Below are 56,014 nucleotides of genomic sequence, written 5' to 3' on the forward strand. Positions count from 1 at the left end.
GCTTGTCGCACATCCTAAAAAAGCGCACATGTCACGCTGCGTGAATGGCTTCGCCGTTGCTTGTCATGCTGGCCAATATGCAAGGGTTGCGTTCGGCCCCGAGTCGACCAAGTCCACACCGCGGTCGATCAGGACTTCCAGAATGTTCAGTAAATGCAGTCAAATGCACTCACAACTATATTGTTACAGTCATCCAAAACGGAGCTTCGCATTGCTCACCTGGAAATTGAAGCTATATGAAACCACAGATCCGCCGCCATATGCCGTTACGCCATTGCCTGGTGCTCATACTTTTGTGGAGCGCTATCAGCAGCGCCTTGGCAGCCGACTTTATATATACCGTGCAGCCGGGCGACCATCTTTGGAATCTGGCCCAGCGTTACCTGAAAGCCCCGGCACTGGCAATCGCGCTTCGCGAGCGCAACCATATCCCCGACGATCGCCGTATCGCGCCCGGCACCCGGTTGCGCATACCGAACGAATGGCTGAAGTTGGAGACTGCCCGGGTGCGAGTGGCAGCCGTGGTAGGCGACACGCGGCTGGTCGGCGGCCAGACCCAGTCCCGCAGCCCGGATGTCGGCGAGCTGCTGCAGGCCCCGGTCGAACTGCAGACGGGCGCCACCGGTAGCGTCAGCCTGGAGTTTGCCGACGGCTCACGTGTGCTGGTGCGTCGCGACACCCGCTTGCAACTGCGCAGCGCGCAGCAGCGTGTGCTCGGCAAGGTGCACATGGTGGAGCTGGTGCTGCTGCAGGGCAGCCTGGAGAACCAGGTGAAGTCCATGACCGACACCGGCGGCCGCTTTGAGATCCGCGCGCCGGCGGCCGTGGCGGCGGTGCGTGGCACCCAGTTCCGGGTCTACGCTCAGCCGGACAGCCTGCGTACCGAAGTCCTGGAAGGCGCCGTCAATGTCAGCAACACGGCAGGCCAAGTAAACGCCTCGGCAGCCCAGGGCAGCCTCGCACAAGTTGGCCAGGTGCCTAGCCAGCCGGTAGCGCTGCTGGCCGCACCCGTACTCACGAGCCTACCTGAACGCGTAGAACGCCTGCCCATAGACTTGCCGCTGCCGGCGGTTGCGGGTGCCAGTGGATACCGCACCCAGTTGGCGCCGGGCACGCAGTTCCTAGTGGCCGAGTCGGACGAGACCTCTCCCGCCGCCCGCATCCGTGCGCGCAATGTGGAAGACGGCAACTATGTGTTGCGCGTGCGTGCCATAGACGCCCAAGGCCTGGAAGGTCTGAGCAGCGAGCGCAGCCTGGTCGTGCACGCCCGCCCCGAACCCCCACTGTTGATCGAACCCGCCGCCGATAGCGCCACCACCGCCCCGCAACCCAGCTTCCGTTGGACCCAGGCCGACCCCAGCTGGCGTTATCGCCTGCAAATCAGTAAAGCCGGGCAGAACCAGCCGCTGGAAGAGCAGGAACTGGCCCACACGACCGGCGCAACTGCCCAGCAGGCGCTGCCTCCCGGCCAGTACCAATGGCGCATGGCCGCCATTCACCCGCAAAAAGGCCTGGGGCCCTGGGGTGATGTGCAAAGCTTCAGGCGTGTGCTGCCAGGCCCGGGTGTGGACATACCGACTCCTAAGGACGGCAATCTGCCCTTGCGCTGGTCAGCCCAGCCCCAGGCCGCCCAATACCGGCTACAGGTCGATATGGACAAAACCTTTGTCAACCCGCAAACCGATGCACAAACCGAAACCGCTCAGTACGCCCTCCAAGGCCTGCCCCCCGGCACCCACTATGTGCGCGTGCGGGCGATCGGTGACGATGGCTACACCGGTCCCTGGGGCAGCACCCAGTCCTTCGTAGTGCCCGAGCCCGAGCCCGAACCCAGCCACTGGCGTGCGCTGCTTGTGTTGCTGCCCCTGCTAGGTCTGCTCTGAGCACCTCTTTGCCCCCTTTCTCGCCGCCCAGCAACGTAAAGCAGGGCTGGAGGCGAAGCTTGCTGCGCCACAGCTGGTGGTTGGTAGGCGTGTTCGTGGTTCTGCTGCTGGCATGGGTGCAACCGCGCAGCTTGCAACGTCTGGACCTCATGGCCTACGACCTGCTGCTACCGAGGCAGGAGCTGCTGGCCCATCCACCCGTTGTGGTGGCGATTGACGATGCCAGTCTGGCCGCGCTGGGCCGCTGGCCCTGGCCACGCGCTGTGCATGCCGACATGATCAACCGCCTGCGTGAGGCTGGTGCCAGCGCCATAGCTATGGGCATTTTGTTTTCCGAGCCTGATACCGAGCACCCCGACAGCGACGCCGCTCTGGCCGAAGCCATAAAGCGTCACGGCCACGTAGTGTTGGCGCTGGCACCGTCACAGCTGGCCGGTGGCGGTATTGGTCCGCAGCCCCTGCTGCCTGCATTGGGTGCGGGCCCGACCACCTCGAGTCTGGGTCATGTGGATGTGGAAATAGACGCAGACGGCGCTTCGCGCAGCCTGTTTCTACACGCCGGCAATGGAGATGCAGTCTGGCCCGCACTAGCCCTGGCAGTCCAGCAGGCTTCGGCTATCAGTGCGCCGGCTGCGGCTACCAATGCGCCGACCACCTGGGTGCGCTCCCAGGAAGCCCTACTGCCGCGTGTGCCTGACCTGACCACCATCTCTTTTGTCGCTGCACTGCGCAACCCCCACCTACTGGCACAGGTGCGCGACCGCGTCGTCTTCATTGGCCTGACCGCCAGCGGTTTGGGCGGCGAGTTGGTCACGCCGCTTGCCGGCGCGCAAAGCACCATGCCCTCAGTGGTGTTCCACGCCAAGGCCTATGCTGCGCTGGAGAGTCATGCGCTGATACAGCGGGCCTCGCTGGCAGCCAGCATCGCGTTTGCCTTGCTGATGCTCATAAGCCTCGCAGCCTGGCCGCGGCAGCACGGTCGTTACAACCTGCTGGCCTGCAGTCTGCTGTTGTTGCCCCTGCTGGCCAGCGCCATCACGCTGCGGGCGGCCCAGCTCTGGCTGCCGCCTGCCGTGGCACTGTGCGCCCTGGCGGCTGGGCTGGCAGTGTGGATCGCCGGCCTCTTGCGGTCAGCCAACCGGCGCCAGCAACGCGCGCGCCAGCATGCCCAGGCCACGCTGCAAGCGTTGGACGAAGCCGTGCTCATCATCGATGCGCGCGACGGAAGCGTGCGCTTTTCCAACCCCGCGGCACTGCTGCTGGCCGGTGGACAGCCGCTGCAGGGCCAGCCCTTGCTCAGCAGTTACCCGCTTACCCAGGACAGCCAGTCCCATTTGCAGCAGGCCTTGCTGGCCTGCCTGGAAACCCGGCAGCGCGTGCACGTCCCCCAGCTACTCAGCCTGCATGCCGCGGACGGCATGCGGACGCTGCGCGCCAGGGCCATTCCCTTGTCCAGCCCGGATGGCCAGCTGGACGGTGCGGTGCTAGTGTTTTCTGACGTCACCGAGGCGGTTGCCTCTGCCCGTGAGCTGGACTATGCAGCCAGCCACGATGTACTGACCGGCCTGCCCAACCGCAGTGCTCTGCACGAACGCCTGGCGCAGGCCCTGTCGCGGGCCCAACGGAGCGGAGCCAATACAGCCCTTCTGTTTCTGGACTTGGACCGCTTCAAGCACGTCAACGACAGCTTGGGTCACAGTACCGGCGACCAAGTGCTGAAAATTTTGGCCCAGCGGCTGCTGGCCGTGTGCCGCGACACCGACACCGTGGCCCGCTGGGGCGGCGATGAGTTCGTCATATTGCTGGAAGACGTGGATGGCCACGAAGGTGCGGCCAGCGCTGCCGCCAAGGTGCTGGCCGCACTCACGCGCGATATCGAGCTGGGAGCCGACTTCAACGATATCCGACTGCCCAGTTCCGGTAGCGTAGGAGTGGTGCTAGCGCCGCAAGACGGCAGCGACCCGGACGACCTGCTGTCCAAGGCCGACATGGCCATGTACCGCGCCAAGGAGCAGCCACGGGCAAGCTTCCAGTTCTGGTCTAACGACATGAATAGCCGCATGCACAACCGGCTGGCGCTGGAAATCGATCTGCGCCGTGGCCTGCGCGATGGTCTGTTCGTGCTGCACTACCAGCCCCAGTTTGCACTGGACAACCGGCAGCTGGTCGGCATGGAGGCGCTGATGCGCTGGCAGCGCACGCCGGAACAGCTGGTCATGCCAAGTGACTTCATTGGTGTGGCCGAGGAGTCTGACCTGATCGTCGACCTGGGTGCCTGGGCTATCTTGCAGGCAGCACGCCAGGTGGCGCAGTGGCTGCGTGCCGGCCTGCCAGCGGTGCCCGTGGCGGTGAACCTATCGGCCCGCCAGTGCATGAACCGCGACATCGTGCAAGTCGTCCGCTTGGCCTTGGTGGAGACTGGCATCCCACCGCATTTGTTGCGCCTGGAGATCACCGAAACCACGGCCATGGCCAATGTAGACCAGGTCATTAGCCTGCTCCAAGAAATCCATGCCCTGGGCGTGAGTATGGCGGTAGATGACTTCGGCACCGGCTACTCATCGCTCTCCCACCTGAAGCGCTTCCCTATCGACGAGCTGAAGATAGACAGCAGCTTTGTGATGGACCTTGCCACTGATAAAGGCGATGCCGCTATCGTGCGCGCCACCATCGCCTTGGCACACGGCCTAGGCATGAAGGTTGTGGCGGAGGGCGTTGAAACCGAAGAGCAAAGCCGGTTGCTGACCGCCGTACGATGCGACATCGCCCAAGGCTACTGGTTCGGCCATCCACAGCCACCGCAGATAGCCACCGATTTACTAGCGAACAAATAGCACTCAACGCCAAGTCTTGGACCAGTTCACAGGCGAAATTTATTTTACAAACGGGCACATAGCGCTCGTTAAATATGTGCGAGCAGCTACTAAAAACGTAGCAATTACATCTCTAACAGCTCGAGCTTTGGCATTGGGCCGCGTAGTACGGTGCCTTAAAACACAAGGAGAAAGACTATGGCTACCAACACCAACCAAAAACTGGCCGTGCTCATTGATGCGGACAATGCGCAGGCATCCGTCATCCAGGAGCTGCTGGCCGAAGTGTCGCGCTACGGTACCGCCACGATCAAGCGCGCCTATGGCGACTGGACGACCACCAACCTTAAGGGGTGGAAAGAGGTACTGCACAAAATGGCCATCCAGCCGATACAGCAGTTCAGCTACACCAGCGGCAAAAACTCCACCGATGCGTCTTTGATCATCGACGCCATGGATGTGCTGCATGACGACACGGTTGATGGCTTCTGCTTGGTCAGTAGCGACAGCGATTTCACCCGCCTGGCTACCCGCATCCGCGAGGAAGGCAAAGTGGTTTACGGTTTTGGCGAACGCAAAACGCCTGAGCCCTTTGTGGCGGCGTGCGATAAATTCATTTATACAGAAATTTTGCGTAACGAGCCTGAGGAGGTTAAGCCGGGTGCGGAACCAGTGGCTGAGTTGCCCAAGCTCAAACCTATTTTGTTGAATGCACTCAACGCAACCGTCCGCGAAGACGGTTGGACCACCCTGTCCGCACTAGGAAGTCAGATTAGCCGCAGCCACCCTTCATTTGACCCACGCAACTATGGCGTGGCCAAGCTGGGTGAACTTATTCGTCAACAGGCGTCCTATCTGGATGTCAAAGAGGTGAGAAGTGGCGAGGGTGATGCGGTTCAAACGCATTTGCATGTGCGGCGTAAAGTAAGTTCGCCATCAAAGGGTTAGCAGCGATGGGATTCAAACAGTTTTTGGATCGACTCTTGAATCATCCGCCACAAGCGGCTGTGCCAAGTAAACCTGAATCTTTGGCTCATTTCGAAGATCCAACGGGCTACTACACCGTCCGCGGGGAAAAGTTTGACGACGCTTATAGCCATTGGCTGAAAACCAAGGTGCTAGATGCCGCAAAACTTCATGCTCTTGGGGTTCAAGCAATACTCGCCAACTTGGACAACCGAAGTGGCTATGTCCGTGAGTTTTGCTTGAGGGCGCTTGAGGTGCTGGCGGAGCCCAACACCTTTGGGCCCGTGATCGGTAGGCTGAATGACTATGTGCCAAGCAACCGAGCAAGGGCCATGCGCTTGGTTCTGGCTTGGCTGGCAGACCTACCACTGCCTTTGATTGTTGACATTCTTCCAGACATCGAATCTTTGTCTGGACAAAGTCGCGTAAGTCATGAAGAGATTTTCGGGGCGCTGAATTCGCGTTTGGACAGTGCAGAGGGGCGTGAAGCACTTGTCGCAGGGCTACAGCACCATCGGGCCAAAGTACGCAGAGCTTGCTGGTTACGCACTTCGCAGGCCTTAACCTGGTCAGCCCAAGAGCGCATTTTTTATGCAATGCAAAGTGGTGACCCCGCTATCGCCAGAAGCGTGGAGCGGGATGTCTTCGAGCTTCCTGACAGCGATTTGTTGGAGTGGATGAACAAGATCACACAAGTGCGTGCCATGCCATTGCGCAGAGCCATTCTGGTTGCCATGCACCGCAGAGCTTTGGCGCACCCCCAGACGCTCATTGGGTTGGCGCTGTGGGATGACTCCTTCTCTATTCGATGGCTCGCGTGGCATTGGTCAAAGGCTGAGCCCCAGACTTTGTTTTCCCTCTGCAGGGATGCAATTCAGGGGAGTGGCAGTTCACGCCGCAAGCGATACGCACTCGAGGGACTGGTGGAGCTGAAGTCTGCCGAGGCCTTGGCAATAGTCAGAGCGACTCTTGGATCAGAAAGTGCCGTGCTACGCCGGTTCGCATTGGTGGCGGTTTGTGCAATGGATAAAGAAAACAGTGCCGAGTACGTTGCTGCAGCCATTGAGGACAGCGACTTCGACGTAGTGCGCGCTGCCTTCAAGCAATTGGTAGTGCTGGGGCTTCCGGTCCCGGTGGACGTGATTGCGGCTACGGCACACAAACGAAATAGCGACCTGGCCTTCTTTGAACTACTGCTAACAACAGCAAGCCTCATGTATGTCTGGCCGGCATTGCATCTGGCAAGCTTCACTTCGCTCTGCATGCCCGCGCTGCAAATAAAGCTCGCCCCCAAAGTAGGAGTTTTCTTCAGTAAGCTGCAATTAGCGGAGGTTTACTTGCCACCCACCAAACAGCAGTGGGCGGCCATTTGCAGCTGGATGCCCATCGATACCTTGCCACCTGGTTCTTCGCTTCGCTACGTGATGGACATCTATGCCAAGCGCATGAGCACATAGCTGGGCGGGAAGACCCCCGGTCAGCCAAAGTTGCATAGGCCCTAAGCCTGCCATACCCCAAACCCGGCAGACCTCAGGTCGATGCCCACCTCGATCTCCTTGTCCACCGCGTCTTGGTAGTGCATGGGGTTAAAGCCTTCGTACAGGTCGGGCAACAGGCGCAGGCCGTATTGCTGGGCAAAGCGGTTGGCCTGAATGCCGGCCTTGTGCTTGTCAAAGCGCACATCCGGGTCCAGCCCGGTCATGCCCACATACGCACAGGGCTTGCCGTCCACATAACCCGGGTTATTTTTGCGAAAGCGCGGCTCCAGCAGCACGTCTTTGTGCAGCTCTATCACATAGACGTGGTGGTGTTTACGGCGCGCCATGCTGCGAGTTGTCTTGGCTTTGGTTACACCGCCAGCTGCGTTTGCAGCATCTGTGCGGGCGTGCTGGGCTCGTCCGGGTCGGTTACCAGGGTGATTTGCCAGCCACCCTCTGTGGCTTGTGCGGCAATACCTTCTACCTTGGGGGCGCCGGCCAGAAGGTGCAGATGGCTTATCTGGCCCTGGGGGGTGACGATGCCAATGGCTGAGCCCACGCAAGCGCCGTCGTGGTAGCTGTCGTTCGTGCTCTCGGCCACGGCGCAAAAGGCCCAGGCGCGGCCGTGCAGGGGCGTGCCGTCGGTCAGGCTCAGGGGCACGCCGTTCACCTCGCCCAAGTCCATGGCCTGCACCTCGCGGGGGCTGGGTGGCTCGGGCTGCTGGCCCGCCAGCCAAGGGGCCATGTGGCTCCACGCGTAGCGAATGCAGGCGCTCAGTGCGTTGCCCTTGTTGCCCCGCTGCAGCAAGAGCAAGTCGTCGCCCAGCATGAAAGCGCCTTCGATGTTCAGGTCTGCAAAGTGAGCGCGCAGCGGCGCGTACAGCGGCGCCAGATCAACAATGCGCGGCTCCCCACTGGGGGAGCCTTGCGCGTCCAGCGCCAGCAGCACGCCAGTTTGGCGCTGTGGCTTGGAGCCAGAGCCCAATGTCAACAAGGCCCCGTGGGGGCAGCCCGGCAAGGGCGGCAGCAGGGCCAGGGTTTCGAAGTCGGGCTTGGCTTTTTTGCGCTCGCCCTTGTCATGCGGCAAGTCGCCCTGCAGCAGCCGCAGCAGTGTGCCGGGCGCATCCACTGCGCTGCTGTCAAACACCGCCATGTGCAGCTCGTCGTCGGCCACCACAAACAGCCGCTCCCCCACGCGCACCAAGCCGCTGGCCGCACTCCAGTGCGCCACCCCCCGCGGGTGGTCTGCCGGGTTGAGCGTCAGCGCGCGCACGAGGTTCGGGGTGAGGGTGGTGCGGGAGCTGGGACTGGCTGGAGGCATGCGGCAGTATAGAGCGCGCGCTTACCGAATTGGAGTGAAAGTTGGGCCTGGAGCTTATGGAATATGCGCAAGCAGCTACTAAAAGCGTAGCAATTCTACCGTTGCAGACTCGACGCAATGCCCGGCAGTTTGCGCCTTCATCGCTTCGCGGCGACTATCTCTTGCCACGCTTTGTCGGCCTGCTGGCGATAGGCTTTCCAGTCGCCAGTGAGCCAGCGCTGGCGGCCGCGCTCGGCGTAAAACAAATGCAGCTTGTTGTCAAAAAACTCCCACACTGCGCCGCTGGTGGGAATCAAGCCCTCGCCCAGCGACAGCCCGTTGGAGCAATGCCCGTTGTATTGCGGCGCATAAGCCGCAGGGTTGGCGGCAAACTTGTCGGCGCTGGCCTTGGACGCAAACCGCCAAGGCACCCCCAGGTACTGCACGGTAAACGTGCTGTTGCCGTCCACCACCTGGTGGCTGGCTTTGGCCTCGGGTGAGTAGTACGACACTGCATCTTTGCCACCAATGGCGGCACCATTCATCCAGCCGGTGCTCACCGGCTCGGCGGCATGGGCCAAGGTGGCGAGGGCGGCCAGCAGCAACGCGGCGCAGCGGATAAGTAAGGTTTTCATGGTGAGCTGGCAATACGGTTGAAAGATGTTTGTCTGCTCACGCCGCACATTCTTACAAGCTGCGGTGCAGCACCGCGCACCGCTTAGGCCTTATTCCAGATCACCAGGCCAATGCCACCCAAGATCGCGCAGCCCGACAGCGCCATATGCCAGGTAGCGGCCTCGCCCAACAGCACCACGCCGCCCACCGCCGCAATCACCGGCACACTAAGCTGCACCGTGGCGGCGTGGGTGGCTTGCAGCGTGGGCAACACCCGGTACCACACCGCGTAGCCCACGCCCGAAGTCAACGCGCCTGAGGCCACCGCATACAGCAGGCCGCTACTGGTAATGTGCAGCTGCGGCAGCGCCACCGCACTGAGCGCCAGCGCCATTGGCACGGTGCGAATGAAGTTGCCCGCGGTGACCGCCGTAGGGTCCGCGCTAGCGGGGCCAGATGGGCGCCGGCCGCGCAGCGAATAAGCGCCCCAAGCCACCCCGGCACCCAACATGGCCGCCGAGCCCGCCAAGCCTGGTGCCGCCACACCCGGCAGCATCAGCACCACCAACCCCGCCACTGCCAGCGCAAAACCCGCCAGCTGCCGCAGGCTCAGGCGTTCGCCGCAGTACAAGCCCCAGGCAATCATGGTGGCCTGCACCGCACCAAACAGCAGTAGCGCCCCCGTGGCCGCCGACATGCTGAGGTAGGCAAACGAGAACCCAGCGGCGTACACAAACAAAGCTACTGCGGACCAGCCATCGCCCGGCAGCAGGGCCGTGCGCGCCGCCTGTGGGCCAGGCTTGCGCTGCAGCCACACCAAGGCGGCTAGCGTGATGGCGCCAGACACCAAACGCACGGTGGTGAAGCTGGCTGCATCCATGGCGCCGCCCTTGAGCGCCACACGGCACAACAGCGAGTTGCCCGCAAAGGCGAGCATGGCGAGGGCGAGTAGAGAAATGTTGAATGGGGAGCCCATGGCGGAGCAGTGTAGGTGTGAGGCGCTTTATGTATGAGAAGTGCTTCCAGAGCCCGTGAAATATGCGCAAGCAGCTCCTAAAAAAGTAGCGTTCCATAGGTAATTGGCTAGAACGACGCACCCGATTCGCTCAAAAGCGCCAGCTCCTCTGGCTTGGTGGGCAGCAAACAGCACCTCTAGAATGCTCCCAACTAAATCAAACAGCACGGCGTCCAAGCGTTAGTGCAACGGGAGCGAACAATGAACCAGCCACGCTACAGCGGCAAGCTCAAGAAGTGGAACGGTGAACGCGGGTTTGGATTCATCGTGGCAGATGATGGCGGGCAAGATATCTTCGTCCATATCAGTGCCTTCGCACGCAATGGCTGCCTGCCCACCGAGGGCGAGGTGCTGACCTTTGAGGTGGAGCCCGACAGAAACGGCAAGCGCAGTGCTGTGCGTGTTCGCAGGCCAGGCGAAATTCATAGCGCCCCAGCGCCGCGGCGGCCAGTACGTCTCAGCAAATCTGGCGAAGGCGAATCGCCCGGCTTTTTTGGCAAGGCCATCAGTGGCTTGCTGGTGTGTGCATTGCTGTGGTTTGGCTACAGCCACTATGCAAATCGCGCGGCCCGTTTTGATTCGGCTTTGCCAGCTCCCCCCGCGAGCTTGTCGCCAGCCAAGTTGTCGCTACCAAACGGCTTCAGGTGTGATGGACGCAGCATGTGCAGCCAGATGACGTCGTGCCAAGAGGCCACACTGTTCCTGCAAAACTGCCCGGGTATGCAATTGGATGGCAACGGCGACGGCATACCGTGCGAGCAGCAATGGTGTGCCAAATAGGCATCTAGCCCGCGTGGAATATGCGTAAGCAGCTACTTAAAGCGTAGCAAATCAGCTGCCACAAACTTAGAACGAAGACCCCGGTTCGCTCAAAAACGCAAGCTCATCGGGCGTGGAGGCGCGGCCCAGGATGGCGTTGCGGTGGGGGGGGGGCAGCGATCGCTTTCTGGCGCAGCTCAAAGCGCGTGGTGCAGCGTCGCACTTTGATAATTGATTGAGTGCCTCGCCGATGACTTCAAATTTGCGCTCCACTGCAGCCTGGGCCATCGCGTTGTTGGCGTATGCGGCAGCATCCATGCCATTCGTGAACGACTGAATCACCAAGGCGGACTCGCGCACTTCCCACAAAAAAGCCCGTGGGTCACGCTGCATAAACGGCTTCGCGGCTGCGATTGATACTGGCCAGCACGTAGGGATTGCGCACCGCATCGGGTTCTACGAGGTCCACGCTGCGCCCGAGCAATATTTCCAGCTCTTTTTTGGCTCCGAATAGCATTTGCAAGTTCGGTTGAACGCCGGGCGCAAATTCCACCAGAAAATCTGCATCGCTGCTGGCAGGATCAAAGTCTACTGACCGCGCTGCTGAGCCAAACACCTCCAAGCGCTGAATGCGGTAGCGCTGGCAAATGGCAGAGATGCCGGGGCGGTGTTGTGCAATGATGGGGTGCATGGCTGGAGTTTACCGGAGCAAGCCTTTTATGTGCCAAATTGGCCTCTAGCGCATGTGAAGTCTACGCGAGCAGCTACTAAAAGCGTAGCAAATAGAGTGCCGCAAACCTAGAACGACGCCCCCGGCTCGCTCAAGAATGCCAGCTCCTCGGGCGTGGAGGTGCTGCCCGGAATCGTGTCGCGGTGGGGGTAGCGGCCCAAGCGTTCGATGATGGCCTGCTAAGAAAAGAAGCTGTCTTGAATGGCGCCGACAAACACTGCGGCCTGTTCCACGACCCAGAGCGCATCGACAGTGTCCAGCGGGTCACCTTTGTAGTCGGCAATGAGCCGCAAGTCTTCCGCTTTGTTGAAAGACTTGCCTAACTCCACGGGGAACTTGCCAAGTTTGACCAGGTGCAATGAAAAGGCACTGATAAGACCGCTATGGGTTTTGGCAACTTCGGGTGAGACAGGAGCCTTGCTGGCCAACAGCGCACCGCGGGCTGCGTCAAACATCGCGTAGTACGCTCGGTTGCAGGCGCCGTCGTTGTCACCATCCGCCAATAACGTGCGAGCACTGGCTAGTGCGCGCTGGGCCTTGACCATCAAATCGTGTTCGTTCATGACAGCGCAATACCGTCACGCGCAATGTTGTGCAGCAGATGGGGGTTGGAATAACTCTCGGGGTGTGCCCACTCAGACTCCCAAACGGGCAGTGGCTGGATGCGAATACCCGTGTCCAGCAGGACGTCATAGGCAATGTCGTTCATTGCCATCTTGGTGTGCACAAAATGCCCCGGCGCACCTTTCAGCACTACGGCCACATCGGCATCGCTCTCTGCATGTGCCGTGCCACGCGCACGGCTACCAAACAGCAGGATGCTTTGCGTTGGGTATGCACTGGCAATCCGCGCCGCGAAGGCGCGGGTGGCCGTTAGGGTGTCGGTTGGGAGGTTCTCGCGCAGCATGGGTTGGAGTTTACCGTGGGCTGCAGTTTATGTGTCAAATTGGCCTCTAGCCACCGTAAAATATGCGCAAGCAGCTACCAAAAATGTAGCAAAACCAAGGTGCCACACTAGAACGAAGACCCCGGTTCGCTCAGGAAGGCCAGCTCCTCAGGCGTGGAGGTGCGGCCCAGGATGGCGTTGCGGTGGGGGTAGCGGCCAAAGCGGTCGATGATGGCCTTGTGGCGCAGCTCAAAGTTCAGGTTGTTCTCCAGGCCAGGCTGCGCAAACAGCCGCACCGCCTCAGCGTGCACCACGGCGGACTCGCTGTGCATGTAGGGCATGTAGGCAAAGGCTCGCTGCTTGGGGCTCAGGTGCTGCTCGTGCCCACCGGCCACCATCTCCTGCGCCAGCACAAGCGCCAGCGCATCCTGCGCAAACGCGCGCGGTGTGTCGCGGAAAATGTTGCGCGAGAACTGGTCCAACACCAATATCTCCGCCAGCCGCCCCTCAGCCGTGGCGCGCCAGGCAAACAACTCGCAGCGGGCTGCGGCTTCCAGCGTGAGACAGAAGCGGCTGCGCATCGCTTCGTCCAGCGCGGTGTCTTTGGCGAAGAGCTGCTTGGGGGATAGCTCGGTGAACCAGAAGTGGAGGATGGGTTGGGTGCATGGGAGCAGGCGCCAATAAGATCATTTGAATGACGAGCTTTTTGCCGCAGGCCTGCGCGTACTTGCGCAGGGTCGCAAAAGATGGGGAGTGCTTTTCGCTACGCAATGACGCCTCCAGCCGAGAAACGGCAGACACGGTGGTGCCCATGCGGCTTGCCACATCGACTTGAGTGAGGCCCGCAGCTTGGCGCGCCTCCAGCATGGTGTGCAGCGCGGTGTATTCCTCTTCCAGCGCGTCGAATGCCTTCTTCACGCCGGGTTTGGCCAGCAGTGCTTTGCGGAATGCCGCGTCATGCGGCACAGGTTTGTAGCCGGTATCAGCCATGTTGTACCTCTTTCAGTCGTCTACGGGCCAGGCGCAATTCAAAAAGCCCGGCGCCCATGGCTCTGGAATGCGGCATACGCAGATCAGCACCATGCAAAGCCATGGCATCGGTGAGGCGAACATAGTCAGCAACAATGCCTGCTGGCATGGTCAGAACCTCTTTACGAACACGCTCGTTGTAGTAGGTGATGCGCCAAGTCATTGAATTTAGATCGAAGACTCAAACAGAAAGGCCAGTTCTTCGGGCGTGTGGCCCAAGAGAGCGTTGCAGTGGGCATGTAGCAAAATCCGCCTATGCTGTATTTGAAATGCACAGGCATCGTGCAAAAAGCATTGGGCCTGTCGAAAAATTCTTTGATCAATTCCATGCCCAGCGCGGCTCCGCTGGGCAACTGGTACATCCATCGTTTTGACATCGGGCGGCGCAAGGCCTATATCTTCATGAGCGAGGTGACCTTACTCTCGTTCATCTTGTTTCAAGGGAAAAAGCCCGTAACGGTCGAATCGCTGCCCAACATGCTGCTCGCCGGTCTGCAGCAACTGCTCCAAATGCGCGGCATCAGCGACGATGCCATTGACCGGGCATTGGTGCCGTACTACGAAGGCAGCTTTGCCAAAACTGATAGCTGCACTGACCTGGGTTCACTCAACGACTTGGTGCAGCGTTACCAATGGATCATTGAAGACAATGGCGGCTTGGATCGGTGCGACCTCACACAGATCATTATGGGCACTAACGCCATGCCACAGCGCCGGTTGGGTTGGTGTACTTCGTGGGAGATAACGGAAAGCAAAATTCAGTTGCTTAGCTGAGCGCACCGCGTCGTCGGAGCGGAGGTTTTCATACTGAAAATGCCTCTAGCCTCCATGAAATATGCGTGTGCAGCTACCAAAAGCGTAGCAAACCAGCTGTGGCAACCTAAAACGAAGACCCCGGCTCGCTCAGGAAGGTCAGTTCTTCAGGCGTGGAGGTGCGGCCCAGGATGGCGTTGCGGTGGGGGTAGCGGCCGAAGCGTTCGATGATGGCTTTGTGGCGCAGCGCAAAGTCGTAGTTGCTATCCAGCCCCGGCTGCGCAAACAGCCGCACCGCCTCGGCATGCACCACGGCGGACTCGCTGTGCATATAGGGCATGTAGGCAAAGGCGCGCTGCGCGGCGTCAGCTGCTGGTCGTGCCCACCGGCCACCATCTCCTGCCCCAACACCAGCGCCAGCGCGTCTTGCGCAAACGCGCGGGGCGTGTCGCGGAAGATGTTGCGCGAGAACTGGTCCAACACCAATATCTCCGCCAGCCGCCCCTCGGGCGTCGCGCGCCAGGCAAACAGCTCGCAGCGCGCCGCAGCTTCCAGCGTGGTGCCAAAGCGGCCGCGCATCGCTTCGTCCAGCGCGGTGTCTTTGATGAAGTGCTGCTTGTCGGTTAGCTCTTCGAACCAGAAGTGGAGGATGGGTTGGGGTTGCATGGGGTGCGATTACACAGCCGTAGGCTGGGCAGAACCGGGTGACTAACCGGCTCTGCGGGAACTGTGTGGCGCTTTGGGTTTGATGCTTGGCACTTTGATGCCAAAGGCATCCGCCAGGCGCTGCGCTTGCTGGGCGGATTGCACCAGCGCCTTCTGCAGCGCTTTGGGAGAAGGTGTCAGGCGGCTTGGCTGAGTTTTTGCGGTGGTGGTGCGGCCCATAAACCCGTTAATTCAACGAAGCGCCAGTATCTGCCGCAAGAGTGGCGGTAGATCGTTCTGAATGGTCTGTCACACGATCGCGAGGTAATCAGCGGCGCGCAGCGGGTCTGCCCGGCTCATACGGCCACTGCTTCACGCAATACCTGTTCCCTGAAACTCGCGGGCAATCCATTGGGCGTCAGCACATCTACATCCATGCCCAGCAGTTGCTTCAACTCAAACCGGATAGCGCCGATGTCCATCAGCGTGGTTTGTGCGGTGGGTTCCACCAGCAAGTCCAGATCGCTGTCCGCCGTGTCGTCACCATGCAGCGCAGAGCCAAACACCCGCACACCGCTCACGCGGTGGCGCAACGCAATCTCGCGGATTTGCGTGCGGTGCAGCGAAAGGGCTTCGGAGGGGCGCATGGGCTTGAGTTTAACGGAGTGACCTGTTTATGTGTCAAATCGGCCGCTAGCCAGCGCAGACTGTGCGCAAGCAGCTACTAAAAACGTAGCAAATACAGCCCTGCTTGAAGTCGCACATTGCGACTTCAAGTCTGCCAAGTCTGCGTGGGATGCTTCTCGGAACGGGACTGCGCAAGCGTCAGCCCGGCGGCAGTGCGTCAAGTTGATTTTTCAATGCGGGTAGTGCTGTTTGAACGGTGTCCCAGACCACTTCCAGGTTGATGTCAAAGTAGCCATGGGCAATACGGTTGCGCATGCCACGCATGCTGCGCCAAGGGATTTGACCGTGCTGTTCGGCAAAGGCGGGGTATTGATCCATCACCTTGGTTGCCGCTTCGCCCAAGACGATCAGGCTCATCACCACCGCTTGCTGGGTCCGCTTGTCTTGTACGAAGTCCGCTTGGGCCATGCCTTCTGTGAAAGACTGCGCGTCTGCAATCGCTTGTCGCATGTGGTCCAGATAGTCCGGCAACCTGTTCAGGGTCATACAGGGCGGGCTTCCTGGGCGACAACGTCGCGGAACTTGATGGGCAGGTCTTTGAGGGTCAGCACATCGACGGATACGCCCAGCAACTCTTGCAGTTCATCCTGCAGGCCACCCAGATCGAACAGTGTGGTGCCAGGCAGTGTGTCCACTAACAAATCCAGGTCGCTGCCCTCTTGGTCATTCCCATGCAGGGCTGAACCAAATACCCTGGGATTGGCCACGCCATAACGTGCCGCTGCACGGCAGACAGCTTCACGGTGTTGGCTCAGGGCTTGGGAGGGGCTCATGGGTTGGAGTTTAACGGAGTATGCCGTTTATGTGTCAAATCGGCCTCTAGCCCCCGTGAATATTGCGCAAGCAGCTACTAAAAGCGTAGCAAATACAAGGCAAAGCCTAGAACGAAGAGCCCGGCTCGCTCAGGAAGGCCAGCTCCTCTAACGTGGAGGTGCGGCCCAAGATGGCGTTGCGGTGGGGGTAACGACCGAAGCGGTCGATGATGGCCCTGTGGCGGCGTTCAAAGTCCAGGTTGTATTCCAGGCCAGGCTGCGCAAACAGCCGCACCGCTTCTTCGTGCACCACCGGCGACTCGCTGTGCATATAGGGCATGTAGGCAAAGGCGCGCTGCGCGGGCGTGAGCTGCTGGTCATGCCCACCGGCCACCATCTCTTGCGCCAACACCAGCGCCAGCGCGTCCTGCGCAAACGCGCGAGGAGTGTCGCGGAAGATGTTGCGCGAGAACTGGTCCAACACCAATATCTCCGCCAGCCGCCCCTCTGGCGTTGCGCGCCAGGCAAACAACTCGCAGCGGGCTGCGGCTTCCAGCGTGGCGCCAAAGCGGCTGCGCATCGCTTCGTCCAGCGCGGTGTCTTTGACGAAGTGCTGCTTGGGGTTTAGCTCGGTGAACCAGAAGTGGAGGATTGACTGGGGTTGCACGGGCCCCAGTTTACCCAGGCGGTTGTTTATGTGCCAAATTGGCATCAAGCCCGCATTGAATGTGCGCAGCAGCTAAGAAAAGCGTTGCGACTGCGGGGCTTTTTAAGTGGCTTCGAGTGCCTCATGTTGGGCTGCCGGTCCTCATCCCGTCAGCAGTAGCAAAACCAGTTTCGGCAGGCCGCTTGGATCAAAATCCGATCAAGAAACCACGACCACGGTGGCTTGGGTGTCAATTCGAAAACCATACTTGGAAAATCGAAGTTTGAGTTCCGGCTCAAGCTCCACAAAGCCTGGCCGCTTGCTGTTGCAAGCTTGCGCCTTTTTGCGCGTGAACTGCACCAATTGTTTTGTGTGATGCTCTATCAAGAAGCAGATTGTGGACTCCAACTGGTCGCAAGCCACCTTTCGCCAGTCGCCCTTGCCCTTGCGCTCTTTCAACTCCAGCAAGAACAGTGACTTGGTCGTGGTCAGCATGGCATCGCAGCGACCACGACCTGGCTCTGCGCTAGCTCGAATCACGCACCCGTCAACCGCCGTGAAGGTCACGGGGATTTGCTTTTCATTCTTCACCGTCGCCGTCCACTTCTCCTTGGCATTTGCTAGGTCGGTGTCGACGTAAGCCACTTGACTATTTTGGTCATCGCAGACGCCAAAGGCTTCTTGCGTGTAGGGCCCGCTTTGGCAATGGGGGTTGAAGAAATCCATAGCTCAAACGGCCTCTTCCAAGTCCAGCAACTGGTCGAACAAATCGTTGCCCATGCGGAGGTAGGCATTGAGTGCATTGCCGTCCGAAGGTATGCCTTCAAAGCTAGACAGCTCGGTCACTGTGCCTCTCTCTTCGCTCATCTCGTAAATGGCCAAATCTTGCGGCGCCACCATGGCGTGTGCCGGCACTATTGCAGCAAGTGCATTCATCAAATCTGCACGATCCATCGCTTGAAACTTGGTGTGCAGTTGATGTGCCTGTACCGCTAGACTGAGATAACTCACGATATACGGGCTGTGGGTGGTCATGACCAGCCGGTTGTGTGGCCCTTGGGTATTGAACTCCAACAGGCTTTTGAGGATTTCCCACTGCGAAGCCGGGAAAAGGTTTTGTTCGGGCTCCTCCACGATGTTCCAAAAAGCTTTTTTGTTGAACCGGGCCGACAGGGTGGACAGTGCCGCTCGCTGTTGTTCTTCTGTCAAGCTTTCGTTAGCAAAGATCTCTGCCGCCCATTTCTTGAAGCGATCTAGCTCCTGCGTGCTCATAGGGGCTTGATCTTTTGATTCCACCGTTCCCGCAAGATAGCGGCTCACCAGATAAACGGGCACCAGCGACTGAAAGCCGCTGGAGGCATCGGTCAGCCGCAGCTTGTGGTTGGTGCCTTTAAGGTGGAGCAAGTCGTTGAGCTTGTCGTATTCCAGCTCGGTATCGTTGATGGGCAGGCGCACCGCACCGCTCATGTGTGCCTTGGCCTTGTCATACTCTGCCAAAAATTCCTTCAGGGCATCTGAAGAAAGCTTCAATTCCCTGGGGTGCCGCACATAGGCAATGAAATTGCGCTCGGCCGGCACATACATCACCTGTGGCAACTGGTAGTTGGTGTCGGCTCGTTTATTGATCAACAAGCGTGAGTCTTCCGACCGAAATTCGTATGCGTCGCCTTGGAACTCAATGTGGCTGCCCTCCGTCTGAAGGTAATGCTCAAGACGGTGGTATGGCAGCAACTGATTTTTAAGCCTGTCTTTGCGCTCAAACCAGCGCTGTTCATAGTCGCCGCGCACCAAGGCCTTTTCCATCCATGCAAAGGTAGAGAAGAGCTTGGCCAGCGTGCTTTTGCCCGAGCCTTGGTTGCCAATGAAGACCGTCACTCGCTTGAAGTCGATCCACCCATCGTTACCCTGCATGCCCTGCTCGATGGGGCCAAAGTTTCTGATTTTTAGTCGCGTCATTTGTTGCTTTCTTGTGCGAAGGGCATTTTTGGGTTGCTACTGGCCGTTGAAGGCATTGTGCTGCAGGGACTTTTTGAGGTCGTCGAGGGCGCTTATTTATCTTTCTCCCAGGCTTCCACTTTTGAGCGGTACGGCTATAGATGGCAGCTCAAACTCTGTGTAACCGCCTTCTTAGACCCAAAACCGATCGCATAAAGCTATTGGGCGTCTGCTATTTCCCCCAACTATCCTTCAACCCCACCGCCAAGTTAAACACAGGCTTGGAACCAGTGACGTGATCCACCCGATCCGCCACAAAGTACCCATGCCGTTCAAACTGAAACTTCTGGTCCGGCAAAGCGTTGGCCAATGACGGCTCAACAATCGCGGTGACGACCTTCAGGCTGTTCGGGTTCAGGCTCTCAATAAAGTCTTTGCCGCCCGCGTCGGGTTGCGCGTCGCTGAACAGGCGGTCGTACATGCGCACTTCGGCTTGCACGCCGTCGGCCACGCCCACCCAGGTGATGGCGGCTTTCACCTTCACGGTGTCGGCGCCGGGGGTGCCGCTCTTGGTGTCGGGCACCACGGTGGCCAGCACTTCGGTGATGACGCCGTTCGCATCCTTGTTGCACCCGGTGCACTCGATCACGTAGCCGCCCTTCAGGCGCACCTTGTTGCCGGGGAACAGCCGCTTGTAGCCCTTGGGCGGCACTTCTTCAAAGTCTTCGCGCTCGATCCACACCTCTTTGCCGATGGTGAAGTGGCGCGTTGGGCTCTCTACACCTTCGGGCGGGTGGGGCAGGGCGGGCAGGGTGCAGGCTTCCAGGTGGCCGGCGCCCATCACCTCGTCCCAGTTGGTCATCACCAGTTTGACGGGGTTGATGACGGCCATGCCGCGGTGGGCCTTGGCTTCCAGGTCTTCGCGCAGGCAGCCTTCCAGTGTGCTGTAGTCAATCCAGCTATCACTCTTGGTCACGCCAATGCGGTCGGCAAACATCTGAATCGCCTCGTGCGTGAAGCCGCGGCGGCGCAGGCCGACGATGGTGGGCATGCGCGGGTCGTCCCAGCCGCTCACCTTGTGGTCGTACACCAGCTGTGCCAGCTTGCGCTTGCTGGTGATCACATAGGTGAGGTTCAGGCGGGCAAACTCATATTGGCGCGGGGGGGGTGTGTCCAACAACTTGCCTTCGGCCAGGCGCTCCAGCAGCCAGTCGTAAAACGGGCGCTGGTCTTCAAATTCCAGCGTGCACAGGCTGTGGGTGATTTGCTCCAGCGCGTCTTCGATCGGGTGCGCGTAGGTGTACATCGGGTAGATGCACCAGGTGTCGCCGGTGTTGTGGTGCGTGGCGCGGCGGATACGGTAGATGGCCGGGTCGCGCATGTTGATGTTGGGGCTGGCCATGTCGATCTTGGCGCGCAGCACCATCGATCCATCTTCGTGCTTGCCGTCGCGCATTTCGCGAAAGCGCACTAGGTTCTCTGCGGGCGTGCGTGTGCGGAAGGGGCTGTCGACACCGGGCTTGCCAAAGTCACCGCGGTTGACGCGCATTTGCTCGGCGGTTTGCTCGTCCACATAGGCGTGGCCGGCTTCAATCAAATACTCTGCCGCGCGGTACATGAAGCCGAAGTAGTCGCTGGCTTGGTAGGCTGCGGCATCAGGCGCGCCGTTCCAGTCAAAGCCCAGCCACTTCACCGCGTCAATGATGCTGTTGACGTATTCGGTGTCTTCCTTCTCGGGGTTGGTGTCGTCAAAGCGCAGGTGGCAGACGCCGCCGTAGTCGCGCGCCAGGCCGAAGTTGATGCAGATGCTCTTGGCGTGGCCGATGTGCAGGTAGCCATTGGGCTCGGGCGGAAAGCGGGTGCGGATCTTGGCGGGGTCAGGCTGACCCGCGGCATGGTGCGCAGCGTCGCCCGGGGTGCCGGCCCATTTGCGGCTGGCGTAGGTGCCTTTGTCCAGATCGGATTCGATGATCTGTCGCAGGAAGTTGCTGATCTTGGGGGATTCGGGGGTGTTGGCGGCGTTAGCGGCGGAAGAAGGGGTGTTGGCGCTCATGCGCTGGATTTTAGACGGCGCTTTGCTTTGTGCAGGGCCGCCCGTACACTGGGGCACAGCAGTTTCCACACTATTTGAACAAGCAGCTGTTTATGGTCTTGCCCCCCACGGTGCCCAACGCCCATGCGCTCCATATGGCGCGGCTGTACGAGCAGTCGCCGCTGTTTGTGTCGCTGTTTGATGCGACGGACACCATGCGGTATGCCAATCCGGCGTTTCGCACGGCGTTTGACGTGGCCCCGGGGGCGGAGCCGACCTGGACCGACCTGATGCGCTGCAGCCACACATCGGGTGTGGGCGCGGCCATCAAAACGGATGACTTTGAGGCCTGGCTCACGTCCACCCGCTCGCGCCGGGGCAAGCTGCCGTTTCGCACCTTCGAGGCCGACCTGACCGATGGCCGCTGGATCTACATGACCGAGACGGTGGACGAGCAGGGCTGGATGCTGTGTGTGGCGTTTGATATTTCGTCCATGCGGGTGGGGGAGCGCTCGCTGCGCATGGCGCGCGACGGGGCGCTACGCGCGGCGCAGGTGGATGCGCTCACCGGCATCAGCAACCGCGCTCACGTGCTGCAGCAGCTGGACAAGCGCCTGGACCAGCTGCGCGAGCGCCAGCAGCCCTGCGGCCTGGTGATGCTGGACCTGGACCATTTCAAGCGGGTGAACGACACCTATGGCCACCACGCGGGCGATGGGGTTCTGGTGCACTTTGCCCGGCTGGTAGAGGCCACGCTGCGCCGGGAGGATGGCTTTGGCCGCCTGGGGGGCGAGGAGTTCATGCTGTTGGTGCCCAACATTAGCCACGCAGCGCTGGAGCAGATGGTGGGGCGGGTACTGGAAAAAGCGCGCAGCGCCCGCCCGTTGCCCGAGGTGCCGGACTTTGCCTACACCTGCTCGGCCGGGCTCACCATGTTGGACCCGAGCCAGGACGCCGCCCACAACATGCGCCGGGCGGACTACGCGCTTTACGCGGCCAAGGGGCAGGGGCGGGACCGCCTGGTCTGGGCCGAGGCGTAAGTCGGGCGTTTAATTGGGCAGCTTGTTGACGTCCAGCCACAGCGCCTTGCGCGACAGGGGCGTGGCGGCGGGCAGCAGGGGGTTGGTCAGCGCAATGGCCACGCGGCCGCGCAGGTTGGCGCGTTTGATGACGTCGCCAAAGCGTTGGTAAAACAGCGTATCAAAGCTGCCATCGGCCATGGCTTTGTGCAGGCCGGTTTCAATTGCCTTGGCTAGCGCTGTGTCTTTCTTGTTCACAAAAAAGTAGATGGCCGCCGGGTAGTGCAGCAGCACCTTGTCTTCCACCACCAGCTGCTGTTTGCTGGCCAGCCCGGTTTCGTCCCATATCTCCAGAATGGAGCGCGGAAAGTAGTCAAACCGGCCAGCCTGCAACATGGCAAACAGGCCTTCGTAAGCAGTGCTGGTGGTCACCCGCAGGCCGTTGCCTTGCAGGATGTCGGTGTCGGGCCAGTCGTGGCCCTGGCCGGCCGAGAAGGCGCGCAGATCTGCCAGCCCTTTGACGCTGGAAATGATGCCCTTGTTTTGCTCCCGCACAAATGCAATACGGTAACCAAACAGGCCTTTGTCGATGGGGATGCGGATGGGTAGCAGCTGCGCTTCGCGGTCTTTGGAGGTCATGCTCCACGCCAAGTTGATTCCGGCGCCTGTGGCCAGCCGACCGAGTGCCGCACCCTGCGGCATGGGGCGGGGGTAGGCGCGTATGTCGTAGTTGGTGCCGGATTTCTTCAGGGCCAGCTCCAGCAGCCGCACGGGGTATTCGAGCCGACTGTCGGTCTCGGGGATTTCGCGGGCATACACAACGGAAAGCTTTTCCGCTTGCACGGGCCACGTTGCCAGTGCCAGCAGACACGCTAGGCTGGTACGCAGCGTTTTGAGCCAAATGGGCATGGCGCCCTTTCCACGTTCTGCAGTGGCTCCCTGATGTTTTTATTATGGGGTGTGGTTCCAGGCGGTCAGTTGCACCAGCCTTTCCAGGGCAAACGCGCCGAGCACCGAGTTGCCTTTGGCGTCCAGCTCCGGGCGCCCACACGGCAATAGTACCCACGCCCGGCGCAATTGCAACAATGCCGCCGCCCACCCCGGTCTTGACGGGCAGGCCGATGCGGTACGCAAAGTCGCCCGCCGCGTCGTAGGCGCCGCAGGTGAGCATGAGGGCGTTGACGCGGCGCGCATCGTCGGCGGCCAGAAACTGCTCATCGGGTTGGCCATCGCGGCCCAGGTCGCGCCCGCTGTTGGCCAAAAACATGGTGGCTTGGGCCAGCTGGGCGCAGCTCATCTCGGTGGCGCACTGGCGGCAGTAGTTGTCCAGCACCAGCTCGGGGTCGTTCATGAAGTTGCCGTAGCTCTTCATGAAATACGCCAGCGCCATGTTGCGGTGGGCGGTCTCGCGTTCTGATCTGGCAATGCGCACGTTCCAGCTCAGCTCAGGGTCATCGGTCAGGCGGCGCAGGGCGCCCAGGAGCGCGTAGTCCAGGTGGGCGTAGCGGGTGGTCAGGATGTCGGTGATGACCAGGGCCCCTGCGTTGATGAAGGGGTTGCGCGGGATGCCTTTTTCAGTCTCCAGCTGCACCATGGAGTTGAAGGCTGCGCCAGACGGCTCGCGGCCCACGCGCTGCCAGAGGGCATTGCCCACAGCTTTGAGCGCCAGCACAAAGGTGAAGAGTTTGGTGATGCTTTGCAGCGAGAACGGCGTGTGTGCGTCCCCCACGTTGTACGTGCTGCCATCCACCAGCGCCACGGCCATGCCGAACTGGCGCGGCGGCACTTCGGCCAGCGCCGGGATGTAGCTGGCCACCCGGCCTTGACCAAACAGGGCCTGGGCTTCGGTGTGGATCTGCTCCAAGATGGCAGGCAGGTCTGCAGCCTGGGTGGTGGGCGTGGGGGTGTGCATGGGCGGATTCTAGGAGCCTGCCTGTGGTACATATGCGGCAAAACCACAGCAGGTATGCACCATGCACATCAAAGACTTTACGGACACTGCCAATCTGGTGGTGGAGCTGCGTTTGCAGGATTTGAAGGAGGCCGCGCGTGATGGCGTGGTGACCGAAGCGCAGGCCCAGAGCCTGTGGCAACGCTGGAGCCATAGCGCCCCGGCACACACCGAGCCGCACGTGCAGGTGCATGCTGCACCAGCCTTTGGTTTTGTGAATGTGTTGTATTACTTTGGCGGGCTGGTGGCCATTGGGGCCATGAGCCTGTTCATGACGCTGGGCTTTGAGTCGCTGGGTGCCGGGGCACTGTTGGCGATTGCGCTGGGTTACATGGTGGCGTGCCTGCTGGTGGCAGACCGTTTCAAAACGCGTGGGCTGCGTGTGCCTGCGGGCTTGCTGGCTACGCTGGCGGTGTTTCTGGTGCCGCTGGCAGTCTGGAGCGCACAGAGCCTGGCTGGGCTGTGGCCGCCCGGTGGGCCTGAGGCGTTTTCGAGCTACCACACGCGCATTGACTGGCGCTGGATCACGCTTGAATTTGCCACGCTGGCCGCAGGCGTGGTGATGCTGTGGCGCTACCGCTTGCCCTTCATGGTGATGCCACTGGCGCTGACGCTTTGGTACATGAGCATGGATGTGGCCAATGCGCTGCTCAACGACCATGGCTGGGAGTGGACGTTTATGCGCGATATGTCGCTGGTGTTTGGCATTGGCACGGTGGTGGTGGCGCTGTGGGTGGATGTGCGCAGCCGCCTGTCCAAGACGGCAGAGTGGCGGCAGGACTTTGCGTTTTGGCTGTACATCTTTGGCACGCTGATGTTCTGGTGCGGGCTGAGTCTGCGCGAGTCGGATTCGGAGCTGGGCAAATTCATGTACGCGTTGATCAACCTGGCGCTGGTGATGGCGGGCGCGGCCATTGGGCGGCGCGTGTTTACGGTGTTTGGCGCATTGGGTGTTGCGCTGTACCTGGGCCATTTGTCGCACGAGGTGTTTCAGGACAGCCTGCTGTTCCCGCTGGCGCTCACGCTGCTGGGCCTGGGGGTGGTGGCACTGGGCGTGTGGTGGCAGCGGCACGAGGTGGCCATTGCGGCGCGGCTGGCGCGTTATGTACCGGTGGGGCTGCAGCCAAGGGCCTGACTGGGGTTGGATAAGCAGTGATGCGGGGGAATCAATGTGTGCCCATAGGGCCACTCAATCTGTAGCGACTTTCCATCCTCGCGCAGCCATGCAGCCACCCAACAGGCTTCTGCGCTGTTCGGTGAGTTCGGTGCACATGACGTAGTCGCGGGCCAGTACCTGCGCACCTCTGTCGCCATACAAGTCTTGCCAGCCCAACTCTGCAATTTGGGCGGGCAATTGCGCACACGCGGTCAAGCCCAACCATGCACACCAGGCGAAGACGGAGAGCGTAAAACGTAGACGTGTCATTGCGAGCCTATCAAGAAAAAAGGGACTCTCTTGCGAGAGTCCCTATCAAGTTAACTCACTTACTAAAAAACAATTTAGCGAATGACGGCCAGAGTTTCCAGCTTGCCACCACGCACCGTCTTGAGCGTCAAGGCGCCATTCTTGATGTCACCCTTTTCGTCAAACATGATAGGACCGGTCACACCCTTGTAGTCGGTCTTTGCCAGCTCAGGCAGGTACTTGGCTGGGTCCGACGAATTGGCCTTGACCATGGCAGCCACCATCAGCTTGACGGAGTCGTACACGTAGGGGGCGTAGACCTGCACGTCGGCGTTGAACTTGGCCTTGAACTTGGTCTTGAATTCCTCCATGCCAGCCTTGGCTTCGCCTTCGACGCCACCAGCTTCGGCACAGAACACTTGGTCGTCAGACACTGCGTCGCCAGCCAGCTTGACCAGTTCGGTGGAGCAGATGCCGTCGCCGCCCATGAACTTGGCCTTGATGCCCAGGGATTTCATTTGCTTCAACATGGGGCCGGCTACAGCGTCCATACCGCCGAAGAACACGACGTCAGGTTTCTTGCCCTTGATGGTGGTCAGGATGGCGTTGAAGTCGGTGGCTTTGTCGGTGGTGAATTCCTTGGCCACGACTTTACCGCCAGCAGCTTCCACGGCCTTGGCAAATTCTTCTGCCACGCCTTGGCCGTAGGCAGTACGGTCGTCGATCACTGCGATGGACTTGCCCTTCAGGGTGCCGACAGCGTATTTGCCCAGGGTGCCGCCCAGTTGGGTGTCATCGGCCACCACGCGGAAGGTGGTCTTGAAACCTTGGCGGGTGTACTTGGGGTTGGTAGCAGATGGAGAGACTTGGGGAATGCCCGCGTCGCTGTAGATCTTGGAGGCAGGGATGGTGGTGCCGGAGTTCAAGTGTCCGACCACGCCAGCCACTTTGGAGTCAACCAGCTTCTGTGCCACGGCAGTACCCTGCTTTGGATCTGCAGCGTCATCTTCGGCGATCAGTTCCAGGGTCACTTTCTTGCCGTCGATCATCACGCCAGCGGCGTTGAGCTCTTCGATCGCCAGACGGGCGCCGTTTTCGTTGTCCTTGCCCAAGTGGGCGATAGCGCCACTGGTGGGGCCAACGTGGCCGATCTTGACGACCGCACCAGCGTCAGCTACGGGAGCCGCTTCTTCTTTTTTGCCGCAGGCAACCAACAGGGTTGCAGCAGCCAATACCGTCAAAGTACTCTTAACTTTGAATTGCATAAAAACTCCAAAAAATAAACACAAAGAAAAAACAGCGGGAATTAATTTCCACAACGCGGACGTTAGCGCAAGTCACAGGCACTGGACATGAGGCTTGTACTTAGGTCCTTGTTGTATTCAAAGATCTAATGATGCATGAATTTCATTACTCCCAAAACCGGGATTCGTAGGTGAAAACCCGTATTCATTTGGTGCTTGGATGGCTTCTGTGCACTGCACTAGTGCACGCTCAGTCGAGCAGGGTTTTGGCAAAGGCGTTGATGGATTCCACATCGGGCTTCAGTGCGGTGTAATGCAGCCCCTCGCGGACCAGCGTGGCGCGCAGACCGCGGTCCACATTGCGGGCTTGGTCCTCGTCCTGAAAGCGGCCGGTGTGCACGTATTTCTTGTCGCCACGTTCCACAAACACATTGATGTTGTTGTGCTGGCGGTACCACTCCAAAATTTGCGCGCGGGTTTTGGCTACGTCACAAATGTTTTCGGGGTAGTTCTCGTTGTAGTACAGCACCTGGGGCAGCGAGCACTCGGTGATGAGGAACTGCACTTGGCCGTCGAGCAGGTTGAGCATCTCGTATTGGCGCTGGGCAATGAAGTACTGGTTCTTGAGCACTTCAAAGTTTTGCTGCCAGACCAGGGATTTGGCGTAGTCGGGGATGGTTTCTACCGTGCGGCTATGCAGGTGCAGGTAGAGGATGATGGCCGAGGAGATGAGCGATTTGTCACACCCCGGCCCGCCGATGACGTTGATGACCTTGGTTGGGTACAGGCGCATCTTGCTCTCTGGCAGGGTGTTGGGCACTGTGGTGTAACGCAAGGTCATGATGAGCTCCTGCTGGTGGTGTTTACCAGTTGTCTGAACGCATCTGTGATTCCCACAGACCGCCGTTGGCACTGTACACCCCAATCACGCCGTAACGCTGTTCGCCCTGCGCGTCCCATTTCATGGAGCCGGTGACCGGGGCATAGCCGTCAATCTTGCGCAGCATGGCCACGATGTCTTTGGGTTTTGCGGATTCTGCGCGGCGGATGGCGGCGGCTAGGACATACATGGCGTCGTAGGTGTAGTGGCCAGCGTATGCGGGTTCGATCTTGTACTTGGCGCGGTATTTGTCGAGGAAGGCGCCTCCGGCAGTGAACTCCCGGGCCTCCAAGCTGGGGGATGTGGCATAGATGCCACTGATGATGCCTTGTCCTTTGAGCATCAGTGTGGTCTTGATGGTGTCACCGCCGAGCAATTTCACATCGGTGTAATTGATGGCCTTGAGTGCGTCTAGCAGGGCCAGAATCTGGAAGTCGTTGAGGGTGGATACGATGACTTCCACTCCTGCGTCTTTGATCTTGGCTGCCACTTCATCGAACTTTGTGGTTTTGTCATCAAATGACTGCTGTACCACTATTTCCTTTTTGCCCGCTTTGAGCTCTACCCCCGCGCCTGCAGCCAAGTCTTTGCCGTAGGGAGTGCCGTCGTCCAAGAGTGCAACCTTTACGCCCTTGAACTGCGAAGCCGAATAGCTGCCAATGGCCTTGGCCTGGAGGTTGTCGTTACCCACCAAGCGGAAGGTCGTATCGAACCCAAGTTGCGTGAATTTCGGGTTGGTGCAAATGCAGAGTTCGGCAATGCTTTTTTCTGCATAGATGGGGGCCGCAGCAATGCTCACCCCGGAGTTCAGGTGCCCAATGACGGCCACCACACCGGCGTCCACCAACTGTTTGGCCACTTCTTTGCCCGTCTCGGCGTTGGCGCGGTCATCTACGGCCACCACTTCAAAGGTCACAGGCTTGCCCTTGACCTTGAAGCCCTCCTTGTTCAGTTCTTCCACTGCCAGGTTCACACCGTTGAGCAAGTCTTGGCCCAATGCCGAGAGGTTGCCCGTGAGGGGCTGGGCAACGCCGATTTTGATGACGGAGGGGACGGAATCGCAACCCTGGAGCAGGGCGCTGGAGAGGACAGCAGACAGGGCCAGCAGGCGCACAGCGCCGCGGCGCGAGAGATTCAGTTGCATCTTGGGGTTCCTTGTAGGAGAAGGGGCACATTGTAGGGAGGGAGCCTGCTCACGCAACCACCGTGCCACGCCGTTTTTCCTGTGGTAAACCCCTAGGGTGCAGTCAGTCGCACTGCGTGCGGTACTCCTTGAGCGCCTGCGCCTGTACTTTCTTGATGGTGCCGTCAGCCGCCATGCGCCGCAGCACGGCGGTGACTTTGGGAATCAGGGCTGCGTGGCGCATGTGCAGGAAGTGAAAACCCGGCGCTGTTTCCAGCGATGGCTGTAGCAGCTGCACCTTGCGCAGGCCAAGGGTTTTGATGAGGCAGCTGTTGAAGCGTGAGTCCACCACCACATCGGTTCGCCCCAGCTCCAGCTTGCGGAACAGGCTCTCCACACTGGTGGCGGTGTCGGTGCGCATGCCCTGCAGCCGGGCTTCCAGATACCCGATGCCTGCGATGTGCCCAATCACATAGGGCTGCAGTGAGGCGTAACCGTTTGGAGTGATGTCTGCGCGCGTGGCGTACACCGCGGCTTCTTCGTAGGAGATGGGCACTTCGATGCGCATTTGGGTGAGCCCGATGTCGTGGGTGACTCCCAGACCTATGCCGTCCACCTCGTCGGCCTGCGCGTAACCCCGGCGCACTGGCAGCTTGGTGTACTGCACCTCCACCCCAAGCTCCTGGTACACCAACGCCAAGACCCGCTGTGCCATGGTGACACTGAGCCGGTCTTCGGGCGGGATGGCAATGACCAGCTGCGTTGCAGCTTGCAGGCTGAGGCTGCAGCAGGTGGTTAGAGCCAGGCACCACCGTGGCCAGCGAAAGGTTTGCCCTTTATCGGGTGTCATGTGTCTCCTCCGTGAGGCGGCGCCTACATCGCCTTGAAGCGATGGGCATACAGCCGACTGACGGGGAGTTTTTCACTTCTGTGGTGCAAGGTCAAGCTCAAGCGGCCCGCTTCGTCGCGGCTCACGCTGCGCACGGCCTGGGCACGCACCACGGTGCCGCGGTGGATTTGCCAGAATACCTGGGTGTCGAGTTGGGGTAGCAGTTCCTTGAGCGGCGTGCGCAGCAGGTACTCCTGCGTGCCGGTGAGCACGCGCAGGTATTTGTCGGCGGCCTCCAGGTAAACCACATCGGCTACCGGAATGATGTGGATGCTGCTGCCCACGCTGGCTTGCAGCACTTGCAAGGGGGCCGCGGTTGGCGCGCCCGCTGCGGGCCCGAGCAGGCTGCGCAACTGGGCCAATGTGGCTTCCAGCTTGGCCTCGTTTGCTCCTGTTTCAGGAGCTGCTTGCGCAGTACTGGCAAGGGCTAGCTGTAGTTTTGATGCCGTTTTTTGCAGGCGTGCACTTTGCACGGGCTTCAGGACATAGTCCACCGCTTCGGCCTCGAAGGCCTGCACGGCGTATTGGTCGTAGGCCGTGACAAACACCAGTGCCGGAAAGGGCTTGGCATCCGGCCCCTCGGTGGGCCAGGCGTCGGCCAGTTCGGCGGCGGCTTCCAGGCCGCTTTGCCCCGGCATGCGGATGTCAAAAAACAGCACGTCGGGTTGCAGAGCCAGTGCGGCCTCCACGGCAGATACGCCGTCCCCCACGCTACGCAGCACTTGCAGCGCGGGCCAGGCCTGGGCCAGTTCGGCCTGCAGGGCCTGCGCCAACAGCGGCTCGTCTTCGGCGATCAGGGCGGTGGGGCGTGTCATGGATTTAAAGGAAAAGTAATGGAAACCAGCGTACCACCTGCGCGAGCAGCTCCTGTTTTGATAGTGCCAAGCGTACCAAAGGCGGTGCTGAGCCGTTCATGCACTTGCTGCAAGCCAAAGCCTGTGCGCCGTGTGTCGGGTGGTGGCAATCCAAGGCCGGTGTCTTCCACTTCCAGGCACAGCAGCTCGTCCGACAGGTTCGCGCTCACGCGGATGCTGCCGCCTTCCACTTTGGGCTCCAGCCCATGCTGGATGCTGTTTTCTACCAAGGGTTGCAGCAGCAGGGGCGGCACGGCGTGGTGGCGCAGGGCGTCGGGCAAGTCCAGCGTGAACTGCAGGCGTGGCCCCATGCGGATGGCCATCAGCTCCAGGTAGTCTTGCAGACGGGCGAATTCGTCGTGCAGGGTGTGGGGGCGGCTGGGGTCGGTCCGTGACGCACTGAGCGTGGCGCGCAGGTAGGCAATCATGTGGTCCAGCATGGTCTGCGCGCGCGTGGGGTCCACTGCAATGAGTGCGCGCAGATTGGCCAGCGTGTTGAACAGCATGTGGGGTTCGAGCTGCGTTTCCAGCAGGCGCAGCTGGGCTTCGCTGGCCTGGCGGCGCGCGGCCTCGGCCTTTTCGCGTTCGACCGCCAATAGCTCGCGGCTGACGAACACGTGCGTGAGCACGGTGCCCGCCACCAGGCTCAAAAACAGCATGCCCCAGGCTTTGTTCGGTGAGGTCAACCAATAGTGAAACGCGCTGCCGCCCAACAGCATGTCGGCGACGAAGTTGCCAACGAAGAAACCCAGAACTACGCCCACGGGAACGATGCCCACCAAGCGGCGCAACTGGTTACGCCAGTCCTGAATGAAAAAATGTCGACCTATGTCAATGGCTGCGCCAATGCTGAGGCCAATGCATTGGGAATAGACCAGGTTGCTCCAGAACCCATGGTCACCAAACAGCGTGATGCCGATGGCAATCACGGTGTTGAGGGTGAGCGTTTTCCACAGGCCGTGGCCCAGGGTGGTGAAGTGTCTGCCGTTCATGCGGGCAAGTATGCCGCCAGCCACTGCCCCCACACCAACTGACCCAGGTAGCGGCCCGGTAGCAGGGTGAAGGCACCAGCCACCACGCAGGCCCCGAAGTACAGCTGCTGCATGGTCTTGCGGTGGCCGACAATATTTTTGCGCGACAAATACCAGAACGCGCCACACAGCGAAAACAAGGTGAAAGGCACCAGCAGGTGGATGGGGGTGTAGCCCCCGATGTTGGGCAGCTGGTAGTCGCGGATGAACAGTGCGGAGATGGCAGTCACGACCATCAACACAACCCACAGGTAGCCCGCTGCGCGGTGCAAGCGTGGGCGCTGGACGGCACCTTTGCGCGCCCACAGGGCAATCGGGCCAATGGCGAGTGCAGCGAGTGCGGTGCCCATGTGCAGGGCGATGACAGGGGTGAGTTGCATGGGGTCTCCTGCGGGGTCAGGCGGTGGTGTTGCGGTGCAGGCGGCGAATCAGCCATTCGGCCAGCAGCAAATTGGGCACCCAGCACAGCCAGGCAATGGCGCGGTAGGCGTCCTCAAATGAGAGGCCGGCTATCAGGCTTGATGGAAGGTAGATGCGCAATGTGATGGCCGCCATGGTGAGTGCGTAGCTGCGCAGCATCCAGTCGCGGTGTGCTGTTTGATCGCCCCGGCGCATGGCCACGAAGCCCGTGCCTGTGGTGAGTAGCCACAGCACGGCCAGCAGCCCGAAGCCCCACGCGGAGGTGGGCCCGCCTTGAGCCCCAAAGGCCATGGATAAGCCACTGGTGCCGCCCAGCACAACCGCCAGCACATACAGGCGCCCCAACCAGCGGTGCAACAGGAGGTGGCGGGTTCGAATGGCGCGGTTGACCTGCAGTGCACCCGCCACCAGCGCCACCGGGCTGCACACCATGTGCAGCAGCGCGCCCACCGGGTGGCGGGCAAACAGGCCGGCTGCAAAGTCTGGCCGGTCGCTGGTCAGCACCAGCCACAAGGCATAACCAGCCACGCCCAGAGCCAGCAGCATCAGGGTGGACCATCTGGCCCATTGCGCCGGGCCATAGGGCGTTGGGAAGATATGGTTTGCGGTCGACACGGTGTGGGGCCTGGTGGATCGGGGTCAGAAAGCGTATGTCAGCGCCAGCACGGCAGCATTGGCATTGCTGCTGCGTGTGACCGGACTGTTTTTGGCTGCATCGCCCAGTACACCGCCCGACACAACGGCGGTAACAAAGGTGCGCGGGTTGATGGCGTAGGTGAGTGACACCCCCAGCCGGGTGTCGCGCAGGCCGGCGTCGGGGGTGTAGACGGCATAGCCACTGCGGGCGGCTTGTTGGGCGTCCACTCCAAAGTAGCTTTGCATGTGCTGGCGGTCGGCCAGGGTCGCGCTGAGTTTGGTGCCCAAGCGCCACTGCGGCGCCAGGGCCACCGAGTAAGCCACCCCAAGGTCCACCACCGCGCCGTTGCCGCTTTGGCCCGAACCCCAACGCACCGAGCTGGTGAGCGCCAGGCCTTGGGCTGTGGTGTAGCTCACAAAGCCGCCGAGTTCGGGTTTTGCATCCACATCACCCATGCCGCGAAGGGCTGCGTTGTCGCCACTTTGGCGGCCCAGGTCGGCTGTCAGGCGCAGACCATAGTGCAGGGCGGGGTTGTGGGAGAAGTTGTAACCCACGCCATTGTCCAGCCCGGCAAACCAGCCGTTGGCCCATTGGTAGCTCAAGCCCGGAAACACCAACGTCTTGCGCTGGTCACTGCCCAGGTATTCGGGTGCCGATACGGCAGCCAAGCCCATCGTGCCACCATCGGCGCCGGGTGGGGCGTTGCGCAGTTGGACGGAATCAAAGGTTTGTGCGGTAGCGGGAAGCACGGCACCAAGCAGGCTGATGGAAAGCGCGACACGAGGCAGGGGTGTGTGCATGGCGGTGTCCTTAGGCTGTGGCACGGGAGGATGTGGCGCTATGGTGCCACTGGGCGTCCGTTTTTGCAGCCAGTTGCCACAGGCGCAGGCTGCGGCCCAGCAGCACACCGCTGCACAGGCCATACATGCCTGCCACGGCGTTGATGGCCGCGTGAGATTGCAGCAGGGCGGGGGCAAGCGCCTGGGTGGCGCCCACGGCGTATTTGGTGACGAAGATGCCCATCATCAGCGCCAGCGGCACGGCGCTGCCCGGCACGGTGAAGCGCTGGCGGGCGAGGTCGTAGCGGGCGCTGGCGGGCAGGGGGCGACGCAGTACCAGAGTGGCAGCGCTGATGGCGAATGCGGCCCACAGCACCATGGCGGGCGGATAGACAAGTGCGACGGACAGCGTGCCGTAGACCGAAAGCCCCACCAGTGCCAGCGGCAATGCAGTTACGCGCATCCAGCCCATCTGCTGGGGCAAGGTTTGGCGCAGCCCCAGCACCAGCAGGCCTAGCAACAGCGGCCACACCCAAACTGGGGTGTTGGATACCAACATAGTGAACATGACGAAACTCCCAGGAAGGTTCAAGAGCGATGGGCCGACTGTGCCGTTTGCCCGCCACTGGCGCGAGCGGCGTGCGACGAAATGCGGCTTTGGCGCCGTGAAATGCAAAAAAACGGGGGCTTTTGGCAACTGCCACGGCGCCGCCATCGTGCCTTTCTAGAATCGGGGCATGAACAGAACATGGATAGGTGGCGCCGCGGTGCTGGTCGCCGTACTGGGCGGTGGTGTGTGGTGGTGGATGCAGGCAGGCGCAGGCGACAAGGTGGAGTACCGCACGGCGGCCATCAGCCGGGGCAACCTGCAGGCCACTGTGGCCGCCAGCGGTGCGGTGAGCCCGGTGGCGCAGGTGAGCGTGGGCACGCAGGTGAGCGGGCAGATCCGCGAGGTGCTGGTGGACTTCAACAGCGAGGTGAAGGCCGGCCAGCTGATTGCCCAGATTGACCCCGAGACCTTTGAGTACCGCGTGCGCAGCGCCCAAGCCGATGTGGATGCCGCGCGTGCGGCGGTGCTGACCGCGCAGGCCAATGTGGCGGCCGTGCAGACCCAGGTGTCGCGTGCGCAGGTGGACCTGAACGAAGCACAGCGCGATTTCGAGCGCAAACAAAGCCTGGTGGAAAAACAGTTCATTGCCCAGAGCGAGGCCGACAAAGCGCGTGCACTGGTGAACACCAGCACCGAAGCCATGAAGGCGGTACAGGCCCAGGTGGGCGTGGCGCAGGCACAAGTAAAGACCGCACAGGCCAACGTCGCGCAGCGCGAGGCCGCACTGGCCCAGGCCCGCATTGACCTGGCGCGCACGCGCATTACGTCGCCAGTCAACGGCATTGTGATCAAACGCACCATTGAGCGCGGCCAGACGGTGGCCAGCAGCCTGCAGTCGCCCGAGTTGTTTGTGATTGCGCAAAACCTCTCCGACATGCAGGTGGAGGCCGCCATTGATGAGAGCGATGTGGGCCGCCTGCAGCCGGGACAAAAAGCCAGCTTCAATGTGGATGCCTTTCCGGGCCAGACCTTTGAGGGAGAGATTCGCCAGGTGCGCAAGGCCGCTACCAATGTGGCCAATGTGGTGACGTATGTGGCCATCGTGCGTTTTGCCAATGTGCAGGGCAAGCTGCTGCCTGGCATGACGGCCAATGTGCGGGTGGTGACCGAGCAGCGCGAGGGCGTGCTCAAGGTGCCCAACGCGGCCTTGCGCCTGCGGATTGAGGGTGTGGAGCCTGCAGCACCTGCCTCGGCTGCTTCGGCACCCGGTGCACGTGCGCCAGGCCCGCGCCCCGAGGGCGGCGCGGCGCGTGGCGCAAACCGCAGCCGGGTGTATGTGATGGGCAGCGATGGAAAGCCGCAAGCCTATGCCGTGCGTGTGGGGGTATCAGATGGCAGCAACACCGAGCTGATCTTGCCGCCGGATTCGCCGGCAGCTACGGCCTTGCGCGAGGGTGTGGAGGTGTTGGTGGGCACCAAGCCGCAAGGCAGCGCCACGGCGCCGCGTAGCAATGGCCCGCGACCTCCGTTTTGAGGCGGCCGCGATGTCACCCACGACCCAAGCGCACGCCCTGATCCAGGCGCGTGACCTGACCAAAACCTACGCCATGGGCGACCAGACCGTGCACGCGCTGCGGGGGGTGTCGCTGGACATTGCCGAGGGCGAGATGGTGGCCATCATGGGGGCGTCGGGCTCGGGCAAGTCCACGCTGATGAACATCTTGGGCTGCTTGGACCAACCCAGTGCTGGCAGCTATGTGCTGGCCGGTGAGGCTGTGCAAGACATGGCGCCCGACGCGCTGGCCAGCATTCGCAACCGGCGCATTGGTTTTGTGTTTCAGCAGTTCAACCTGCTGCCGCGCACCAGCGCCCTGGAGAACGTGGAGCTGCCCATGGTCTATGCCGGTGTGCCGGCCGCCCAGCGCCACCAGCGTGCACGCACTGCCCTGGAGCGGGTGGGCCTGGGCCAGCGCACCGGGCACACGCCGGCCGAGCTGTCGGGTGGGCAGCAGCAGCGCGTGGCGATAGCGCGCGCACTGGTCAACCACCCCCAACTCATCCTGGCCGATGAGCCCACCGGCGCGCTGGACTCGCAAACCAGCGAGGACATCATGCAACTGCTGACCGAGCTCAATCGCCAGGGCATGACGGTGGTGCTGGTGACGCACGAGGCCGACATTGCAGCCTGGGCGCGGCGCACGCTGGTGTTCAAGGACGGGCATATCGTGGAGGACACGGTGCGATGAATACCTTTGCGGCGTTGCGCAGCGCGCTGCGGTCCTTGGCGGCCAACACCTTGCGCAGCATCTTGACGATGCTGGGCATCATCATTGGGGTGGCTGCCGTTATCACCATGGTGGCGGTGGGGCAGGGCGCCACCAACCGCGTGCAGGAGCAAATGAAGGGGCTGGGCTCCAACATCATGCTGGTGCTGCCGGGTGGTGTGTCGCAGGCCGGGGTGCGTCTCGGCGCACAAACCCGCCAGCGCCTGACCGAAGAAGATGCACTGGCGATTGCACTGGAGATTCCCGAAGTGCAGGTGGCCGCCCCTACCTCCCGCACCAGCGGGCAGCTGGTGTTTGGCAATACCAACTGGGGCAGCAGCATCATTGGGGTGAACAACGACTACCTGGAGGCGCGCGATTGGCCGCTGGCCAGTGGGCGGGTGTTTGATGCGGCGGAATTGTCGGGCTCGGCCAAGGTGGCCTGGATTGGCAGCACTGTGGCGCGCGAGTTGTTTGGCGAGCAGGACCCGGTGGACCAGGTGATTCGGGTGCGCAACATTCCCATCACGGTGGTTGGCGTGCTGGCGCCCAAGGGGCAGAACTCCATGGGCCAGGACCAGGACGATGTGGTGATGATTCCGCTGGGCACGCTGCGCAACCGCATCTGGGGCGGTGACGCCACCAGCCGCCTGAAGCGCGTGGGCGCCATCAGCGTGAAAGTGCGGGATGGCCAGGACATGAAAGCGGTGGAGGACAACATCAAGGACCTGCTGCGCCAGCGCTTCAAGGTGCAAGAGGGGGCAGACGATCCGTTTGTGGTGCGCAACCTCACCGAAATTTTGCAGGCCCAGGAAGAGTCCAGCCACGTGATGACGCTGTTGCTGGCGGCGGTGGCCGGCATCAGCCTGGTGATTGGCGGCATTGGCATCATGAACATCATGCTGGTGAGCGTGACCGAGCGCACACGCGAGATTGGCTTGCGCATGGCCGTGGGTGCGCGCGGGCGTGACATCCTGGCGCAATTCTTGATTGAAGCGGTGACGCTGAGTGTGCTGGGCGGCGCCATTGGCGTGGCCCTGGGCGCACTGGCCACCTGGGGCGTGGGCCACTTTGCCGGGTGGCAGGTGTCGTTGAGTGTGGGGGCGGTGTTGCTGGCGGTGGGCTTCTCGGGTGTGGTGGGCGTGTTTTTTGGCTTCTACCCGGCCCGGCGCGCTTCCAAACTGTTACCGATTCAAGCACTTCGCTATGAATAAGTGAGCTGCTCGCGCAGATAATATGCGCCTTCTGGCTATTTTTTATCTATAAAAGGGAGTGTGTTTTGGACATTACATTGCTGATCAAAGCGGCCATCATGGGTGTGGTGGAAGGGTTGACCGAGTTTTTGCCTATTTCCAGCACCGGCCATTTGATTCTGGCGGGGGCACTGCTGGACTTTCTGGACCACGACAAGCGCCAGGTGTTTGAAATCGCTATCCAGACCGGTGCCATCTTTGCCGTCATCCTGGTCTACTGGCAAAAAATCCGCGACACGCTGGTGGCCCTGCCCACCGAAAAGCAGGCGCAGCGGTTTGCCGTGAATGTGGCGATTGGTTTTGTGCCTGCGGTATTGCTGGGCTTGTTGTTTGGCAAGTTCATCAAGGCCCACTTGTTCACCCCCACCATCGTCGCCACCACGTTCATCGTGGGCGGCTTCATCATCCTCTGGGCCGAGCGCCGCCAGGCCAACAATCCCAAGACCGTGCGTGTGGCCGATGTGGATGCCATGACGCCGCTGGACGCCCTCAAGGTGGGCCTGGTGCAGTGCCTGGCCATGGTGCCCGGCACCAGCCGCAGCGGCGCCACCATCATCGGCGGCATGCTGCTTGGGCCTGTCGCGCAAGGCGGCTACCGATTTCTCTTTCTTCCTTGCCATTCCGACCTTGATTGGGGCGGGGGTGTACAGCCTGTACAAAGAGCGGGCGTTGTTGTCGATGGCGGATGTGCCGCTGTTTGGTGTGGGGCTGGTGTTTTCTTTTGTCAGCGCGTGGTTGTGTGTGCGCTGGTTGTTGCGCTTTATTTCTACCCACAGCTTTGTGGGGTTTGCGTATTACCGCATTGTGTTTGGCGTCGTTGTGTTGGTGACGGCTTGGACTGGGGTGGTGACTTGGGCGGCTTGATTTTTCAATACGGACTTCCTTGGTCCTATGGTGGTGGGTGATTGGGCGGGCTGCACCGCTTTTTTAACACCCACTCCCCCAGCCCCTCGCCCCGTCGGCGAGGGGAGCTTTTAACAGCCATATTTTTGGGGAATGCTCCGGTTATGGGGCCGCAGCAGTCGCGTTGCCACTGGGTGGGTACGCTACGGCCCGCGCCAACGGTTGTAGTAAACACCAATAAGCTGGCGCGGAGCCGCTGGCGGGCGCAGCCGCCAGCCGTGCCGAACAGACATCTCCGAAGTCCCACAACCGCAGGCGCTGGCCGTGGCGCGCGCTCACGGTAGCAACCTCACCCCCGTAGCACCTTAGTCGGCGCGAGACAACAAGATATGGCTGTTAAAAGCTCCCCTCGCCGACGGGGCGAGGGGCTGGGGGAGTGGGTGTTAAAAAAGCGGTGCAGCCCCACCAAGCCCCCATCACCGTAGCACCAGGGGAGTAGGTACTAAAAACCCAAGAAGACAAGCTACCCCCGATACCCCGCAAAACACTTCACCGCCTCGTCAGCAGGCACCGGCTTGCTAAACAGGTAGCCCTGGAACTCCTCGCACTGCAGCCCGCGCAAAAACTCCAGCTGCTCGGCCGTCTCCACACCCTCCGCCACCACCGTCATGCCAAAGCTGTGCGCCATCGCCACAATCGCCTTGGTGATAGCGGCGTCCCCCGCGTCCTGGGTGATGTTGCGGGTGAAGGCCTGGTCGATCTTCAGGGCGTCCAGTGGGTACTGCTTGAGATAGGCCAGGCTGGAGTAGCCGGTGCCAAAGTCGTCCATCGCCAGCTTCACGCCCAGCGCCTTGCAGGCATGCAGCGTGGCTAGCGTGGAGGCCACGCTTTGCAGGGCCATGCTCTCAGTCACTTCCAGCTCCAGCATGTGCGGGGGCAGGCCGGTGCTTTGCAACACCTGGGCCACCAGGGCGGGCAGTTCCTTGCCGGCAAACTGGCGCACCGACAGGTTCACCGCCATGCGGAAGCGGCTGTGGCCTTGGGCCAGCCACTGCGCTGCCTGCGTGGCGGCGGTGTGCATGACCCACTGGCCGAGTTGCACGATCACACCACTTTGCTCGGCAATCGGGATGAATTCGGAGGGAGGAATCCAGCCCAGCGAGGCGTGGTGCCAGCGCAGCAGGGCCTCAAAACCCACGACTGCCCCCGTCTTGATACGAACCTGCGGCTGGTAATACACCTGCAGGTCCCCCTGGGCCATGGCGTGGTGCAGCTCATTGTGGATTTGCAGGGAGCGCGCCACTTGGCGGTTCATGGCCGCGTCGAAGTACACATAGGTGCCGGGGCCGGCGGGCTTGGCGTGGTGCAGGGCCGACTCGGCATTGAGCAGCAGCGCATGCGCACTGTCGGCCTGCGCGGGGAATAGGCTGGCGCCGGCGCTGGCGGTCAGAAAGAGCGTGTGGCCGCTCACCTGGTAAGGCTGGGCCAGGCGGCGCAGCAGCTCGGTGGCGCGTTCGCCCAGGCGGTCTTCGTGATCCAGACCTGCCATGCACACGGCGAACTGGTCGCCGCCGATGCGGCCCACCACATCGTGCGCGGTGGGGTGTTCCCACTGCGCGGAATAGAGGTTCAGGCGTTTGCCTACTTCGCGCAGCACCAGGTCGCCCACGCCGGTACCCAGCGATTCGTTGATTTTGGCAAACCCGTCCAAGCCCAGGCACAGCAGGGCTACGCCGCTGTGGTGCTCTAGGGCAGCTTCGAGCTGCTGCTCGAACAGGTCACGCCCGGGGAGGGCGGTGAGCGTGTCGATCTGCATGGCGTAGCGGGTTTCGTTCTGCAGCCGTTGGGCGGCTTGTTCGAGGCTGCTGCTGCGCTGCAGGCGGGCCTGCACGGCCTCCAGCAGTTCGTCGCGGCGGCAGGGTTTGGTGAGGTAGTCGTCAGCGCCCAGGTTCATGCCGGCGCGCACATCGGCGCGGTCGGCCTTGGCGGTGAGCATGATGATGGGCACGGTGGCCGTGCGGGCGTCTTCGCGCAGCGCGCGCACCAGGCCGTAGCCGTCCAGTGTGGGCATCATCACATCGGTCAGCACCAGGTCGGGCCGCAAGGCTTGCGCCTGCGTATAGGCGTCCGCACCGTCGCACGCAGCCATCACCTCGTACCCTTCGAGCTCCAGCATCCACTGCAGGTTCTCGCGCAGCGAGGGTTCGTCTTCGGCAATCAGGATGCGCATGGCCTCAGTCCTCTGGGGTGCAAGCATGGGTGGGGAGGGTGACGGTGAAGGTACTGCCTTGGCCCAGCGTACTGTCGACGCGGATATCGCCGAGGTGGCAGGTGACCGCTTCTTTCACGATCGACAGACCCAGGCCAGTGCCCGCAATCGGGCCGACATTGCTGGCGCGGTGGAAGCTCACAAACAGCTGGGCCTGGTCGGCCTCGGGGATGCCAATGCCTTGGTCGGAGACCGTGAACACCAGAGCGTCGCCGCGGTCCCGTACGGCAAAGTGCACGTCACCCCCCTGCGGGGAGTATTTGATGGCGTTGGACAACAGGTTGCCCACGATGTTGCGAATCAACGTGTCGTCCAGCCAGAACAGCTGTGTGGCCGGGGGCAACTCCAGCTGCAGGTGCACGCGCGCCAGTTGGCGTGCCATGGCGCTGCGCACTTCGTCTACCAAGCCGTTGCAAAAGGTGGTGATGCTCAGGGCGCGGGGCTTGAACTCCAGCCGTCCGGCATCGGTGCGGCCAATCACCAGCACGTTCTCCAGCATGTGGGTCATGCGCTCCACCGCATCGTCAATTTTCTGCAGGGTCTGCTGCTTTTTGTTGGCCGGCATGCGTTCTTCGTAGTGCAGCAGCAGTTCCACCGAACCATGGATGGTGGCCAGTGGTGTGCGGAACTCGTGGGACGCCATGGTGATGAAACGTGCCTTCATGTCGTTGAGGGCAATTTGCTGCTGCAGCGCCAGGCGTTGGCTCTCCTCGGCTTGCATGCGTGCCGTGGCATCCACCACAAACAGGAGCGTGGCATCCCGTTGGCTCCACTCAATGATTACGGCCGACAGCTCAAGTGTGCGCAGCTGTCCATCTGCGGTGATGATGCGAAAGGTGTAGTTGATCTCTACGGTTTCCCCGCGCAAGCGGCGTTGGTGCCGGCCCAGCACAGCGGGCACATCGTCCGGGTGGATCGTGGCTGTAAAGGGATGGGTCTGCAAATACTCCAGCGAATGGCCGACGATGCGCACCATGCTGGGGTTGGCAAACACGATGCGTCCGTCCTGCACCACCATCACGCCAACGCCCACGTTTTCGATGACCGAGCGGTAACGCGCCTCGGAGTTGCGCACCTCTTCCAGGGCCTGTTGCCGCTCCAGCGCGGCCCCCACATGGTTGGCGACAAAGCCCAGAATGTCGGCATCATCCTCGGAATAGTGCACATCGGGTTCGTAGCCCTGCACCACCAGTACGCCGCGCACACGTCCCTGCATTTGCATGGGCACTCCGAGCCAACTGGTGAAGCTCAAGTCTCCCGTGGCCTGGGTGATCTCGCCACTGTCTTGCAGGGCCCGGAACCGATCAGCATCGATGAGTTGGGGCTGTGCACTGTGCAATACAAACTCAGTCATGCCGCGCTTGCGCGGAATGCCGTAGCGCTGCATGGTGTTACCGTCTTTTTCGTCTTCGTAGTACGGGAAATCCAAGGTATTTTTAGAGGGGTGGCTCAGGCACACATAGAAGTTCTTGGCATACAGCAGCTCGCCCAGCAGTTGGTGCACGGCCTTCAAAAAGTCGTAGATCGACAGTCCGGCCGTGGCGCGTTCTGCAATACGGTAGAAGACGTTCTGTAGCGCTTGGGCCTTCTTTTGTTCCAGCGCCTCGGCTTGCAGCTCGCGCGTGCGGCGCGCCACCCACTCGCTGGCCAGGGTCTGTTGCTCGTCCAGTGCCGCTTGCAGTTGGCGGTTTTTGGATTGCAAGGCCTGAACTTGCTCTTGCAGTCGGTCCAGTTGCGCTTGCAGGTGGGGGCTCATGGGTCGTCAGTGCGCCATGTTGCGCAGGGCGGCTTCAATCGCGGCAGCGGTTGCCAAGGGCTTCTCCATCGGGAAAAGGTGGCTTCCGTCCAGCATCATGATGCGGCCCTTGGTGACCTTGTCGGTCATGGCCATGCCGACCTGTTTCATCTCGGCGGACTGGTCGCCACCAATGAAGGTCACCGGGCATTTGACCGGGTGACGCGCCAGCAGGCGGTCCAGGTTGTCGGGCAGGGTGTTGTAGAAAGCGGTTTCAATGGCACGGTCAAAGGCCAGCACACGTTTGCCCTCGGCGTCTTCGTCAAAAGCATCCACATAGTCTTGCAGCACCTGCGCATCCCATTTGGCAAACGCCTTCTTGTGCTGGAAATGTTCGAACGCTGCTTGGGCAGTGGGCCAGCTGTTGCGGCGTTGGCGGCTCACGGCGCCGGGCGAGATGGCACCAACCAATTGGGTCGTCTTGGCCAAGCCGACCATGCGCGAACGCCAGCCGCCCACCAACGGAGAGTCCACCAGCACCACGCCTTTCGCCAGCTCGGGGTGCAGCGCAGCCGCCATCAGGCTCAAAAAACCGCCCAGCGAGTGGCCCACCAGCCAGACCGGTTCCTCCGTCTTCTCCACCACCTTGGTGGCGTAGTCCACCAGCTGCTGGACCACATGGGGCCAGTTGTCCGTGACGGGGTAGCGTGGGTCGTGGCCGTACTTGTCAACAGCTTTGACGGAGTAGCCGCGGGCCTTGAGACTCTTGAACAGCACCTTGTAGGTGCTGGCGGGGAAGCTGTTGGCGTGGGAGAAAACGATGGTAGACATCAAGAACCGATTCAGATCAGCTTTTCGTCTGGGGTCGTGATTTTCTTCAGCGGCAGGCTGCGTGCCGATGGCACCAGCAGCGGCACCGAGGTTTGGCCACCGTTCCACATGGGGTCTTCAATGCTGTCAAACACTTCGCGCAGCTTCTGCCCCCAGCTGTTGTGCAGCATGGCGAAGTAGGGGTTGTTCTCATCGATGCAAACCACTTTGTCCGTCTGGAAGGTGTTGGCCTCGTAGACCACCATGTCCAGCGGCAGACCCACTGACAGGTTGGACTTGAGCGTGGAGTCCATGGACACCAGTGCACACTTGGCGGCTTCGTCCAGAGGGGTATGGGGTGTGATGACGCGGTCCAGCACAGGCTTGCCATATTTGGATTCGCCGACCTGGAAGTAAGGCGTCTCCGGCGTGGCTTCAATGAAGTTGCCAGCGGAATAGACCTGGAATAGTCGCATGCCTTCGCCTTGGATCTGACCGCCGAAGATCAGCGACACATTGAAATCTACGCCGGCGTTCTTGAGCGCCGCTCCATCGCGCTCCTGCACCTTGCGGATGGCCGAGCCCAGCACGCGGGCCGCATCAAACATGCTCTTGGCGTTCCAGATGGTGATGCCTTCGTCGTCCTCGTGGTCCTTGAGCTTTTCGATCTGCAAGATTTCCCGTACGGATTGCGAGATGCTGAGATTGCCGGCCGAGAGCAGGGCCATGAAGCGGTCTTGCGGCTTCTCGTACACGATCATCTTGCGGAAGGTGCTGATCTGGTCGAGTCCTGCGTTGGTGCGCGAGTCGGAGAGGAACACCAATCCGGCATTGAGTTTGATGGCGACGCAGTAGGTCATTGTTCTTGTGGTTTGAGGCTAAACCTAGAGTGTATCGGGGGCAGGCCTAGGCCTTGTTTGCCAAGGCCTTCAAGTGGTACAGCGCATCCATCGCTTCCCGCGGACTCATGGCGTCGGGGTTGATGCCCGCCAGTGCGGACTCCACCGCGCTGACCGGGGCTGCCTCGGGTGTTGGCGGTGCGGCAAACAGGTCCACCTGGGTTTGCTGCTCGGTCGCATGGGCCTCCAGCGCATCCAGCGTGTGGCGAGCGTGGTTGAGCACGGCGGCGGGCATGCCGGCCAGGCGGGCCACCTGTACGCCGTAGCTCTTGCTGGCAGGGCCGGGTTCGATGGCGTGCAGGAACACGATGTCGCGGCCGGCCTCGGCCGCGCTCACGTGCACATTCATGGCCGCGTGATGCGTAGCTGGAAACTCGGTGAGTTCGAAATAGTGCGTGGCAAACAGCGTGAAGGCTTGGGTCTTGTCGTGCAGCTGGGTAGCAATCGCACTGGCCAGGGCCAGGCCATCAAAGGTGCTCGTTCCCCGGCCAATCTCGTCCATCAGCACCAGGCTGTGCGGGGTGGCGCAGTGCAATATCTGCGCGGCTTCGGTCATCTCCAGCATGAAGGTGGACTGGGCGTTGGCCAAATCATCGGCTGCGCCAATGCGGGTGTGGATGGCGTCGATAGGACCCAGGCGGCAGGCGCGCGCGGGCACGTAGCTGCCCATGCTGGCCAAGAGCACGATGAGGGCGACTTGGCGCATGTAGGTGGATTTACCGCCCATGTTGGGGCCGGTGATGATCTGCATGCGCTGCTTCACACCCAAGCGCGCGTCGTTGGCAATGAAATTGCCACTGGAGAGTTCTGCCAGCCGCGCCTGCACCACGGGGTGGCGGCCGGCTTCAATGTCGATGCAGGGTTCTGCTACAAACTGCGGCGCGCACCAATCGAGCGTCAGCGCGCGCTCGGTCAGGGCGCACAGCGCGTCCAGTGCGGCCAGGGCGCGTGCCACGCGGGTGAGCTGGGGGATGTGGTGTTGCAGCTGGTCCAGCACTTGCTCGAACAGGTACTTCTCGCGCGCCAAGGCGCGCTCCTGCGCGCTCAGGGCCTTGTCTTCAAAGGCCTTGAGTTCGGGCGTGATGAATCGCTCGGCGTTCTTCAGGGTCTGGCGGCGGCGGTAGTCGTCGGGCACCTTGTCGACCTGGCCGGTGGTGACTTCGATGTAGAAGCCGTGCACCTTGTTGAACTGCACGCGCAGGTTGGCAATGCCGGTGCGTGCTTTTTCGCGCACCTCCAGGTCCAGCAAAAAGGCATCGCAGTTCGTTTGGATGGCGCGCAGCTCGTCCAGGTCGGCGTCAAAGCCGCTGGCGATCACGCCACCGTCGCGCACCAGCGCGGCAGGCTCGGGTGCTATGGCGCGGGCCAACAGAGCGGTGGCGTCGCCCGGTGGCTGCAATTGCTCTGAAATGTGAGCCAAATAGCCCTCTAGCCCACGTAGATGTTGCGCGAGAAGCTCTGTTTTTTGTAGCGTTACCACCAGGGCCACGAGTTCACGCGGACGCACTTGGCGCAGCGCGGTGCGGGCGGTGATGCGCTCCACATCGGCGCAGCCCTTGAGCGGGCCGCGCAGGGTTTGCCACAGGTTGTTGCGCAAAACTCCAATGGCCTGCAGGCGGTGCTGGGCCTCGGTGCGGTCGCGCGCCGGTTCCAGCAGCCAGCTCTTGAGCATGCGGCTGCCCATGCCTGTCATGCAGGTGTCGATGAGGCTGAACAGTGTGGGGCTGTCTTCACCACGCAGGGTTTGCACCAGCTCCAGGTTGCGGCGCGTGGTGACGGGCAGGTCGATCAGCGCATCGTTGCGCTGCACCTGCACGCTGTGGATGTGGGTGAGTGCGCGGCCCTGGGTGTGCTCGGCATAGCCCAGCAAGGCGGCGCTGGCGGCGTGGGCCAGCGGCAGATCCTGCGCGTTCCAACTGGAGAGGCTGGCGGCCTGCAGCGCGTCCAACAGCTTGCGCTGGCCCAATGCGCCGTCAAACTGCCATTCGGGGCGGGCCGTCAGGTACAACGCGTTACTGGTGGAGCGCAGGCGTTTCAGGCGGTCTTCAAAGGTGGTGGTGCAGCCGGCGCTGTAGGCCAGCTCGCTGGGGGCCACGCGGGTGATCCAGCCGTTCACCTCGTCGGGCGCGCACTCGGCCAGGAACACCACGCCCTGGGTGACGGACAGCCAGGCCAGGCCGCAGCGGTTGCGCGGGCCCTGGTGCACGGCCATCAAAATGGATTCGGACTTTTCGCTCAGCAGCTCGGCATCGGTCAGCGTACCGGGGGTCACCACGCGCACCACCTTGCGTTCCACCGGGCCCTTGTTCACCCCCACTTCACCCGTTTGCTCGCAGATGGCGACCGACTCGCCGTGGCGGATCAGCTTGGCCAGGTAGCCCTCCATGGCATGGAAGGGCACGCCGGCCATCACCACCGGCTGCCCGGCGGACTGGCCGCGTTGGGTCAGCGTGATGTCCAGCAGCCGCGCAGCCTTCTCGGCATCCTCGTAAAACATCTCGTAAAAATCCCCCATGCGGTAGAACAGCAGGGTTCCGGGGTACTGGGCTTTGAGGCCCAGGTACTGCTGCATCATGGGGGTATGGGGAGGGGCCGTTTCTGTCATCCCAAGAAGTCTATCAATTTCGCTGGTAGGAGCGGCCTTTCCTAGGGGTTGGCCAGCGTGGCGGGCACCGGACTCAGGCTCTATGATGGGCGCACTCCCACTCAGGCCACCCTTTTTGCCCGTGTCGCCCCAACCCCAACAACCCATGCCGGCTTCGTCCGTCGCACAGCCTGAGGCGCCAGTGCCTGCATGGGGGGTGACGGAGGGGATGTTCAAGACGATTTTTGACTACAGCCCGGAAGCCATCGCACTGACCCGGGTGCGTGACGGCGTGTTGGTCGAAGTCAATACCGAGTGGTTGCACCTGACCGGGTATTCCCGGGAAGAAGCGCTGGGCCGCACGGCTGTGGGACTGGGCCATTGGCTGGACCCACAGGAGCGCAAACGTGTATTCACACCGCTCTACGAAGGCAGCAGGGTGGTGGACGCTGATGTCACGCTGGTCATGAAGGATCGCAACCCCCGCGTGGTGCGTATGAACGCCACGCTGGTGCGCGAGGGGGACGAGGCCTACATCCTGCTTTACTTGCGCGACGTAACGGCGGAACGACTGGCCCATGAGGCGCTGCGTGCAGGGGAGCAGGCGCTGGAGCAGGCCAACGACAAGCTCAACCGCCAGGTCAAGCTGCATGAGCTGACCGAGTCCCTGGCCAAGGTGGGGCACTGGGTGGCCTATCCGGGTACGACGGATTTGCAAATTTCCCGTGGGGCCGCCCATATTGGCGGCGTGGTCGAGCAGACCCTGCTCAAACGTGGAGAATTGATTGAAGGCGTGCAGGCTGAAGACCGGCCGCAGGTCGAGCAAGCCTTGCAGCGCATGGATGGTGAGGTGGTGGAGTACCGCTGGCGCCGCCCTGATGGACAGCTGATTTGGGTGCGCGCCAGGTTTTACCGCCAGTTGAAAGACGGTGTGAGTCAGGCCGAAATGGGCGTGATTCAAGAGGTCACCGACGAGCACCGCGTGCGGCAAAGCTTGGAAAACCAGCTCGCCTTCATCCACAAAATTACCAGCCGGGCACCGGGCTTGGTGTACGAGTACCAAATGTGGCCTGACGGGAGGTACATCTTCCCCTTTGTGAGTGCCGGGGTTCAGCAGATTTATGGCGTGACGCCGGAGCAGGTGTACGAAGACCCAACCCGGGTGTTTCATGGCATTCATCCCGATGACATGGCTTTGGTGCAGAAATCCACTTGGCAGGCGATGACCCAAGTGCAACCTTGGCGCTGTGAATTCCGGGTGGGGGGCGAGGGTGAGCCGGTTCGATGGATGCTGGGCAATTCATTGCCGGAAATGCAGGCCGGCGGTTCGGTTCTTTTTTGCGGGTCCATCACCGACATCACGGCCCAAAAAGAAGCACTGGAGCGGCTGCAGGCCAGCGAAGAGCGGTTTCGCAGCCTGTCGGCGCTATCGTCAGATTGGTACTGGGAGCAGGACGCGGAATTCCGCTTTGTGCGGATCGATGGCAATGGGTTGGGCAGTTCGAAACTGGCGTCAGACGCTGCGATTGGCAAGACGCGTTGGGATTCAGGCGGTCAGGGCGTAAGCCCGGCGCAGTGGGCGCAACACAAGGCCCAACTGCTGGCGCATGAGACCTTCCATGATTTCGAGATGCAACGTCCCTTGAAGGATGGGGGTTACATGTGGGCCTCGATCAGTGGCGCGCCCATTTTTAATGCGGAGGGCGAGTTTTGTGGCTACCGTGGTACCGGGCGTGACATTTCCTCACGCAAGCTCGCCGAGGCTGAGATCGAACGCCTGGCCTTCTTTGATGCGTTGACCGGGCTGCCGAACCGGCGGATGTTGATTGACCGCCTGGAGCATGCCGTGGCCGGCAGCGCGCGCCATGGACATCACGGCGCTTTGTTGTTCATTGACCTGGACAACTTCAAGATCCTGAACGACACCCTGGGGCACCACATGGGGGACATGCTGCTCAAGCAAGTGGCCAGCCGCCTGCAAGAATGTGTGCGGGATGTGGACACCGTGGCCCGGCTGGGGGGGGATGAGTTTGTGGTGATGCTGGAAGAGCTGGGTGCCGTGTCCGCCGATGCCGCAAGCCAGGCCGAGATGGTGGCCAAGAAAATTCTGCAGATGCTCAACCAGCAGTTTGCGCTGGGCAGTCACCAGCTGCACAGTTCACCCAGCATTGGCGTGACGCTGTTTTACCAGCACACCCACACGGTGGACGAGCTGCTCAAGCGCGCGGATCTGGCCATGTACCAGGCCAAGGCGGCTGGCCGCAACACCCTGCGCTTTTTTGACCCCGAGATGCAGGCTGCCGCCTCGGCACGCGCAACCCTGGAGGCCGATTTGCGTCAGGGCCTTTTGCGCAACGAGTTCTTGTTGTACTACCAGCAGGTGGTGGACGACCAAGGCAACATCACCGGGGTGGAAGCGTTATTGCGTTGGCGCCACCCCGAGCGCGGGCTGGTGTCGCCAGGCGAGTTCATTCCTGTGGCAGAGCAAACGGGCTTGATACTGCCGCTGGGCCAGTGGGTGCTGGAAGCCGCGTGTGCCCAGCTGGTGGCCTGGAGCGCCAAGCCCCATACCCAGCGCCTGACCATTGCCGTGAACGTGAGCGCACGCCAGTTCAAACACCCCGAGTTTTCCAACCATATCCTTAACCTGCTGCGCCTCTCGGGAGCGAATCCGTACCGGCTGAAGCTGGAACTGACCGAGAGCCTGTTGTTGTCAGACTTTGACGAGGTGATCGTGAAGATGAGCGAGTTGCGCTCCATCGGCGTGGGCTTTTCGCTGGACGACTTTGGCACGGGCTATTCATCGTTGGCCTACCTCAAGCGTTTGCCGCTGGACCAACTCAAGATTGACCAGTCCTTTGTCCGCGATGTATTGACCGACCCCAACGACGCAGCCATTGCCCGCACTATTCTCAACTTGGCGCGCAGCCTGGACTTGGGCGTGGTGGCGGAGGGTGTGGAGACCGCGGGTCAGCGCGACTTTTTGTTGCGCAATGGCTGCAAGGCGTTTCAGGGCTATTTCTTTGGTCGTCCTGTCCCGGTGGAGCAATTGGAGCTTCCTGTCTTATGAGCACTGAATTGCCGTGGGCGCAACGCTCGCTCGCCGAGTGTGCGCGAGAAATTGCAAGGCTGGAGCAGGCGCTGGCGTCTGTGGAGTCTGGTGCTCGCCGCCAGTACGACATGCTGGATGCCTTGTTCGTGCGTAGCCCGGCGGCCATCTCTTTGACCCGCCTGAGTGATGGGTGCTTTGTGGATGTGAACGCACATTGGGAGCGGGTTACTGGCTACACCTGGGCGCAGGCGGTGGGAAAAACCGCGCTGGAGCTGGGTTTTTGGCCCAACGCTGCGGCAAGGGATGCTGCTTTTGCCCGTGCCGCAGAACTGGAAGGCAAGCATCGGGTGGAGGTGCCGTACACCACACCCGATGGCCGTGAGGTGTTGTTCCAAATGGAAGGTACCCGCTTGAGTTTGGCCGGAGAGCTGCATGTGGTGGTCTATCTGCATGACATCACGCTGCAACGCCAGGCGCAGGAAGCGGTACAGGTCAGTGAGCAGGCTTTGCAGCAGGCCAATCAGGAACTGCGAGGCCAGCTGGAGCTGTTTGAGCTGACTGAACGGCTGGCCCGGGTAGGGCACTGGACGGTGCCACAGGGCGCGAACCGTCCGGTCTGGTCCAAAGGGCTCTATGCACTGGCTGAGATGCCGTGGCAGCCGGGCATGACATTTGATACGGCGCGCCAGCACATTCATCCTGACGACCGAGCAGCTTTCTTGCAGGCGCGCGAACGCATGGATGGCAGTGAGCTGGAATACCGTTGGCTGAACCGGGTGGGCGCGGTGCAGTGGTTGCGCACGCGGATGCGTCGCCAGCACCGGGACGATGGGTCGTATGTGGACTTTGGCGTGGTGCAGGACTTTTCGGAGGAAATGCGGGCCAAGGACGCCTTGCAGGAACGTCTGGAGATGATTCAGCGTTTGACCAGCCGCCTGCCCGAGATGGTGTTCCAGTTTGTGCGGCACAGCGCCAAGCGTGGCGAGTTCACCTTTGTGAGCGACGCCTGCGAGGATCTGTTTGGGGTCAGCACCCAGGATGCCCGCACCGATCCCAACACGGTGTTCCGCTGCGTGCACCCGGATGATTTACCCGCCATGGTGGCGTCCATGAATGACACGGCCGAGCACGGCGCCACCTGGGCCCACGAGTTTCGCGTGCGCCGCAAAGATGGGTCGGTGCGCGACCTGTTTGGCAGGGCGATCACCATTTGGGAGCCATCGGGGCACCACATCGCTTACGGGTCGGTGACGGACATCACTGCGATCAAGGCGTCGCAGGCTACGCTGATGGAAAGTGAAGCGCGCTTTCGCGCACTTACCGAGCTTTCTTCGGATTGGTACTGGGAGCAGGATGCGCAATGCCGTTTTGTGCGATTTGATGGCACCTTGACGGGAAAGTCGCGCGAGGCCCGCATGGGCAAGACGCGCTGGGAAATCGGTGCCTTGAATATGAGCGAGGCGGATTGGGAGGCGCACCGCCAAGTGGTGATGGCCCGCCAAGAGTTTCGCGAGCTTGAGTTGTGCGACGTGAATTCGCAAGGTCAAACGTACTGGATATCCATCAGTGGTGCGCCATTTTTTGATGCCCAAGGCCAGTTTCGCGGTTACCGGGGCGTGGGCCGCGAAATTACGGCACGCAAGCTGGCCGAAGAAAAAATTGAGCGTCTGGCGTTTTATGACGTGCTCACCGGTTTGCCCAACCGTCGCCTGCTGATTGACCGTCTGCAACACGCCCTGGCTTTGGCAGCACGCGACGGCCACCACGGGGCTTTGCTGTTCATTGACCTGGACAACTTCAAGGACCTGAACGATACGCGGGGTCACGATGTGGGAGATCTGTTGTTGCAACAGGTGGCTCAGCGTCTGCTGGCCTGCGTGCGCGGTGCTGATACCGTGGCCCGCCTGGGCGGGGACGAATTTGTGGTGATGTTGCACAGCCTGGACACTGACCCGGCCCTGGCCAGTGCGCATGTGGAGCTGGTGGGTAAAAAAGTCATCAGCAGCTTGAACCAAACGTATATGTTGGGGGCTGCCGAGCACCACAGCACTCCCAGCATCGGCATCACCTTGTTTGCCCAGCAGCACCAGACCGTGGACGAACTCCTCAAGCAGGCAGATTTGGCACTGTACGAGTCCAAGGCGGCAGGCCGCAACACCATGCGCTTTTTTGACCCCGCCATGCAGGCGCTGGTGGCGCAGCGTACTGCGCTGGAGCTGGATTTGCGCCACGGTTTGCAGCGCCAGGAGTTGGTGGTGTATTACCAGCCTGTGGTGGATGCGTCGCGGCGCGTGGTGGGCGCTGAGGCCCTGGTGCGTTGGCAGCATCCACAGCGTGGCCTGGTGGCACCCATGGAGTTCATTCCGGTGGCAGAACAGACCGGACTCATCATTCCCTTGGGGGCTTGGGTGCTGGAAAAAGCCTGCCGGCAATTGGCCCTTTGGGCCACGCAGGCGGACACGGAGGCATTGACGGTGGCTGTCAACGTGAGCGCGCGGCAGTTTCGCCACCCGGATTTCGCCCAGCAGGTGTTGGACCTGCTGCACAAGACTGGCGCCAATCCCTCGCGCTTGAAACTGGAGCTCACCGAGAGCCTGTTGCTCAGCGATACGCAAGACGCGATTCACAAAATGACCGCCTTGCAGACGGTGGGGGTGGGTTTCGCGCTGGACGATTTCGGCACAGGGTATTCGTCGCTGTCCTACCTCAAGCTCTTGCCTTTGCAGCAACTCAAGATTGACCAGTCTTTTGTGCGCGATGTTCTGACCGACCCCAATGACGCTGCGATTGCCCGCACCGTGTTGGCACTGGGCAAAAGTTTGGGATTCAGCGTGGTGGCTGAAGGCGTGGAGACCGAGGGGCAGCGCGACTTTCTTTTGGAAAATGGCTGCACCCTGTTCCAGGGGTATTTGTTTGGGCGTCCTGCGCCCATCCAACACTTGCTGCCATAACCCGGAGGGGCACCCCTGCTGCCCTGCCAGAAAACCTGACTACAGCAGGGCGTCGCCCACAGAACCTTCGCCATCTGCTGCAGCTTCGGTCTGCGCGGCCGCAGCTTGGCGCAAGGCCGCTTTTTCACCGGCAGGGGCAAACTTGCTGTACTTGCCCAAAATGCTGACCATTTGTCCGTACACGCGCGGTGTGCCGGCCAGGATTTCCTGTTGGTCCAGAAATTCGGCTTCACCCGTGAAGTTGCCCACCAAACCGCCGGCTTCGGTTACCAACAACGAGCCCGCAGCCACATCCCAGGGCTGCAGGCCCAGTTCGAAGAAACCTTCGGTGTAACCGGCGGCCACGTAGGCCAGGTCCAAAGCGGCGGAGCCCGGGCGGCGCAGGCCGGCGGTGCGTTGCATCACATCGCCCATCATCTGCAGGTACTGGTTGAAGTTGTCGCCCTGGCGGAAGGGGAAGCCGGTGGAGATCAGCGATTCCTTGAGCTGGGTGCGCTTGGAGACGCGGATACGACGGTCGTTCAGGAAGGCACCACGGCCTTTGGTAGCGGTGAACAGGTCGTTGCGGGTAGGGTCGTAAACCACCGCTTGCTCGACTTTGCCGCGCACGGCCAAGGCGATGCTCACGCAGTACACGGGCAGGCCGTGGATGAAGTTGGTGGTGCCGTCCAGCGGGTCGATGATCCAGACGAATTCGGAGTCTTTGGCCCCGTGTTCATTGCCGGATTCTTCTGCCAGGATGCCGTGGCCGGGGTAGGCCGTCAGCAGGGTTTCAATGATCGCTTGTTCTGCAGCATGGTCCACTTCGGTGACGAAGTCATTGGCCTTTTTTTGCGAAACACGTACGGATTCGATGTCCAGCGCAGCGCGATTGATGATGGAACCGGCGGTGCGGGCGGCCTTGATGGCCACATTGACCATGGGGTGCAGATTGAGCGTCATAGATTGTTGGGGGAAGAACTGGAAGGGCCGGCTGGCGATGCAGGCGGCGACAATAGGCATATTTTAACGGCAGGGCTTGGGTTGCGCACCCTAAGCCCCCAAAACAGCCCGCTCGCCTCGATTCTGAACGTATGCACACCCGTTTTATCCTGATCAACACCAGCCATGCCGGCAATGTGGGAGCCGCCGCCCGCGCCATGAAAACCATGGGTTTTGACGACCTGGTGCTGGTGGCGCCGCGTTGGGCCAATGTGCTGCGTCGCGAAGAAACCATTCAGCGCGCCAGCGGGGCACTGGACGTGCTGGCCAAGTGCCGTATCGTGGACACACTGGACGAAGCATTGGACGGTATCAGCCACCTCTGCGCCACCGCCATGACACCACGCGACTTTGGCCCTCCCACCACCACGCCACGCGAACATTTTGCAGTGCTATCAAAAGGTGAGCTGCCCGCGCATATTCCGCAAGGGCAAGGCATCGATTTGGCACAAAAAATCGGAGTGGGCGAGCCACAGCAGGGGGTGGGTTTTCTCTTCGGGTCTGAGCGCTTTGGAATGCGAAATGAAGATGTATACCGCTGCCACGTCTGCCTCAGTATTCCCAGCAATCCGCAGTTCGGTTCGCTGAACATTGGTGCCGCGTTGCAGGTCATCGCCTATGAGTGGCGGCTGGCGCTGGGAGGCTTTGGCGTGCAAGCCGCAGCGGTGCAAAGTGTGCTGGCCGACGCTGCGCAAGTGAGCGGCATGCTCACCCACCTGGAGCAGTCGCTGGTGGCGTTGGGCTTTCTGGACCCCGCAGCACCCAAGAAGCTGATGCCGCGCCTGAACGCGCTGTTCAACCGTGCCGAGGTCACGCAAGAGGAAATCCACATCCTGCGCGGCATTGCCAAAGCCATCCTCCAGCACAGTGGGCAAGCACCTGCCAAGGGTGCGGGTTTGGTGGCGGTGGGCGGCAAGGCAGACTTGAACGGGTAGACTCTTTCGCATGTTTTCCCGCATCCGCTCCGACATCCAATGCATCCTCGACCGGGACCCTGCTGCGCGCAGTACATGGGAGGTGGTCACTTGTTATCCGGGGCTGCATGCGGTGGTGTTGCACCGTCCGGCGCACTGGTTTTGGAACCACGGCTTCAAATGGTTGGGGCGATTTATCTCGCACCTGTCCCGTTTCTTGACTGGCATCGAGATTCACCCGGGTGCCAAGCTCGGGGAGCGGGTATTTTTCGACCACGCCATGGGCACGGTAGTGGGTGAAACCGCCGAGATTGGTGACGGTTGCACGATTTACCAAGGTGTGACTCTGGGCGGTACCAGCCTGTACAAGGGCTCCAAGCGCCACCCCACCCTGGGCAAAGACGTGGTGGTCAGTGCGGGCGCCAAGGTGCTGGGCGGCTTCGAGGTCGGCGACGGTGCCAAGATCGGCAGCAATGCCGTGGTCGTCAAGCCAGTGCCCGCTGGAGCCACCGCTGTGGGCATTCCGGCGCGCATTCTCCCCAGCAAAGCCGGGGTGAGTGCCGATGTGACCACGCCTGACCGCAAATTCACCGCCTATGGCATTACCCAGGAAGACGATCCGGTGAGCCAGGCTCTGCGCGGGCTGGTGGACAGTGCTTCTGGGCAAGACCATCAAATTGCCATGTTGTGGAAGGCCGTGGAACAGCTGTCGGCCCGTCTTGCCGACAGCGATTGCGTCCCCTTGGATGCGGCGCGCAAAGAGTGTTTCGAGGCCGAGAAATTGAACCAACTCATCGGGAAGTAAAGCTCACCCCGGTGGCGGCTGCGCCGCCTCCCCCTTGCAGGGGCAACACCAGTGGCCCGGCAAAGCCGGTTCCACGGTGTTTTTGGGTTAGGTCACGCGCACCGGCCGCACTGCGCTCTTGGGGCGAAACGACTTGCACACCGCGTCCACGGTTTCCATGTAAGGCCCGCCAATCAGGTCCACGCAGTAAGGCACAGCGGCAAAGATGCCGGGCACAATCTGGTTTCCGTCGGCATCTTTCAAACCTTCCAGCGTCTCGGCAATCGCTTTCGGTTGGCCCGGCAGATTGATGATCAGCGTTTGGCCACGAATGACGGCCACTTGGCGCGAAAGGATGGCAGTGGGCACAAAGTGCAGGCTAATGGCCCGCATCTGCTCACCAAAGCCCGGCATTTCCTTGTCGGCAACCGCCAGTGTGGCTTCGGGTGTCACATCGCGCAGGGCTGGGCCGGTGCCGCCGGTAGTTAGTACCAGTGCGCACTTGGCATCCGCGAGCGCAATCAGTGTTTCTTCGATGCTTGTTTGCTCATCGGCAATCAGCCGCGCTTCGAACTGGATCGGGTTGCGCAGTGCACGGCTTAGCCACTCTTGCAGTGCGGGCAGGCCCTTGTCTTCGTAGACTCCGCTGGAGGCGCGGTCGCTGATGGAGACAATGCCAACCCTGACCGACTCAAACCGCGACACGCTCACGCCTCGTCACCGTCGTAGTCAGCCCCATCGTCGGCGTCGTCAGAGCTGCGGCCATCCTGATGGGCCTGCAAGGCCTCGCGCACCAGTTGGAAAATATCTCGGTAGGCACGGCCATGGCGCAGCGCTTCGCCGGGCTTCTCCGGCTTGGCGTCCTTGCGGGCCTGGCGCACCAGCGCGCGCAGATTCTGGCTGTCGGTGCTGGGGCTCAATGTGATCCACTGGCCGACCGCGTCATCGTCAGCAATCAGGCGGTCGCGC

The 56,014-nt window shown here is 61.3% G+C and carries 52 protein-coding genes and 6 pseudogenes (1 of these 58 cut by a window edge); 16 read left to right on the forward strand and 42 right to left on the reverse strand.

The genetic code is table 11. The features are described 5' to 3' along the window. Window positions 1-236: 236 nt before the first annotated feature. The 4 genes from U5O12_RS06180 (at window position 237) to U5O12_RS06195 (ending at window position 7,119) form a co-directional block, all read left to right on the forward strand. On the forward strand, window positions 237-1,883 hold the full coding sequence (locus U5O12_RS06180; RefSeq protein WP_322577794.1) for a FecR domain-containing protein: 1,647 nt from the start codon (window positions 237-239) through the stop codon (window positions 1,881-1,883). Window positions 1,884-1,942: 59 nt separating this feature from the next. Further along, entirely contained in the window at window positions 1,943-4,717 is a 2,775-nt protein-coding gene (locus tag U5O12_RS06185) for an EAL domain-containing protein (RefSeq protein ID WP_322577795.1), read from the forward strand. A 177-nt stretch (window positions 4,718-4,894) separates the two neighbouring features. Further along, on the forward strand, window positions 4,895-5,644 hold the full coding sequence (locus U5O12_RS06190; RefSeq protein WP_322577796.1) for an NYN domain-containing protein: 750 nt from the start codon (window positions 4,895-4,897) through the stop codon (window positions 5,642-5,644). Between the two features lie 5 nt (window positions 5,645-5,649). Then, on the forward strand, window positions 5,650-7,119 hold the full coding sequence (locus U5O12_RS06195) for a HEAT repeat domain-containing protein (protein ID WP_322577797.1): 1,470 nt from the start codon (window positions 5,650-5,652) through the stop codon (window positions 7,117-7,119). 41 nt (window positions 7,120-7,160) lie between these two features. Here U5O12_RS06195 and U5O12_RS06200 read toward each other — a convergent pair whose 3' ends face one another. The 4 genes from U5O12_RS06200 to U5O12_RS06215 form a co-directional block, all read right to left on the reverse strand. Beyond that, entirely contained in the window at window positions 7,161-7,487 is a 327-nt protein-coding gene (locus U5O12_RS06200; protein WP_322577798.1) for a hypothetical protein, read from the reverse strand. A 23-nt stretch (window positions 7,488-7,510) separates the two neighbouring features. Continuing rightward, complete coding sequence (locus U5O12_RS06205) at window positions 7,511-8,461, reverse strand: DUF6929 family protein (protein WP_322577799.1); 951 nt, start codon at window positions 8,459-8,461, stop codon at window positions 7,511-7,513. Window positions 8,462-8,598: 137 nt separating this feature from the next. After that, the gene (locus tag U5O12_RS06210; protein ID WP_322577800.1) at window positions 8,599-9,075 is read right to left on the reverse strand and encodes a YHS domain-containing (seleno)protein; all 477 of its coding nucleotides are present in this window, start codon (window positions 9,073-9,075) and stop codon (window positions 8,599-8,601) included. Window positions 9,076-9,158: 83 nt separating this feature from the next. Next, a complete protein-coding gene (locus tag U5O12_RS06215; RefSeq protein WP_322577801.1) occupies window positions 9,159-10,031 on the reverse strand; it encodes a DMT family transporter in 873 nt (290 codons plus the stop codon). Between the two features lie 240 nt (window positions 10,032-10,271). Between U5O12_RS06215 and U5O12_RS06220 the strand changes: the two genes are divergently transcribed. Then, window positions 10,272-10,850, forward strand: a complete 579-nt coding sequence (locus U5O12_RS06220) for a cold shock domain-containing protein (protein WP_322577802.1) — start codon at window positions 10,272-10,274, stop codon at window positions 10,848-10,850. A gap of 66 nt (window positions 10,851-10,916) precedes the next feature. Here the strand turns inward: U5O12_RS06220 and U5O12_RS06225 are convergent. The 9 genes and pseudogenes from U5O12_RS06225 to U5O12_RS06265 all read right to left on the reverse strand — a co-directional run. Next, window positions 10,917-10,997, reverse strand: a pseudogene (locus U5O12_RS06225) (DUF924 family protein); the annotation flags it as partial. A gap of 66 nt (window positions 10,998-11,063) precedes the next feature. Beyond that, window positions 11,064-11,279: pseudogene (locus U5O12_RS06230) on the reverse strand (HepT-like ribonuclease domain-containing protein); the annotation flags it as partial. Beyond that, the gene (locus U5O12_RS06235; protein ID WP_322577803.1) at window positions 11,212-11,520 is read right to left on the reverse strand and encodes a nucleotidyltransferase family protein; all 309 of its coding nucleotides are present in this window, start codon (window positions 11,518-11,520) and stop codon (window positions 11,212-11,214) included. The gene U5O12_RS06235 and the pseudogene U5O12_RS06230, both read right to left, overlap by 68 nt. Window positions 11,521-11,627: 107 nt before the next feature. Next, window positions 11,628-11,732: a DUF924 family protein gene (locus U5O12_RS06240; RefSeq protein WP_416221456.1), complete on the reverse strand. Its 105-nt coding sequence runs from the start codon at window positions 11,730-11,732 to the stop codon at window positions 11,628-11,630. Window positions 11,733-11,738: 6 nt separating this feature from the next. Further along, a complete protein-coding gene (locus U5O12_RS06245) occupies window positions 11,739-12,122 on the reverse strand; it encodes a HEPN domain-containing protein (RefSeq protein ID WP_322577804.1) in 384 nt (127 codons plus the stop codon). Further along, window positions 12,119-12,466: a nucleotidyltransferase domain-containing protein gene (locus tag U5O12_RS06250; protein WP_322577805.1), complete on the reverse strand. Its 348-nt coding sequence runs from the start codon at window positions 12,464-12,466 to the stop codon at window positions 12,119-12,121. Before U5O12_RS06250 ends, U5O12_RS06245 begins: the two co-directional genes overlap by 4 nt. A 107-nt stretch (window positions 12,467-12,573) precedes the next feature. Continuing rightward, on the reverse strand, window positions 12,574-13,119 hold the full coding sequence (locus U5O12_RS06255) for a DUF924 family protein (protein ID WP_322577851.1): 546 nt from the start codon (window positions 13,117-13,119) through the stop codon (window positions 12,574-12,576). A 19-nt stretch (window positions 13,120-13,138) separates the two neighbouring features. Next, window positions 13,139-13,435: pseudogene (locus U5O12_RS06260) on the reverse strand (helix-turn-helix domain-containing protein); the annotation flags it as partial. Next, window positions 13,428-13,637, reverse strand: a complete 210-nt coding sequence (locus U5O12_RS06265; protein ID WP_322577806.1) for a type II toxin-antitoxin system RelE/ParE family toxin — start codon at window positions 13,635-13,637, stop codon at window positions 13,428-13,430. The gene U5O12_RS06265 and the pseudogene U5O12_RS06260, both read right to left, overlap by 8 nt. A 92-nt stretch (window positions 13,638-13,729) precedes the next feature. Here U5O12_RS06265 and U5O12_RS06270 point away from each other — a divergent pair, with 92 nt between their 5' ends. Beyond that, on the forward strand, window positions 13,730-14,248 hold the full coding sequence (locus U5O12_RS06270) for a DUF6933 domain-containing protein (protein WP_416221455.1): 519 nt from the start codon (window positions 13,730-13,732) through the stop codon (window positions 14,246-14,248). A gap of 106 nt (window positions 14,249-14,354) precedes the next feature. Here U5O12_RS06270 and U5O12_RS06275 read toward each other — a convergent pair. From U5O12_RS06275 to U5O12_RS06310, 8 genes and pseudogenes are all read right to left on the reverse strand, one after another. Next, window positions 14,355-14,893 (reverse strand): annotated as a pseudogene (locus U5O12_RS06275) (DUF924 family protein). A 335-nt stretch (window positions 14,894-15,228) separates the two neighbouring features. After that, the gene (locus U5O12_RS06280; protein WP_322577808.1) at window positions 15,229-15,519 is read right to left on the reverse strand and encodes a nucleotidyltransferase family protein; all 291 of its coding nucleotides are present in this window, start codon (window positions 15,517-15,519) and stop codon (window positions 15,229-15,231) included. Window positions 15,520-15,697: 178 nt separating this feature from the next. Then, window positions 15,698-16,045, reverse strand: a complete 348-nt coding sequence (locus U5O12_RS06285) for a DUF86 domain-containing protein (RefSeq protein ID WP_322577809.1) — start codon at window positions 16,043-16,045, stop codon at window positions 15,698-15,700. Beyond that, a complete protein-coding gene (locus tag U5O12_RS06290) occupies window positions 16,042-16,332 on the reverse strand; it encodes a nucleotidyltransferase family protein (protein WP_322577810.1) in 291 nt (96 codons plus the stop codon). The genes U5O12_RS06285 and U5O12_RS06290 overlap by 4 nt, the downstream gene beginning before the upstream one ends. A 106-nt stretch (window positions 16,333-16,438) precedes the next feature. Next, on the reverse strand, window positions 16,439-16,978 hold the full coding sequence (locus U5O12_RS06295; protein ID WP_322577811.1) for a DUF924 family protein: 540 nt from the start codon (window positions 16,976-16,978) through the stop codon (window positions 16,439-16,441). A gap of 198 nt (window positions 16,979-17,176) precedes the next feature. Further along, window positions 17,177-17,683 (reverse strand): hypothetical protein, encoded by a 507-nt coding sequence (locus U5O12_RS06300; protein ID WP_322577812.1) that lies wholly within the window; start codon window positions 17,681-17,683, stop codon window positions 17,177-17,179. Between the two features lie 3 nt (window positions 17,684-17,686). Beyond that, the gene (locus tag U5O12_RS06305; protein WP_322577813.1) at window positions 17,687-18,760 is read right to left on the reverse strand and encodes a hypothetical protein; all 1,074 of its coding nucleotides are present in this window, start codon (window positions 18,758-18,760) and stop codon (window positions 17,687-17,689) included. 364 nt (window positions 18,761-19,124) lie between these two features. Beyond that, window positions 19,125-20,945, reverse strand: coding sequence for a glutamine--tRNA ligase/YqeY domain fusion protein (locus tag U5O12_RS06310; RefSeq protein WP_322577814.1), 1,821 nt, complete (start codon window positions 20,943-20,945; stop codon window positions 19,125-19,127). Between the two features lie 92 nt (window positions 20,946-21,037). On the opposite strand from U5O12_RS06310, the gene U5O12_RS06315 reads away from it, so the two are divergent. Continuing rightward, window positions 21,038-21,964 carry a GGDEF domain-containing protein gene (locus U5O12_RS06315; RefSeq protein WP_322577815.1) on the forward strand — a complete coding sequence of 309 codons (927 nt, stop codon included), beginning with the start codon at window positions 21,038-21,040 and terminating at the stop codon, window positions 21,962-21,964. A 9-nt stretch (window positions 21,965-21,973) separates the two neighbouring features. Here the strand turns inward: U5O12_RS06315 and U5O12_RS06320 are convergent, their stop codons facing one another. Then, window positions 21,974-22,852, reverse strand: coding sequence for a hypothetical protein (locus U5O12_RS06320; RefSeq protein WP_322577816.1), 879 nt, complete (start codon window positions 22,850-22,852; stop codon window positions 21,974-21,976). A gap of 42 nt (window positions 22,853-22,894) precedes the next feature. Beyond that, window positions 22,895-23,855, reverse strand: a pseudogene (locus U5O12_RS06325) (glutaminase). A gap of 61 nt (window positions 23,856-23,916) precedes the next feature. Here U5O12_RS06325 and U5O12_RS06330 point away from each other — a divergent pair. Then, a complete protein-coding gene (locus tag U5O12_RS06330; protein WP_322577817.1) occupies window positions 23,917-25,029 on the forward strand; it encodes a DUF2157 domain-containing protein in 1,113 nt (370 codons plus the stop codon). A gap of 54 nt (window positions 25,030-25,083) precedes the next feature. On the opposite strand, the gene U5O12_RS06335 is transcribed toward U5O12_RS06330, so the two are convergent. The 11 genes from U5O12_RS06335 to U5O12_RS06385 all read right to left on the reverse strand — a co-directional run bounded on the left by U5O12_RS06335 (window position 25,084) and on the right by U5O12_RS06385 (window position 33,724). Beyond that, window positions 25,084-25,320, reverse strand: coding sequence for a hypothetical protein (locus U5O12_RS06335; RefSeq protein ID WP_322577818.1), 237 nt, complete (start codon window positions 25,318-25,320; stop codon window positions 25,084-25,086). Between the two features lie 74 nt (window positions 25,321-25,394). Beyond that, window positions 25,395-26,564 carry a branched-chain amino acid ABC transporter substrate-binding protein gene (locus tag U5O12_RS06340; RefSeq protein WP_322577819.1) on the reverse strand — a complete coding sequence of 390 codons (1,170 nt, stop codon included), beginning with the start codon at window positions 26,562-26,564 and terminating at the stop codon, window positions 25,395-25,397. 229 nt (window positions 26,565-26,793) lie between these two features. Continuing rightward, the gene (locus U5O12_RS06345) at window positions 26,794-27,384 is read right to left on the reverse strand and encodes a hypothetical protein (RefSeq protein ID WP_322577820.1); all 591 of its coding nucleotides are present in this window, start codon (window positions 27,382-27,384) and stop codon (window positions 26,794-26,796) included. Between the two features lie 22 nt (window positions 27,385-27,406). Further along, window positions 27,407-28,567: a branched-chain amino acid ABC transporter substrate-binding protein gene (locus tag U5O12_RS06350; RefSeq protein WP_322577821.1), complete on the reverse strand. Its 1,161-nt coding sequence runs from the start codon at window positions 28,565-28,567 to the stop codon at window positions 27,407-27,409. A 103-nt stretch (window positions 28,568-28,670) separates the two neighbouring features. Next, on the reverse strand, window positions 28,671-29,396 hold the full coding sequence (locus tag U5O12_RS06355) for a hypothetical protein (protein WP_322577822.1): 726 nt from the start codon (window positions 29,394-29,396) through the stop codon (window positions 28,671-28,673). A gap of 23 nt (window positions 29,397-29,419) precedes the next feature. Further along, window positions 29,420-30,250 carry a LytTR family DNA-binding domain-containing protein gene (locus tag U5O12_RS06360; RefSeq protein ID WP_322577823.1) on the reverse strand — a complete coding sequence of 277 codons (831 nt, stop codon included), beginning with the start codon at window positions 30,248-30,250 and terminating at the stop codon, window positions 29,420-29,422. Continuing rightward, window positions 30,247-31,281 (reverse strand): sensor histidine kinase, encoded by a 1,035-nt coding sequence (locus tag U5O12_RS06365; RefSeq protein WP_322577824.1) that lies wholly within the window; start codon window positions 31,279-31,281, stop codon window positions 30,247-30,249. The genes U5O12_RS06360 and U5O12_RS06365 overlap by 4 nt, the downstream gene beginning before the upstream one ends. Further along, window positions 31,278-31,700 (reverse strand): DUF2306 domain-containing protein, encoded by a 423-nt coding sequence (locus U5O12_RS06370; RefSeq protein ID WP_322577825.1) that lies wholly within the window; start codon window positions 31,698-31,700, stop codon window positions 31,278-31,280. The genes U5O12_RS06365 and U5O12_RS06370 overlap by 4 nt, the downstream gene beginning before the upstream one ends. 16 nt (window positions 31,701-31,716) lie before the next feature. Next, on the reverse strand, window positions 31,717-32,355 hold the full coding sequence (locus U5O12_RS06375; RefSeq protein ID WP_322577826.1) for a DUF2306 domain-containing protein: 639 nt from the start codon (window positions 32,353-32,355) through the stop codon (window positions 31,717-31,719). Window positions 32,356-32,379: 24 nt separating this feature from the next. Then, the gene (locus U5O12_RS06380) at window positions 32,380-33,177 is read right to left on the reverse strand and encodes a MipA/OmpV family protein (protein ID WP_322577827.1); all 798 of its coding nucleotides are present in this window, start codon (window positions 33,175-33,177) and stop codon (window positions 32,380-32,382) included. 10 nt (window positions 33,178-33,187) lie between these two features. Further along, a complete protein-coding gene (locus U5O12_RS06385) occupies window positions 33,188-33,724 on the reverse strand; it encodes a DUF6622 family protein (protein ID WP_322577828.1) in 537 nt (178 codons plus the stop codon). 169 nt (window positions 33,725-33,893) lie between these two features. Here U5O12_RS06385 and U5O12_RS06390 point away from each other — a divergent pair, with 169 nt between their 5' ends. The 4 genes and pseudogenes from U5O12_RS06390 (at window position 33,894) to U5O12_RS06405 (ending at window position 38,087) form a co-directional block, all read left to right on the forward strand. Next, window positions 33,894-35,240: an efflux RND transporter periplasmic adaptor subunit gene (locus tag U5O12_RS06390; RefSeq protein WP_322577829.1), complete on the forward strand. Its 1,347-nt coding sequence runs from the start codon at window positions 33,894-33,896 to the stop codon at window positions 35,238-35,240. Further along, complete coding sequence (locus U5O12_RS06395) at window positions 35,218-35,952, forward strand: ABC transporter ATP-binding protein (protein WP_322577830.1); 735 nt, start codon at window positions 35,218-35,220, stop codon at window positions 35,950-35,952. Before U5O12_RS06390 ends, U5O12_RS06395 begins: the two co-directional genes overlap by 23 nt. Then, window positions 35,949-37,184 (forward strand): ABC transporter permease, encoded by a 1,236-nt coding sequence (locus tag U5O12_RS06400; RefSeq protein WP_322577831.1) that lies wholly within the window; start codon window positions 35,949-35,951, stop codon window positions 37,182-37,184. The genes U5O12_RS06395 and U5O12_RS06400 overlap by 4 nt, the downstream gene beginning before the upstream one ends. A 65-nt stretch (window positions 37,185-37,249) precedes the next feature. Continuing rightward, window positions 37,250-38,087 (forward strand): annotated as a pseudogene (locus U5O12_RS06405) (undecaprenyl-diphosphate phosphatase). Between the two features lie 502 nt (window positions 38,088-38,589). On the opposite strand, the gene U5O12_RS06410 reads toward U5O12_RS06405, so the two are convergent. From U5O12_RS06410 to mutS, 5 genes are read right to left on the reverse strand one after another with little or no spacing between them, the layout of a single operon-like run. After that, window positions 38,590-40,296, reverse strand: coding sequence for a putative bifunctional diguanylate cyclase/phosphodiesterase (locus U5O12_RS06410; RefSeq protein WP_322577832.1), 1,707 nt, complete (start codon window positions 40,294-40,296; stop codon window positions 38,590-38,592). Window positions 40,297-40,300: 4 nt separating this feature from the next. Next, on the reverse strand, window positions 40,301-42,091 hold the full coding sequence (locus U5O12_RS06415; protein WP_322577833.1) for an ATP-binding protein: 1,791 nt from the start codon (window positions 42,089-42,091) through the stop codon (window positions 40,301-40,303). 6 nt (window positions 42,092-42,097) lie between these two features. Then, complete coding sequence (locus U5O12_RS06420; RefSeq protein WP_322577834.1) at window positions 42,098-42,901, reverse strand: alpha/beta hydrolase; 804 nt, start codon at window positions 42,899-42,901, stop codon at window positions 42,098-42,100. An 11-nt stretch (window positions 42,902-42,912) separates the two neighbouring features. After that, entirely contained in the window at window positions 42,913-43,740 is an 828-nt protein-coding gene (locus U5O12_RS06425) for a proteasome-type protease (protein ID WP_322577835.1), read from the reverse strand. Window positions 43,741-43,786: 46 nt separating this feature from the next. After that, entirely contained in the window at window positions 43,787-46,384 is a 2,598-nt protein-coding gene (gene mutS / locus U5O12_RS06430) for a DNA mismatch repair protein MutS (protein WP_322577836.1), read from the reverse strand. 145 nt (window positions 46,385-46,529) lie between these two features. Between mutS and U5O12_RS06435 the strand changes: the two genes are divergently transcribed. Then, window positions 46,530-49,433 (forward strand): EAL and GGDEF domain-containing protein, encoded by a 2,904-nt coding sequence (locus tag U5O12_RS06435; RefSeq protein WP_322577837.1) that lies wholly within the window; start codon window positions 46,530-46,532, stop codon window positions 49,431-49,433. Next, on the forward strand, window positions 49,430-52,366 hold the full coding sequence (locus tag U5O12_RS06440; protein ID WP_322577838.1) for an EAL domain-containing protein: 2,937 nt from the start codon (window positions 49,430-49,432) through the stop codon (window positions 52,364-52,366). Before U5O12_RS06435 ends, U5O12_RS06440 begins: the two co-directional genes overlap by 4 nt. Before the next feature lie 39 nt (window positions 52,367-52,405). On the opposite strand, the gene U5O12_RS06445 is transcribed toward U5O12_RS06440, so the two are convergent. Further along, window positions 52,406-53,308, reverse strand: a complete 903-nt coding sequence (locus U5O12_RS06445) for an inositol monophosphatase family protein (RefSeq protein ID WP_322577852.1) — start codon at window positions 53,306-53,308, stop codon at window positions 52,406-52,408. A gap of 131 nt (window positions 53,309-53,439) precedes the next feature. On the opposite strand from U5O12_RS06445, the gene U5O12_RS06450 reads away from it, so the two are divergent. After that, window positions 53,440-54,282: an RNA methyltransferase gene (locus tag U5O12_RS06450; RefSeq protein WP_322577839.1), complete on the forward strand. Its 843-nt coding sequence runs from the start codon at window positions 53,440-53,442 to the stop codon at window positions 54,280-54,282. A gap of 10 nt (window positions 54,283-54,292) precedes the next feature. Beyond that, on the forward strand, window positions 54,293-55,066 hold the full coding sequence (gene cysE / locus U5O12_RS06455) for a serine O-acetyltransferase (RefSeq protein ID WP_322577840.1): 774 nt from the start codon (window positions 54,293-54,295) through the stop codon (window positions 55,064-55,066). A gap of 87 nt (window positions 55,067-55,153) precedes the next feature. Here the strand turns inward: cysE and mog are convergent, their stop codons facing one another. Next, entirely contained in the window at window positions 55,154-55,756 is a 603-nt protein-coding gene (gene mog / locus U5O12_RS06460) for a molybdopterin adenylyltransferase (RefSeq protein ID WP_322577841.1), read from the reverse strand. Continuing rightward, window positions 55,753-56,014 carry the 3' end of a ribosome biogenesis factor YjgA gene (yjgA, locus tag U5O12_RS06465; RefSeq protein WP_322577842.1) on the reverse strand. The gene runs 401 nt beyond the window's last position, so the window shows 262 of its 663 coding nt (coding positions 402-663); its start codon lies beyond the right edge, outside the window; it ends in the stop codon at window positions 55,753-55,755. The genes mog and yjgA overlap by 4 nt, the downstream gene beginning before the upstream one ends.

The organism is Rhodoferax sp. (assembly GCF_034519335.1).
In the GTDB taxonomy this organism is placed as follows: Bacteria; Pseudomonadota; Gammaproteobacteria; order Burkholderiales; family Burkholderiaceae_C; genus Allorhodoferax.

Coding starts and splice junctions, on each gene's coding strand:
- U5O12_RS06190 (WP_322577796.1), top strand. CDS start 4,895: ATGGCTACCAACACCAACCAAAAACTGGCCGTGCTCATTGATGCGGAC.
- U5O12_RS06440 (WP_322577838.1), top strand. CDS start 49,430: ATGAGCACTGAATTGCCGTGGGCGCAACGCTCGCTCGCCGAGTGTGCG.
- U5O12_RS06350 (WP_322577821.1), bottom strand. CDS start 28,567: ATGCAACTGAATCTCTCGCGCCGCGGCGCTGTGCGCCTGCTGGCCCTG.
- U5O12_RS06415 (WP_322577833.1), bottom strand. CDS start 42,091: ATGAGCCCCCACCTGCAAGCGCAACTGGACCGACTGCAAGAGCAAGTT.
- U5O12_RS06420 (WP_322577834.1), bottom strand. CDS start 42,901: ATGTCTACCATCGTTTTCTCCCACGCCAACAGCTTCCCCGCCAGCACC.
- cysE (WP_322577840.1), top strand. CDS start 54,293: ATGTTTTCCCGCATCCGCTCCGACATCCAATGCATCCTCGACCGGGAC.
- U5O12_RS06445 (WP_322577852.1), bottom strand. CDS start 53,308: ATGACGCTCAATCTGCACCCCATGGTCAATGTGGCCATCAAGGCCGCC.
- U5O12_RS06425 (WP_322577835.1), bottom strand. CDS start 43,740: ATGACCTACTGCGTCGCCATCAAACTCAATGCCGGATTGGTGTTCCTC.
- U5O12_RS06280 (WP_322577808.1), bottom strand. CDS start 15,519: ATGCGCCCCTCCGAAGCCCTTTCGCTGCACCGCACGCAAATCCGCGAG.
- U5O12_RS06300 (WP_322577812.1), bottom strand. CDS start 17,683: ATGGATTTCTTCAACCCCCATTGCCAAAGCGGGCCCTACACGCAAGAA.
- U5O12_RS06245 (WP_322577804.1), bottom strand. CDS start 12,122: ATGAACGAACACGATTTGATGGTCAAGGCCCAGCGCGCACTAGCCAGT.
- U5O12_RS06310 (WP_322577814.1), bottom strand. CDS start 20,945: ATGAGCGCCAACACCCCTTCTTCCGCCGCTAACGCCGCCAACACCCCC.
- U5O12_RS06340 (WP_322577819.1), bottom strand. CDS start 26,564: ATGCAATTCAAAGTTAAGAGTACTTTGACGGTATTGGCTGCTGCAACC.
- U5O12_RS06265 (WP_322577806.1), bottom strand. CDS start 13,637: ATGACTTGGCGCATCACCTACTACAACGAGCGTGTTCGTAAAGAGGTT.
- U5O12_RS06195 (WP_322577797.1), top strand. CDS start 5,650: ATGGGATTCAAACAGTTTTTGGATCGACTCTTGAATCATCCGCCACAA.
- U5O12_RS06180 (WP_322577794.1), top strand. CDS start 237: ATGAAACCACAGATCCGCCGCCATATGCCGTTACGCCATTGCCTGGTG.
- U5O12_RS06360 (WP_322577823.1), bottom strand. CDS start 30,250: ATGACACGCCCCACCGCCCTGATCGCCGAAGACGAGCCGCTGTTGGCG.
- U5O12_RS06315 (WP_322577815.1), top strand. CDS start 21,038: ATGGTCTTGCCCCCCACGGTGCCCAACGCCCATGCGCTCCATATGGCG.
- U5O12_RS06305 (WP_322577813.1), bottom strand. CDS start 18,760: ATGGAAAAGGCCTTGGTGCGCGGCGACTATGAACAGCGCTGGTTTGAG.
- U5O12_RS06320 (WP_322577816.1), bottom strand. CDS start 22,852: ATGCCCATTTGGCTCAAAACGCTGCGTACCAGCCTAGCGTGTCTGCTG.
- U5O12_RS06385 (WP_322577828.1), bottom strand. CDS start 33,724: ATGTTCACTATGTTGGTATCCAACACCCCAGTTTGGGTGTGGCCGCTG.
- U5O12_RS06345 (WP_322577820.1), bottom strand. CDS start 27,384: ATGACCTTGCGTTACACCACAGTGCCCAACACCCTGCCAGAGAGCAAG.
- U5O12_RS06205 (WP_322577799.1), bottom strand. CDS start 8,461: ATGCCTCCAGCCAGTCCCAGCTCCCGCACCACCCTCACCCCGAACCTC.
- U5O12_RS06395 (WP_322577830.1), top strand. CDS start 35,218: ATGGCCCGCGACCTCCGTTTTGAGGCGGCCGCGATGTCACCCACGACC.
- U5O12_RS06355 (WP_322577822.1), bottom strand. CDS start 29,396: ATGACACCCGATAAAGGGCAAACCTTTCGCTGGCCACGGTGGTGCCTG.
- U5O12_RS06285 (WP_322577809.1), bottom strand. CDS start 16,045: ATGACCCTGAACAGGTTGCCGGACTATCTGGACCACATGCGACAAGCG.
- U5O12_RS06380 (WP_322577827.1), bottom strand. CDS start 33,177: ATGCACACACCCCTGCCTCGTGTCGCGCTTTCCATCAGCCTGCTTGGT.
- U5O12_RS06435 (WP_322577837.1), top strand. CDS start 46,530: ATGCCGGCTTCGTCCGTCGCACAGCCTGAGGCGCCAGTGCCTGCATGG.
- U5O12_RS06370 (WP_322577825.1), bottom strand. CDS start 31,700: ATGCAACTCACCCCTGTCATCGCCCTGCACATGGGCACCGCACTCGCT.
- U5O12_RS06410 (WP_322577832.1), bottom strand. CDS start 40,296: ATGCGCATCCTGATTGCCGAAGACGAACCCTCGCTGCGCGAGAACCTG.
- U5O12_RS06270 (WP_416221455.1), top strand. CDS start 13,730: ATGCTGTATTTGAAATGCACAGGCATCGTGCAAAAAGCATTGGGCCTG.
- U5O12_RS06220 (WP_322577802.1), top strand. CDS start 10,272: ATGAACCAGCCACGCTACAGCGGCAAGCTCAAGAAGTGGAACGGTGAA.
- U5O12_RS06365 (WP_322577824.1), bottom strand. CDS start 31,281: ATGAACGGCAGACACTTCACCACCCTGGGCCACGGCCTGTGGAAAACG.
- mutS (WP_322577836.1), bottom strand. CDS start 46,384: ATGACAGAAACGGCCCCTCCCCATACCCCCATGATGCAGCAGTACCTG.
- U5O12_RS06200 (WP_322577798.1), bottom strand. CDS start 7,487: ATGGCGCGCCGTAAACACCACCACGTCTATGTGATAGAGCTGCACAAA.
- U5O12_RS06335 (WP_322577818.1), bottom strand. CDS start 25,320: ATGACACGTCTACGTTTTACGCTCTCCGTCTTCGCCTGGTGTGCATGG.
- U5O12_RS06250 (WP_322577805.1), bottom strand. CDS start 12,466: ATGCTGCGCGAGAACCTCCCAACCGACACCCTAACGGCCACCCGCGCC.
- U5O12_RS06210 (WP_322577800.1), bottom strand. CDS start 9,075: ATGAAAACCTTACTTATCCGCTGCGCCGCGTTGCTGCTGGCCGCCCTC.
- U5O12_RS06235 (WP_322577803.1), bottom strand. CDS start 11,520: ATGCACCCCATCATTGCACAACACCGCCCCGGCATCTCTGCCATTTGC.
- U5O12_RS06390 (WP_322577829.1), top strand. CDS start 33,894: ATGAACAGAACATGGATAGGTGGCGCCGCGGTGCTGGTCGCCGTACTG.
- U5O12_RS06290 (WP_322577810.1), bottom strand. CDS start 16,332: ATGAGCCCCTCCCAAGCCCTGAGCCAACACCGTGAAGCTGTCTGCCGT.
- U5O12_RS06400 (WP_322577831.1), top strand. CDS start 35,949: ATGAATACCTTTGCGGCGTTGCGCAGCGCGCTGCGGTCCTTGGCGGCC.
- U5O12_RS06215 (WP_322577801.1), bottom strand. CDS start 10,031: ATGGGCTCCCCATTCAACATTTCTCTACTCGCCCTCGCCATGCTCGCC.
- U5O12_RS06450 (WP_322577839.1), top strand. CDS start 53,440: ATGCACACCCGTTTTATCCTGATCAACACCAGCCATGCCGGCAATGTG.
- U5O12_RS06330 (WP_322577817.1), top strand. CDS start 23,917: ATGCACATCAAAGACTTTACGGACACTGCCAATCTGGTGGTGGAGCTG.